Annotated in this window: 49 protein-coding genes and 1 riboswitch (2 of these 50 running past the window's edge); of the genes, 25 read left to right on the top strand and 24 right to left on the bottom strand. The window is 72.5% G+C overall.

What is annotated here, in order from left to right; translation table 11 throughout:
• The 3 genes in view from nagA to ACN27J_RS16330 are tightly spaced (each overlapping or abutting the next) and all read right to left on the bottom strand, a layout consistent with a single transcriptional unit that may run on beyond the window.
• Window positions 1-558, bottom strand: partial view of an N-acetylglucosamine-6-phosphate deacetylase gene (nagA, locus tag ACN27J_RS16340; RefSeq protein WP_421367177.1) — the beginning only. The gene continues 591 nt to the left of window position 1, outside the view; 558 of the gene's 1149 nt are visible here — the first part of the coding sequence; the start codon lies at window positions 556-558; its stop codon lies off the left edge, out of view.
• Window positions 555-1577, bottom strand: a complete 1023-nt coding sequence (locus ACN27J_RS16335) for an ROK family protein (RefSeq protein WP_421367176.1) — start codon at window positions 1575-1577, stop codon at window positions 555-557. The genes nagA and ACN27J_RS16335 overlap by 4 nt, the downstream gene beginning before the upstream one ends.
• Entirely contained in the window at window positions 1574-2506 is a 933-nt protein-coding gene (locus tag ACN27J_RS16330; protein WP_421367175.1) for an SIS domain-containing protein, read from the bottom strand. The genes ACN27J_RS16335 and ACN27J_RS16330 overlap by 4 nt, the downstream gene beginning before the upstream one ends.
• A gap of 235 nt (window positions 2507-2741) precedes the next feature.
• On the opposite strand from ACN27J_RS16330, the gene ACN27J_RS16325 reads away from it, so the two are divergent.
• From ACN27J_RS16325 to ACN27J_RS16310, 4 genes are read left to right on the top strand one after another with little or no spacing between them, the layout of a single operon-like run.
• The gene (locus tag ACN27J_RS16325) at window positions 2742-3527 is read left to right on the top strand and encodes a DeoR/GlpR family DNA-binding transcription regulator (RefSeq protein ID WP_278171804.1); all 786 of its coding nucleotides are present in this window, start codon (window positions 2742-2744) and stop codon (window positions 3525-3527) included.
• Between the two features lie 60 nt (window positions 3528-3587).
• The gene (locus tag ACN27J_RS16320; RefSeq protein ID WP_421367173.1) at window positions 3588-4574 is read left to right on the top strand and encodes an ABC transporter ATP-binding protein; all 987 of its coding nucleotides are present in this window, start codon (window positions 3588-3590) and stop codon (window positions 4572-4574) included.
• The gene (locus tag ACN27J_RS16315; protein WP_421367172.1) at window positions 4571-5581 is read left to right on the top strand and encodes an ABC transporter permease; all 1011 of its coding nucleotides are present in this window, start codon (window positions 4571-4573) and stop codon (window positions 5579-5581) included. The genes ACN27J_RS16320 and ACN27J_RS16315 overlap by 4 nt, the downstream gene beginning before the upstream one ends.
• Before the next feature lie 53 nt (window positions 5582-5634).
• Window positions 5635-6078: a DUF3263 domain-containing protein gene (locus ACN27J_RS16310; protein ID WP_421367171.1), complete on the top strand. Its 444-nt coding sequence runs from the start codon at window positions 5635-5637 to the stop codon at window positions 6076-6078.
• A gap of 85 nt (window positions 6079-6163) precedes the next feature.
• Here ACN27J_RS16310 and ACN27J_RS16305 read toward each other — a convergent pair whose 3' ends face one another.
• Entirely contained in the window at window positions 6164-6376 is a 213-nt protein-coding gene (locus tag ACN27J_RS16305; protein ID WP_278171798.1) for a hypothetical protein, read from the bottom strand.
• 160 nt (window positions 6377-6536) lie between these two features.
• On the opposite strand from ACN27J_RS16305, the gene ACN27J_RS16300 reads away from it, so the two are divergent.
• Complete coding sequence (locus ACN27J_RS16300; protein ID WP_421367170.1) at window positions 6537-7403, top strand: hypothetical protein; 867 nt, start codon at window positions 6537-6539, stop codon at window positions 7401-7403.
• 204 nt (window positions 7404-7607) lie between these two features.
• On the top strand, window positions 7608-8129 hold the full coding sequence (locus ACN27J_RS16295; protein ID WP_278174654.1) for a GNAT family N-acetyltransferase: 522 nt from the start codon (window positions 7608-7610) through the stop codon (window positions 8127-8129).
• Window positions 8130-8145: 16 nt separating this feature from the next.
• Here ACN27J_RS16295 and ACN27J_RS16290 read toward each other — a convergent pair whose 3' ends face one another.
• Window positions 8146-10386, bottom strand: coding sequence for an AAA family ATPase (locus ACN27J_RS16290; RefSeq protein WP_421367169.1), 2241 nt, complete (start codon window positions 10384-10386; stop codon window positions 8146-8148).
• A gap of 75 nt (window positions 10387-10461) precedes the next feature.
• On the opposite strand from ACN27J_RS16290, the gene ACN27J_RS16285 reads away from it, so the two are divergent.
• The 3 genes from ACN27J_RS16285 to ACN27J_RS16275 all read left to right on the top strand — a co-directional run bounded on the left by ACN27J_RS16285 (window position 10462) and on the right by ACN27J_RS16275 (window position 14995).
• Complete coding sequence (locus tag ACN27J_RS16285) at window positions 10462-13290, top strand: alpha/beta fold hydrolase (protein ID WP_421367168.1); 2829 nt, start codon at window positions 10462-10464, stop codon at window positions 13288-13290.
• Window positions 13290-14192, top strand: a complete 903-nt coding sequence (locus ACN27J_RS16280) for an ABC transporter permease subunit (protein ID WP_421367167.1) — start codon at window positions 13290-13292, stop codon at window positions 14190-14192. Before ACN27J_RS16285 ends, ACN27J_RS16280 begins: the two co-directional genes overlap by 1 nt.
• Before the next feature lie 74 nt (window positions 14193-14266).
• A complete protein-coding gene (locus ACN27J_RS16275) occupies window positions 14267-14995 on the top strand; it encodes a hypothetical protein (protein ID WP_421367166.1) in 729 nt (242 codons plus the stop codon).
• Between the two features lie 4 nt (window positions 14996-14999).
• Here ACN27J_RS16275 and ACN27J_RS16270 read toward each other — a convergent pair whose 3' ends face one another.
• From ACN27J_RS16270 to ACN27J_RS16260, 3 genes are all read right to left on the bottom strand, one after another.
• Window positions 15000-16820, bottom strand: coding sequence for a dynamin family protein (locus ACN27J_RS16270; protein WP_421367165.1), 1821 nt, complete (start codon window positions 16818-16820; stop codon window positions 15000-15002).
• Window positions 16821-16996: 176 nt separating this feature from the next.
• Complete coding sequence (locus tag ACN27J_RS16265; RefSeq protein WP_421367164.1) at window positions 16997-18661, bottom strand: hypothetical protein; 1665 nt, start codon at window positions 18659-18661, stop codon at window positions 16997-16999.
• Window positions 18662-18825: 164 nt separating this feature from the next.
• Window positions 18826-21171 (bottom strand): LuxR C-terminal-related transcriptional regulator, encoded by a 2346-nt coding sequence (locus ACN27J_RS16260; protein ID WP_421367162.1) that lies wholly within the window; start codon window positions 21169-21171, stop codon window positions 18826-18828.
• A 396-nt stretch (window positions 21172-21567) separates the two neighbouring features.
• Between ACN27J_RS16260 and ACN27J_RS16255 the strand changes: the two genes are divergently transcribed.
• A complete protein-coding gene (locus ACN27J_RS16255) occupies window positions 21568-23037 on the top strand; it encodes a dynamin family protein (RefSeq protein ID WP_421367161.1) in 1470 nt (489 codons plus the stop codon).
• Window positions 23038-23203: 166 nt separating this feature from the next.
• A complete protein-coding gene (locus ACN27J_RS16250; RefSeq protein ID WP_421367160.1) occupies window positions 23204-25210 on the top strand; it encodes an Hsp70 family protein in 2007 nt (668 codons plus the stop codon).
• A gap of 122 nt (window positions 25211-25332) precedes the next feature.
• On the opposite strand, the gene ACN27J_RS16245 is transcribed toward ACN27J_RS16250, so the two are convergent.
• Both ACN27J_RS16245 and ACN27J_RS16240 read right to left on the bottom strand, forming a co-directional pair.
• Window positions 25333-26163 (bottom strand): DUF817 domain-containing protein, encoded by an 831-nt coding sequence (locus tag ACN27J_RS16245; RefSeq protein ID WP_421367159.1) that lies wholly within the window; start codon window positions 26161-26163, stop codon window positions 25333-25335.
• Between the two features lie 46 nt (window positions 26164-26209).
• Window positions 26210-26431, bottom strand: a complete 222-nt coding sequence (locus tag ACN27J_RS16240; RefSeq protein ID WP_421367158.1) for a hypothetical protein — start codon at window positions 26429-26431, stop codon at window positions 26210-26212.
• Window positions 26432-26714: 283 nt separating this feature from the next.
• Here ACN27J_RS16240 and ACN27J_RS16235 point away from each other — a divergent pair, with 283 nt between their 5' ends.
• The 6 genes from ACN27J_RS16235 to paaN all read left to right on the top strand — a co-directional run bounded on the left by ACN27J_RS16235 (window position 26715) and on the right by paaN (window position 33033).
• On the top strand, window positions 26715-26975 hold the full coding sequence (locus ACN27J_RS16235) for a hypothetical protein (RefSeq protein WP_278171781.1): 261 nt from the start codon (window positions 26715-26717) through the stop codon (window positions 26973-26975).
• A gap of 93 nt (window positions 26976-27068) precedes the next feature.
• Window positions 27069-27887 (top strand): inositol monophosphatase family protein, encoded by an 819-nt coding sequence (locus ACN27J_RS16230; RefSeq protein WP_421367157.1) that lies wholly within the window; start codon window positions 27069-27071, stop codon window positions 27885-27887.
• A 170-nt stretch (window positions 27888-28057) separates the two neighbouring features.
• Window positions 28058-28429 (top strand): STAS/SEC14 domain-containing protein, encoded by a 372-nt coding sequence (locus tag ACN27J_RS16225; RefSeq protein ID WP_421367156.1) that lies wholly within the window; start codon window positions 28058-28060, stop codon window positions 28427-28429.
• Window positions 28430-28547: 118 nt separating this feature from the next.
• Window positions 28548-28688: riboswitch (SAM riboswitch) on the top strand.
• 10 nt (window positions 28689-28698) lie between these two features.
• The gene (gene thrC / locus ACN27J_RS16220; RefSeq protein WP_421367155.1) at window positions 28699-30003 is read left to right on the top strand and encodes a threonine synthase; all 1305 of its coding nucleotides are present in this window, start codon (window positions 28699-28701) and stop codon (window positions 30001-30003) included.
• A 325-nt stretch (window positions 30004-30328) separates the two neighbouring features.
• Window positions 30329-31342 (top strand): GNAT family N-acetyltransferase, encoded by a 1014-nt coding sequence (locus ACN27J_RS16215; protein ID WP_421367153.1) that lies wholly within the window; start codon window positions 30329-30331, stop codon window positions 31340-31342.
• Window positions 31343-31356: 14 nt separating this feature from the next.
• Entirely contained in the window at window positions 31357-33033 is a 1677-nt protein-coding gene (gene paaN, locus ACN27J_RS16210; RefSeq protein ID WP_421367152.1) for a phenylacetic acid degradation protein PaaN, read from the top strand.
• Between the two features lie 85 nt (window positions 33034-33118).
• Here the strand turns inward: paaN and ACN27J_RS16205 are convergent, their stop codons facing one another.
• On the bottom strand, window positions 33119-33703 hold the full coding sequence (locus tag ACN27J_RS16205) for a GNAT family N-acetyltransferase (protein WP_421367151.1): 585 nt from the start codon (window positions 33701-33703) through the stop codon (window positions 33119-33121).
• Window positions 33704-33771: 68 nt separating this feature from the next.
• A complete protein-coding gene (locus tag ACN27J_RS16200) occupies window positions 33772-34698 on the bottom strand; it encodes a serine hydrolase (protein ID WP_421367149.1) in 927 nt (308 codons plus the stop codon).
• Window positions 34699-34934: 236 nt separating this feature from the next.
• On the opposite strand from ACN27J_RS16200, the gene ACN27J_RS16195 reads away from it, so the two are divergent.
• Both ACN27J_RS16195 and groL read left to right on the top strand, forming a co-directional pair.
• Entirely contained in the window at window positions 34935-35138 is a 204-nt protein-coding gene (locus ACN27J_RS16195; protein WP_067305333.1) for a cold-shock protein, read from the top strand.
• Between the two features lie 509 nt (window positions 35139-35647).
• The gene (gene groL / locus ACN27J_RS16190; RefSeq protein WP_278171770.1) at window positions 35648-37270 is read left to right on the top strand and encodes a chaperonin GroEL; all 1623 of its coding nucleotides are present in this window, start codon (window positions 35648-35650) and stop codon (window positions 37268-37270) included.
• 92 nt (window positions 37271-37362) lie between these two features.
• Here groL and ACN27J_RS16185 read toward each other — a convergent pair whose 3' ends face one another.
• Window positions 37363-39825 carry a S8 family serine peptidase gene (locus ACN27J_RS16185; RefSeq protein ID WP_421372286.1) on the bottom strand — a complete coding sequence of 821 codons (2463 nt, stop codon included), beginning with the start codon at window positions 39823-39825 and terminating at the stop codon, window positions 37363-37365.
• 107 nt (window positions 39826-39932) lie between these two features.
• On the opposite strand from ACN27J_RS16185, the gene ACN27J_RS16180 reads away from it, so the two are divergent.
• Window positions 39933-41768 carry a glycerol-3-phosphate dehydrogenase/oxidase gene (locus ACN27J_RS16180; RefSeq protein WP_421367147.1) on the top strand — a complete coding sequence of 612 codons (1836 nt, stop codon included), beginning with the start codon at window positions 39933-39935 and terminating at the stop codon, window positions 41766-41768.
• A gap of 40 nt (window positions 41769-41808) precedes the next feature.
• On the opposite strand, the gene ACN27J_RS16175 is transcribed toward ACN27J_RS16180, so the two are convergent.
• Window positions 41809-43203, bottom strand: coding sequence for an FAD-binding oxidoreductase (locus ACN27J_RS16175; protein WP_421367146.1), 1395 nt, complete (start codon window positions 43201-43203; stop codon window positions 41809-41811).
• A gap of 99 nt (window positions 43204-43302) precedes the next feature.
• On the opposite strand from ACN27J_RS16175, the gene ACN27J_RS16170 reads away from it, so the two are divergent.
• Both ACN27J_RS16170 and ACN27J_RS16165 read left to right on the top strand, forming a co-directional pair.
• Entirely contained in the window at window positions 43303-44469 is a 1167-nt protein-coding gene (locus ACN27J_RS16170) for an FUSC family protein (protein WP_421367145.1), read from the top strand.
• Window positions 44470-44559: 90 nt separating this feature from the next.
• Window positions 44560-46395 carry a PrsW family intramembrane metalloprotease gene (locus tag ACN27J_RS16165; protein ID WP_421367144.1) on the top strand — a complete coding sequence of 612 codons (1836 nt, stop codon included), beginning with the start codon at window positions 44560-44562 and terminating at the stop codon, window positions 46393-46395.
• Between the two features lie 47 nt (window positions 46396-46442).
• On the opposite strand, the gene ACN27J_RS16160 is transcribed toward ACN27J_RS16165, so the two are convergent.
• From ACN27J_RS16160 to ACN27J_RS16120, 9 genes are all read right to left on the bottom strand, one after another.
• A complete protein-coding gene (locus ACN27J_RS16160) occupies window positions 46443-47669 on the bottom strand; it encodes a helix-turn-helix domain-containing protein (protein WP_421367143.1) in 1227 nt (408 codons plus the stop codon).
• Complete coding sequence (locus tag ACN27J_RS16155; RefSeq protein WP_421367142.1) at window positions 47666-47938, bottom strand: flavin reductase; 273 nt, start codon at window positions 47936-47938, stop codon at window positions 47666-47668. Before ACN27J_RS16155 ends, ACN27J_RS16160 begins: the two co-directional genes overlap by 4 nt.
• Window positions 47935-48108, bottom strand: a complete 174-nt coding sequence (locus tag ACN27J_RS16150) for a hypothetical protein (RefSeq protein WP_278171760.1) — start codon at window positions 48106-48108, stop codon at window positions 47935-47937. Before ACN27J_RS16150 ends, ACN27J_RS16155 begins: the two co-directional genes overlap by 4 nt.
• Before the next feature lie 235 nt (window positions 48109-48343).
• Window positions 48344-49498 carry a helix-turn-helix domain-containing protein gene (locus ACN27J_RS16145; protein WP_421367140.1) on the bottom strand — a complete coding sequence of 385 codons (1155 nt, stop codon included), beginning with the start codon at window positions 49496-49498 and terminating at the stop codon, window positions 48344-48346.
• Between the two features lie 338 nt (window positions 49499-49836).
• Complete coding sequence (locus ACN27J_RS16140) at window positions 49837-50952, bottom strand: helix-turn-helix domain-containing protein (RefSeq protein ID WP_421367139.1); 1116 nt, start codon at window positions 50950-50952, stop codon at window positions 49837-49839.
• 238 nt (window positions 50953-51190) lie between these two features.
• On the bottom strand, window positions 51191-51343 hold the full coding sequence (locus ACN27J_RS16135; RefSeq protein WP_421367138.1) for a hypothetical protein: 153 nt from the start codon (window positions 51341-51343) through the stop codon (window positions 51191-51193).
• A 325-nt stretch (window positions 51344-51668) separates the two neighbouring features.
• Window positions 51669-51851: a hypothetical protein gene (locus ACN27J_RS16130; protein WP_421367137.1), complete on the bottom strand. Its 183-nt coding sequence runs from the start codon at window positions 51849-51851 to the stop codon at window positions 51669-51671.
• Window positions 51852-51873: 22 nt separating this feature from the next.
• Entirely contained in the window at window positions 51874-52074 is a 201-nt protein-coding gene (locus ACN27J_RS16125; protein WP_421367136.1) for a hypothetical protein, read from the bottom strand.
• 180 nt (window positions 52075-52254) lie between these two features.
• The gene (locus tag ACN27J_RS16120) at window positions 52255-52593 is read right to left on the bottom strand and encodes a GroES family chaperonin (RefSeq protein WP_123605868.1); all 339 of its coding nucleotides are present in this window, start codon (window positions 52591-52593) and stop codon (window positions 52255-52257) included.
• 121 nt (window positions 52594-52714) lie between these two features.
• Between ACN27J_RS16120 and ACN27J_RS16115 the strand changes: the two genes are divergently transcribed.
• Complete coding sequence (locus ACN27J_RS16115) at window positions 52715-54058, top strand: AI-2E family transporter (RefSeq protein ID WP_421367134.1); 1344 nt, start codon at window positions 52715-52717, stop codon at window positions 54056-54058.
• A gap of 61 nt (window positions 54059-54119) precedes the next feature.
• Here the strand turns inward: ACN27J_RS16115 and ACN27J_RS16110 are convergent, their stop codons facing one another.
• Window positions 54120-56225 carry an ATP-dependent DNA helicase gene (locus ACN27J_RS16110; protein ID WP_421367133.1) on the bottom strand — a complete coding sequence of 702 codons (2106 nt, stop codon included), beginning with the start codon at window positions 56223-56225 and terminating at the stop codon, window positions 54120-54122.
• Between the two features lie 142 nt (window positions 56226-56367).
• Between ACN27J_RS16110 and ACN27J_RS16105 the strand changes: the two genes are divergently transcribed.
• Both ACN27J_RS16105 and ACN27J_RS16100 read left to right on the top strand, forming a co-directional pair.
• Window positions 56368-56874 (top strand): DUF402 domain-containing protein, encoded by a 507-nt coding sequence (locus ACN27J_RS16105; RefSeq protein WP_281552984.1) that lies wholly within the window; start codon window positions 56368-56370, stop codon window positions 56872-56874.
• An 89-nt stretch (window positions 56875-56963) separates the two neighbouring features.
• Window positions 56964-57671 carry the 5' portion of a PPK2 family polyphosphate kinase gene (locus ACN27J_RS16100; protein WP_421367132.1) on the top strand. 201 nt of this gene lie beyond the right edge of the window, so 708 of the gene's 909 nt are visible here — the first part of the coding sequence; its start codon is at window positions 56964-56966; the stop codon falls past the right edge of the window.

Below are 57671 nucleotides of genomic sequence, written 5' to 3'. Positions count from 1 at the left end.
CAGGCGGGCGATCGCGGCCAGCGCGCCGGCCCGCTCCGGGGCCACGGTGACCATCCGGATCACGCCGCCGCCGAGGTCAAGCAGCCCGGCCAGTTCGTCCGGCTCCGGGTCGCGCAGGTACGCCGGGTTCTGCGCGCCGCACCGCACGACCGACAGGTAGGGGCCTTCGAAGTGCAGTCCGGCGAGGGTGCCGTCGGCGACCAGCGGGGCGTACCGGGTGACGGCGTCGCGCATCAGCTCGACCGGCGAGCTGACCAGGCTGGCCAGCAGGGTGGTGGTGCCGTGGGCCAGGTGGAAGGCGGCGGCCTGCCGGGCCGAGTCGGGGTCGCCGGTGGTGAAGGTGTGTCCGCCGCCGCCGTGGTTGTGGATGTCGACGAAGCCCGGCACGATCCAGCCCGACGCCGACGCCGACGCCGACGCCGACGCCGACGCCGACGCGTGCACCCCGGCCGGGCCGCCGCCGGTCGTCGCCACCTCGGTGATCGTGTCGCCGTCGATGGTCAGGCGGCCGTGCTCGCGTACCCCGTCGGGGGTGACCAGCCGGCCGTCGACCATCATCGGGCGGCCCGCTCGACCGGCTCGGCGGCCCGCTCGACCAGGTCCGACGCGAGCAGGTCCGCCGCGAGCAGGTCCGACGCGAGCAGCGCGGCACCGAGGCAGCCGGCCTCGTCGCCGAGCGCGGCCCGGACCAGCCGGGGCAGCCGGTGGAAGGTGGCCCGGCGGCGGACGGCGGCGTCCAGCGGGGCGAGCAGTTGGTCGCCGGCCTCGGCGAGCCCGCCGCCCAGCACCACCAGCTCGGGATCGAACATCGCCTGCCCGATCAGCAGGCCGTCGGCGAGCGCGTCGACCGCGTCGCTCCAGATCCGGCCGGCGGTCGGGTCGCCGCCGGCGGCCAACCGGGCCACCTCGGCGGCGCCGCCGGGCCGGTGGCCAGTCTGGTCGGCGTACCGGCGGGTGATCGCCGACGCCGACGCGACCGCCTCCAGGCAGCCGGTCTGCCGGCAGCCGCAGGCCGGCCCGTCGGGACGGACCACCACGTGGCCGAGTTCGCCGGCGGCGCCGTGCGCGCCGGGGTAGCCGGCCCCGTCGACGACGGCGGCGGCCGCGATGCCGGTGCCGATCGCCACGAACAGCACGTGCCGGCTGCCCTGGCCGGCACCGATCCGGGCCTCGGCGACCCCGCCGGCCCGTACGTCGTGGCCGAGCGCCGTCGGCAGCCCGACCCGGGCGGCCACCAGGTCACGCAGCGGTACGTCGCGGAAGCCGACGTTGGCCGACCAGACCGCGACGCCAGCCGACTCGTCGACGACCCCGGGTACGGCGACGCCGACCGCGACCGGGGTGAGCCCGTCGGCGCGGGCGGTGTCGGCGAGCTGCCCGGCGAGGTCGCAGATGGTGTCGACGACGGCGGCCGGCCCCCGGGCCGCTGCGGTCGGTCGCCGTTCGGTGTGCCGCACCGCTTGGTCGGTCAGCCCGACCAGTGCGCTCTTGATGCCGGTGCCGCCGACGTCCAACGCGATGACGACCTCGTCGGACGGTCCGGGCGGTGTCGGGTCGACTCCGCCGGGCGGCGTCACGTCAGCACGACCGACCGGGTCAGATGGCGCGGGTTGTCCGGGTCGAGCCCTCGGCTGGCGGCGAGGGCCACCGCGAACCGCTGGGCGAGGATCAGGTCGGCCATCGGGTCGAGCGGCCGGCGTCCGGCGGCCCACCGGTCGAGGACGGCGTACACGCCGTTGGTCCGGCTGTGCACGAACGCCGCGCCGGTGGCGGCCACGTCGTCGGCCAGGTGGTCGGGGATCTCGCCGAACGCCCACACCATCCGGCCCGGCCCGGCGATCGCGATCGGCCCGTGCCGGTAGTCCATCGCCGGGTACGCCTCGGACCAGAAGACGGCGGCCTCGCGGCACTTCAGCGCCGCCTCGTGGGCCAGGCCGACGGTCCAGCCCCGGCCGAGGAAGGTGGCCTGGTCGATCAGTGCCGGGTCGATCGGCAGCCGGGCCCGGACGGCGACTTCGGCGTCGGCGGCGATCGCCGCGACGTCCGCGCCGAGGTGGGCCCGCAGCAGCGCCAGCACGCTGGTGGCGAAGCGGGTCTGCACCACGGACCGTTCGTCGGCGTACGGCAGGGCGACGACGTGGCCGGCGAGCTGGGCGGCGGGGGAGCCGGGGTCGCCGACGAGGACCGTGGTGCGCTGCGGGTCGTCGATGGCGGCGAGCAGGTCGGTGATCTCGGTGGTGGTGCCGGAGCGACTGATCGCGATGATCCGGTCGTAGTGCCGGCCGGCGGGGAACTCGGAGGCCTGGAAGGCGTCGGTCTCACCGTGGCCGGCGCGTTCCCGCAGCCCGGCGTACGCCATCGCCATGAACCAGGAGGTGCCGCAGCCGACCACGGCGACCCGCTCGCCGGGGCGGGGCAGCGCCGGTGCGGGGGTGTCGGCGGCCTGTGCGGCCGCCCGGCGCCAGCACTCCGGCTGGCTGGCGATCTCGGCGTCGACGTAGCTCATCGCGACACTCCTCGCTGACCACAAGCAGCGGTGCTCGTTCGGGCTCGAACTGGCACCTTTTCGCGCGTCATTGTGCGCGTTCTGGTGACCGGGTGGCAACAACCGGGGTGAGACTGCACCGGATCGCGCAGCCGGAGGTTTTGCCTACCGGGCGTTTCGCGCATTAGTGTGCAGCAAACTGGTCACCATCCGCGCAGCTGGGCGTGGTAGGCGGCGAGGCGTGGGAAGGGGCGGTATGGATCGGTACGCACGCTGGAACGCGCTGCTGGAACTGCTCACCGACAGCGGCCGGATCACCGTCGAGGACGCCGCCACCCGCCTCGACGTCTCCCAGGCCACCATTCGCCGCGACTTCGACCAGCTCGCCCAGCAGCAGATGATCACCCGCACCCGGGGCGGCGCGGTCGCCAACGGCGTCTCCTACGACCTGCCGCTGCGCTACAAGACCGCCAAGCATTCGGCGGAGAAGCAGCGCATCGGCACGGCCGCCGCCGCACTCGTCGAACCCGGCATGGTCGTCGGACTCAACGGCGGCACCACCACCACCGAGGTGGCCCGCGCGCTCGCCGTACGCCCGGATCTGAACACCAGCGCGGACGGCGCCCAGCTGACCGTGGTCACCAACGCGCTGAACATCGCCAACGAGCTGCTGGTCCGCTCCCGGATGAAGATCGTCGTCGCCGGCGGGGTGGTCCGACCGCAGTCGTTCGAACTGGTCGGGCCGCTCGGCGGCGCACTGCTGCGGGAGGTCACCCTGGACGTCGCGCTGCTCGGCGTCGACGCGATCGACCCGCAGCTCGGCGCCGCCGCCCACCACGAAGGCGAAGCGTCGATGAACGCGCTGATGGTGGCCCGCGCCAAGCGGGTGGTGATCATCGCCGACGGGTCGAAGCTGGGCGGACACGCCTTCGCCCGGATCTGCCCGATCGACCGGGTGGAGACCCTGATCACCGACTCCGGTGCCGAGCCCGGCACGGTCGCCGCCTTCCGTGAACTCGGCGTGACGGTGGTCACCGCCTGAGCCGTCGGTCCCGTATGGTGTGCCCTTGTCCTGACGGCGGGCACGCGGAGAGGGCGGCGGATGACGGCCGTACTGGAGATATCCGGGCTGCGCAAGACGTACCGCAGCCGTCGGCGTGGGGTCCGACACGCGGTCGACGGCTTCGACATGCGGGTCGAGGCCGGCCAGGTGCACGGCTTCCTCGGCCCGAACGGATCCGGCAAGACCACCACGCTGCGTACCCTGCTCGGCCTGGTCGCGCCGAACGGCGGCCGGATGGCGATCCTCGGCCAGCCGGTCCCGCAGCAGTTGCCGGCGGTGATCGGCCGGGTCGGTGCCATCGTGGAGAGTCCACAGTTCTTCCCGCACTTCACCGCCCGGGACACCCTGTCGCTGCTCGCCCAAGCGGGCGGCCTGGCTCCGCAGCGGGTGCCGGCGGTGCTGGACCTCGTCGGCCTCGGCGAGCGGGCCGGCGAGCGGGTCCGCACCTACTCGCTCGGCATGCGTCAACGGCTGGCCGTCGCGTCGGCGCTGCTCAAGGAACCGGCACTGCTGATCCTCGACGAGCCGGCCAATGGCCTCGACCCGGCCGGCATCCGGGAGATGCGCACCCTGATGCGTGACCTGGTCGCCGCCGGCACCACCGTGGTGCTGTCCAGCCACATCCTCGGCGAGATCCAGGTGATCTGCGACTCGGTGACGATCATCTCGCGGGGCCGCCGGGTCACCGCCGGTCCGGTCGCCGAGGTGCTGGCCGCGCACTCCGGCGGCGGTCTGCGGGTACGCCTGGAAGCCGCCGCCGACCTGCCGGCCGCCGAGTCGGCCCTCACCACCGCCGACGGCCCACCGGTCACCGTCACCCGGCACGCCGACCATCTGCTGGTGCACGGGGTCGACCAGCCGGCCCGGGTGACCCGTACGCTCGCCGCCGCCGGCCTGTACGTCAGCGAACTGACCCCGGTCACCGCTGACCTGGAAAGTGTCTTCCTTCAGCTGACGGCCGACGCCGACGCCGACGCCGACGCCGACCAGACGGTTGCCGCCGACCAGACGGGAGCCGGGCGATGAACCTGTACCGGGCCGAGCTGCGCCGCCTCGGCAAACGGCGTTTCGTGCGCTACCTGGTGGCCGCCGCGCTGCTGGTGCTGGTCGCGATCGCCGTCGGGACGTTCCTCGGCAACCAGAAGATCGGCCCGGCGGCGTTCGCCGAAGCCGAGCGCACCGCCGAGGCCGAGTACCGGGCCGGAGTCGAATGGGCCGAGCAGTGGCGGGCCGAGTGTGAGCGCAGCCAGACCGGTGGCGCCGCCGATACGAACCGGTTCCCACCGAACTGCGCCGACATCGTGGCACCGACCCGGGACATGTACCCGGCCGAGCCGTACCTGCCGGCGACGTTCACCTTCCACCGTGAGTTCCCGACCACCCTGTACATCTTCGCCACCCTGACGACCCTGGTCTTCTTCGCGGCCGGGGCGTCGTTCATCGGCGCCGAGTGGACCTCCGGCGGGATGATGAACCTGCTGCTGTGGCGGCCCCGGCGGCTGCGCGTCCTGTTCACCAAGTTGGCCGCGCTGCTGACCGGCGCACTGGCGGTCACGGCGCCCGCCGTGCTGCTGTGGACGGCGGCGCACTGGGCCACCGCCGTGTGGCGCGGCTCGACCGCCGAGATGACCGCCGGCGCCTGGCGGTCCGTCGCGTTGACCGAGCTGCGGGTGGTGGTGTTGGTCGTCGCGGCCGCTGCGGTCGGCTTCGGACTGGCCGCGATCGGCCGGCACACCGCGTTGGCGCTCGGCGGTGTCCTCGCCGTACTGGTGCTGGGCCAGTCCGGGTTGAGTTTCCTCGCCGACGTGACCGACGCGACCTACCCGGAGGCGTGGCTGCTGCCGATGTACTGGATCGCCTGGATGGACTCGTCGGTCGAGCTGACCGACTGGCAAACCTGTGCCGGGCAGCCTGGCTGCGTACCGCCGACCATCGAACTGACCTGGCTGCACACCGGCGTGCTGATGGTGGCGGTGGTGCTGCTGGTGTCGGGCGTCGCGGCGTGGACGGTGCGGCGGCGCGACGTCAGCTGAGTCGGGGTGCCGGCGTCCGCCGGCCGACACGCCGGATCCGCGCAAACCGGCGGATGCGTACCCGCCGGGTGGGCGATTACCCTGGTGAGGTGCCGGCTGCTGACGAACCCCGGACCGGACCGGGCGCCGGGTCGGTCCCCCGGACGACGGCCGGCGTCCCCCGGCAACGCACCGAGCCAGCCGACGCCGACGGGTACGACGACGCCGGCACCGAGCCGGTGGCCGCCGACACTGTCAGCGGTACAGCTGCCGCCGGTCCGGCCACGACCGGGCTGACCGAGCGTGAGCAGCGGATCCTCGACTTCGAACGGCAGTGGTGGAAACACGCCGGCGCCAAGGAACAGTCGATCCGGGACACCTTCGGTCTCTCCGCCACCCGCTACTACCAGCTGCTCAACCAGTTGCTGGACAACCCGGCCGCGCTGGCCGTCGAACCGGTGCTGGTGGCCCGGCTCCGCCGGTTGCGGGCCGCCAGGTCGCGGGCCCGGCGCGGCTGAGCCGCCCGACTCGGCGGCACCAGCGGCACGGCGGCACCAGCGGCACTGCGGCACCAGCGCCAGCGTGCGCCCCCGGCGGGTCGGTCTACTTCTCGTACATTTTGAGCCCGTTGCCGAGCGCGATGAACGTCGGCGCCCACTCGCCGATGAAGATGCCCCACCGGTCGGCCCGGTCGACGCCCGCCGCCTCGAACCGCTTGGACAGCACCCAGCTGGTGAACGAGATCCCGATGCTGGCGATGCCGGCGGCGTACATGTGTTCGGCCCGCAGGCCCTTCTCGTGCAGTTGACGCAACATCTGTGGTCCCCCTGTGTCCCGGGCGCCGGTGTCACGTGCGCCGCGCGGCCCGCGATCCTCGACACCCACCTACCGGTCAAGCTACCTTCGGTGACGGACTGGATTCCGAGAGTTGGTGAGAGATGCTCAGGGTGATTCCCGACCGACTCCGGTGCCGGCGGTGACGAGCCGGGCGTCGGCCCTGCCGGCCGGCCTGCCGACGATGCGGGTCGACGCCTGCTCGGTCGCCGCGCCCGGACAATCGGACAACGAGGACCAGATCCTGCAGTACGGAGACCTGGTCGGCGTGCTGGACGGTGCCACCGCGCCCGCCGGCTTCGACACCGGCTGCAGCCATGGGCCGGCCTGGTACGTACGCCGGCTCGCCGCCCGGCTCGGGTTGGCCAGCGCCGCTACGCCGGCCGCGCCGCTGGCCGGGTTGCTCGCCGAGGCGATCCGGGTGGTCCGCGACGACCACGCGGCCACCTGCGACGTGGACCACCCGGGCACCCCGTCGGCCACGGTGTGCCTGCTGCGCCGGTCCGGTGGACACCTGGACTATCTGGTGCTGTGCGACAGTCCACTGGTTTTCGAAGCGGCCGGGCAGGTCGGTGTGGTGGCCGACAACCGGTTGGCCGACACCATGGCCAGGCTGCGCGGTCAGCACGATCCGCCGGCCACCGACGACCCACAGCACAGATACCGCCGGGCCGTACGGTGGCAGCGGCAGTGGATGAACCAGCCGGACGGCTACTGGGTGGCCGCCGCTGACCCGGCCGCGGCCGACCGGGCGCTCTGCGGCACCCTGCCGCTGACCGGACCGGGTCGGATCACCCGGGCGGCGTTGCTCAGCGACGGGGCGTCGCGGGCCGTCGAACGGTTCGGGCTGTACGGCTGGCCGCAGCTGATGGAGCTGCTCGCCGAGGCAGGGTCGGCCGAGTTGATCCGCCAGGTACGGGCCGCCGAGAACGCCGAGCCGGATCGGTCGACCGGTCACAAGCGGCACGACGACGCCACGGCGATATTTTGCCTGTTCGATACCGGCTGATCCGGTCCGGTCGATGCGTACTGAGCTGGGACAACAGCTGGCGGGCTGGATCGGGGCCGCCGGCCGACGGGTGACCGGTGTCCCGAAGGCCGTTTCGGCAGCGCCGGAACTGAGCAAATATCCGTCCCAGGGGCCGGTAGCTGGGTAGACGGGAGGTGCGGAATGAGTAAGGCGGAGTCGGCACCGGCCTGGGAGACTACCGCCGTGCGGCACGACGTGCGGTTGACCCCGATGAGCGACGACCTGTTGGAGCCGTTGCTCTCCGCCGCCGTGGCCGAAGCCGAGCCGGGTGAGGTGATGCCGCCGGTGCCCGGCCCGGCCGGTTGGACCGCCGCCCGCCGGGACGCCTTTCGCACGTTCTACCGGTCCCACTTCGGCGGCGGGCAGTTCGGGCCCGCCGGCACCATCGTCTACGCGATCACCATCGGCGGGGACGTGGTCGGCGGCATCCGGCTCAGCCGGCTCGACACCCCTTCCGTCGTGGAGACCGGCATCTGGCTCGGCCGGTCCGCCCGCGGGCGGGGGGTCGGCTCCGCCGCACTGCGCGCGGTGCTGGACGAAGCGGTCCGGCTCGGCGCCCACCTGGTCATCGCCCGGACCACACCGGCCAACCGGTCGGCGATCAACCTGCTGCGCCGGTGCGGCGCGATCATCGGGGTCGAGCAGGGCCAGGTGCACGCCCGGTTCTGGCTGGACGAGGCGTTCACCACCGACCTGGCGGGCTGAGTGGAGGTCTGCCGCCCTACCGGGCGGACTGCTGCTCGGCGTACGCGGCCAGCCAAGCCACCTGTGCCGGGTCCAGCGACGGCCGGATCCGGTCCCGGGCCGCCGCGACGTGCGCGGCGGTCACCGATGATGCCTCCAACGACTCCCGCATCGCGGCCAGTGCCGACTCACGGACCAGCGCGGCGCAGTCCGCCGCTGAGAAGCCGTCCAACGACCCGGCGAGCTCGGTCAGGTCCACGTCGTCGGCGAGCGGCACCGACTTCGCCGCCGCCTTGAGGATCTCGGTGCGCGCGGCACCGTCCGGCGGCGGTACGTACACCAGTCGCTCCAGCCGGCCCGGCCGCAGCAGCGCCGGGTCGACCAGGTCCGGCCGGTTCGTCGCACCGATCACCACGACGTTGCGCAGCGCCTCGACGCCGTCCAGTTCGGTGAGCAGCGCGGCCACCACCCGGTCGGTGGTGCCGCCGTCGGACGCCTGCCCACGCACCGGGGCCAGGGCGTCCACTTCGTCCAGGAACACCAGGGTCGGTGCCGCCTCGCGGGCCCGGCGGAACAGTTCGCGGACCGCCCGTTCGCTTTCCCCGACCCACTTCGACAGCAGCTCGGCGCCCTTGACCGACAGCACGTTCGCCTTGCCGGTGCCGGCCAGCGCGGTCACCAGGAACGTCTTGCCGCAGCCCGGCGGGCCGTAGAGCAGCACCCCGCGCGGCGGCTGCACACCCAACCGGGCGAAGGTGTCCGGGTAGGTCAACGGCCAGAGCACCGATTCGGTCAGCATCTGCTTGACCTCGGCCATGTCGCCGACGTCGTCCAGCGTCACTCGCGCCAGCTCCAGCGTGGACGTCGCCATCGAGGTGGGCCGGACCACCTCCAGCGCGGCTTCGAAGTCGGCGGCGGCCACCATCGGCGCCTCCGCCGACTTCTGCCGCAGCGCCGCCCGTACCCCGGCTTCGCGGGCCAGCGCGGCCAGATCGGCGGCGACGAACCCGGGGGTACGCCCGGCGACGTCGTCGAGCCGGACGTCGTCCTCCAACGGCATGCCCCGGGTCAGCACGGCCAACTGCTCCCGCCGCATCGCGGCGTCCGGCAGCGGCACCGCGACCTGCACGGCGAGCAGGTCCGGGCCGCGCAGCCCGGGGTCCAGCGCCTCCGGGTGGCTGGTGGTGCAGACCACCGCCGCGCCGGCGGCCACCGTCTCGGCCAGCAGCTGCCGGAACACGGTCGACAACGGACCCGGCTCGTCGCGGGGCGCGATCGCGTCGACGTCGGCGATCAGCAGCACCGCGGCGTCGCCACGGCGTACCGACTCGGCGGCCCGCCGCAGCCGCTGCGCCGCCGCGTCGTTGGTGAGCGCGGCGAGCTCCGGTGCCCAGATCGTCTCCACCCGGGCGTCCAGGTTGGCGGCGACCGCACGGACCAGCGCCGACTTGCCCGACCCGGCCGGCCCGCTGAGCAGTACCCCGAGCGAGACGGTGGTGCCCAGCCGGTCCAGCACCTCCCGGTGGTGGAAGCCGAGGTCGAGCAGCTCGGTCAGCTCGTGCGCCTGGGCCCGTAGGCCGGGCAGGTCGTCCAGGTTGGGCGCCGGCTCGTCGACGAAGTCGGGTGCCGGTGCCGGCGACACCGGCCCGGCCGGGCGGACCTCCTCCCCGGACGACCCGTGGGTGGCCGGCCCGTGCCGCCAGGCCACCACGGTGTCCATCGTGACCAGCACCGGGTCCCCGGTCCCGGCCGCGCCGGCCGGCTCGGCGTCGGTGACCGTCAGCAGGGTGCTGGTCCAGGCGTACCCGACGACGTTGGCCAGACTGCGCCGGGCCGCCTCCATCAGGCCACGGTGCGCCGAGTCGGAGAAGACGTCCTGCGGCAGCAGCGACACGTTGTCACCGGCGGTGACCACCTTGCCGAGCAGGGCCAGCCGCAGCATCTCCGGGCTGACCACCGCGACGATCTCCACCGGCCCGTCCAGGGTCACCCGGCGGGCGGCGACCTCCGGCGCCGGGGCCACGGTCACCTGGCCGCCGTCGCGGACACCGAGGTTGCCCAGGGTCAGGTCGTCGGCGTACAGCAGGGCGCGGCTGGCGCCGGCCTCGGCGCGGGCCGCGACCCCGGCGGTGCCGCGCCGCCCGGTCAGCCGCACCGGCGTGCCGGCGGTGACGCCGAGCGCGGCCAGCACCTCCGGGTGCAGCCGGACGATGCCCCGGCGGGCGTCCAACGCGGCGGGCCGCAGGCTCGCGGTCAAGGTCAGTTCGGGGTCGGCCACCCGCCGAGCCTATCCACCGCCGCGGCTGAGAGGGTTCACAGCCGGCCGGCGGGCGGTGGCCGTACCGTGTGGCGCATGCCGACTCCCTTGTCCACGCGGCTGCGCCGGGTCCTGCCCGGGTCGAACCAGCGGCGGCTGGCCGGCGGGCTGCTCACGCTTGCCCTGGTCGCCGGCGTGGTCACCTGGGCGGTCTGGCCCGAGTCGGTGCCGTACGCGGTGACCGAGCAGCGGCTCACGGTCCGCTCCGGTCCGGACGGTGCCCAGCCGGTCGACCTGGACACCACGTTCTACCTGCCGGAGACGGCCTCGGCGGCCGATCCGGTGCCGGCGGTGCTGCTCGCCCACGGTTTCGGCGGCTCGAAGCAGTCGGTTGCCGGCGACGCCGAGGAGTTGGCCACTCTCGGGTACGCGGTGCTGGCGTACTCGGCGCGCGGGTTCGGGGCCAGCGGCGGGCAGATCCACCTGAACAGCCCCGACCACGAGGTGCGCGACGCCGCCCGGCTGCTCGACTGGCTGGCGCAGCGCCCGGAGGTGCGTACCGACGCTGCCGGGGACCCGCAGGTCGGGGTGGTGGGTGGCTCGTACGGCGGCGCGTTGGCGCTGCTGCTGGCGGCCGCCGACGACCGGGTCGACGCGATCGTGCCGATGATCACCTGGAACGACCTGGCCGGTGCGTTCCTGCCGGAGTCGACCGGCGGCGACCCGGTCGACGGGGTGTTCAAGAAGGGCTGGGCAGGGCTGTTCTTCGGCAGCGCCGGGGCACCCGCCGGCGGGCCGGGAATGCCGGCCGGTCCGGGTGGGCTCGACCCGCAGTGCGGGCGGTTCGCCGCCGACGTGTGCGCCGCGTACCTGCGGATCGCCACCACCGGCCGGGGGGACCCGGCGGCGGTGGCACTGCTGCAGCGGTCCAGCCCGGCCCGGGTACTGGACCGGATCACCGCGCCGACGCTGCTGATCCAGGGCACGTCGGACACGCTGTTTCCGCTCGCCCAGGCCGACGCCAACGCCCGGGGCATCGCCGCGAACGGCACCCCGGTGCGGGTCGCCTGGTACACCGGCGGTCACGACGGCGGCAGCGGTCCGCAGACCGACCAGGACCGGGTCAAGTTCCTCACCGCGCAGTGGCTGGACCACTACGTCGCCGGGGACGGCGACGCCCCGGGCGGCAGCTTCACCTGGTCGCGGATCGCCGGCTTCGACGCGATGGACCGGGGACTGGTCGCCACCGGTTACCGGATCGCCGACTACCCCGGCACCGCCGGCACGGCAACGACGACGGTGACCGTCGACGGTCCGCCGCAGCCGATCGTGAACCCGCCGGCCGGCAACCCGGCGGCGCTCTCCTCGCTGCCGATGGCCGGCGGGCTGGCCGGCGCGCTCGGTGGCGTGGCCGGTGGTCTGGTCAGCGAACTGCCCGGACAGCACAGCCACTTCGACTCGGCGCCGCTGGCCGACCCGGTCGACGTGGTCGGCGCGCCGACGGTGACCGTCCGGGCCGCGTCGGCGACCGGCGAGGCGGTGCTGTTCGTCAAGCTGTACGACGTCGACCCGGACGGTGCGATGAGCCTGCCCGGTGGGCTGGTCGCGCCGGTACGGCTGACCGGCCTGCCGGCGGACATCGCGCAGGCGCAACCGGTTGAGGTGACCCTGCCGGCGATCGTGCACCGGTTCGAGGCGGGCAACCGGCTGCGGATCGTGGTCGCCACCTCGGACCAGGCGTACGCCACCCCGGTCGAGCCGACGGTCTACACGGTGGCGGTCGGCGACAGCACCGGCGGGGCGGGCACCGACGCCGCCGACGCCGACGGCGCGCCGGTCGCCCTGCCGCAGGTGGCCGGTGAACCGATCGCCACCTCGGCGGCGCTGTGGCGCTGGGTGCTCGCCGGGCTGGTCGCCGCGATCGTCGTCGGACTGGTCGTGGTCCTCGCCGTGGTGCGGCTGCGGCAGCGGCGCACCGACCACACCGTCGACGCCGCGCACGCGCAGACCCCGCTGGTCGTGCGGGACCTGCGCAAGGAGTACGCGGACGGGTTCGTCGCGGTCGAGCGGGTCGACTTCACCGTGGAACGCGGCCAGGTCGTCGGCCTGCTCGGGCCGAACGGGGCCGGCAAGACCACCACCCTGCGGGTGCTGATGGGGCTGACCCAGCCGACCCGTGGCGAGATCCTGGTCTTCGGCCACCGGCTGGTGCCCGGCGCGCCGGTGCTGTCCCGGATCGGGTCGCTCGTCGAAGGTCCCGGGTTCCTGCCGCACCTGTCCGGCATCGACAACCTGCGGGCGTACTGGCGGGCCACCGGACGGCCGGCGGCCGACGCGCACTTCGACGAGGCCCTGGCGATCGCCGGGCTGGGGGATTCGGTCCACCGCAGGATCCGCAACTACAGCCACGGGATGCGCCAACGGCTGGCCATCGCCCAGGCCATGCTCGGGCTGCCGGAGCTGCTGGTGCTCGACGAACCGACCGACGGGCTGGACCCGCCGCAGATTGCCGAGATGCGTCGGGTGCTCAAGCGGTACGCCACCGGCGGGCGGGCGGTGCTGGTCTCCAGCCATCTGCTCGCCGAGGTCGAGCAGACCTGCACCCACGCGGTGGTGGTCAACAAGGGCCGGATCGTGGCCGCCGGGCCGGTCGACGACATCGTCGGGGACTCGCCCAGCGTGCAGTTCGACGTCTCCGACGTGGCCGCCGCCGAAGCGGTGCTGAACCGGCTGTCCGGGGTGCGTACCGTCGCCGCCGACAACGGCGGGCTGATCGTCGACGTCGACGGTACGCCGCGCAGCGAGGTGGTCGCGGAGCTGGTCCGGGCCGGCGTGGGGGTGGACCGGGTGGTGCCCCGCCGTCGGCTGGAGGACGCCTTCCTCGCCCTGGTCGGCGAGAACTCACGGGGAAGCGGGGACCGCTGATGGCTACCGTCGAATCACCGGACGTGCGACAGCCGGACCGGCCGGTCGACCAGTCCGGCGCCGCCGCCGGCTACCGGGCCCGCGCCACCTTGCCGTTCTGGGCCGAGGTACGCCGCCAGGCGGCCCGCCGCCGCACCCAGCTGACCCTGGGCTTCATGGTGCTGCTGCCGTTGATCGTGCTGGTCGCCTTCGAGTTCGACGACGGTGACGACGACAACGGCGGTGGCGAGTTCGCCAGCCTGGTCGAGCTGGCCACCACCGGCGGGTTGAACTTCGCCCTGTTCACCATCTTTGTGTCGTCGACATTTCTGCTGGTGGTGGCGGTGGCGTTGTTCTGTGGCGACACGGTGGCCAGCGAGGCGAGCTGGGGGAGCCTGCGCTATCTGCTGGCCGTGCCGGTGCCCCGGGCCCGGCTGCTGGCGGTAAAGCTGGCCGCCGCGCTGGCGTACTCCGGGTTGTCGATCCTGGTCCTCGCCGCGACCGCGCTGCTGGTCGGCACCCTGCGGTACGGCTGGTCGCCGCTGCGTTCGACGGTGGCCGCCGAAATCCCGGCCGGGGAGGGCACGCTGCGGCTGCTCGGCATCCTCGGCTACCTGGCGGTGGTGCTGCTGATCGTGGCGTCGCTGGCGTTCCTGCTGTCGGTGTCGACCGACGCGGCGCTCGGCGCGGTCGGCGGCGCGGTGCTGCTGTGGATCCTGTCCAGCATCCTGGACCAGATCACCGCGCTGGGCGTGCTGCGCGACTTCCTGCCGACCCATTTCAGCACCGCCTGGCTGGGGCTGCTGTCGACCCCGATGCAGACCGACGACGTGGTACGCGGCTGCGTGTCGGCGCTGGCGTACGCCACGGTCTTCCTGTCGTTGACGTTCTGGCGGTTCACCCGCAAGGACGTGACGTCCTGACCGTCTCAGGTTAGGGGGCGGTGCGGGGATGTCCCCCTTGCCGGTCCGGGTGGTGCTCTTCTTACAGTGGTCACATGGCACCGGCGCGATCCCTGCACGAGATCTTCGCTGGGCTGCCCGGCGACGCCGCAGCCCACAGCGACGTCGCTGCCGTGCTCGATGCCAACGGCTACGCGGACCTTCCCCCGGAGTTGCTTGCGCAGGCCGTGGTCAGCTACGCGGACACCGCCCCGGCTGAGGTGGCCGAGCATCTGGCCCCGTTCGTCACGGCGCACAGCCAGGTCGGCGGCGACGGCACCGTACCGGATGATCTGGCCTCGCCGCTCGACCTGCTCGCCACGGCTCCGGCCCCGGCGTTCGACGCTGCGATGCCGGATGATCCGGCGTTCGACGGCCCGGACCTGGACGGCCCGGGGCTCGACGCGGCGCCGCCGGATGATCCGGTGTTCGACGGCCCGGAGCTTGACGATCCCGGGCTCGACGCCGCGCCGCCGGACGGTCCGGGGTTCGACACCCCCGGGTTCGACGACCCGGGTTTCGCGGCCGGCCCGAAGATCGACGCGGCGTTCGGCCGCGGCGACGGCCCGTCCGTCGACGATCATGCGCCGGCAACGGTCGAGCCGTCCCCGGCCGGCCCGACCGGGGATGACGCCGAACCGGCCAGCCACGACGGCCAACCGGACGCGGCGGATCTCCTGGACGGTCCGCTACCGTCCGGTGACCCGTGGGCGATGCCGCCGATCTCCGAGGGCACCGCCGGGGTGGACGGTGCCGCGGAGATCGACGACCTCGGGGCCGGCTGACCGGTCAGGCGCCGACGATCGCGGTGGCGTGCTCGCGCAGCTGGCGCAGCCGGTCCAGCTCAGCGGTCAGATCGCGGAGCCGGCTCTCCCGCTCGGCCTTGGTCCGCTGGGCCGCTTCCGACGCGGCGGACAGCGCCTTGGCGTTCGACCGGGACAACTCCTCGGCCAGCGCGCTGTAGTGGTCGCGGAGCTGGCGCTGAATCCGGCGCAGCGTGTCCCGGGAGTCCTTGGTCATCACGAAGCTGACCTCGTCGCAGTACCGCCGGACGGCGTTCTTCGCCTGGTTCTGCCGGTTGACGCGTTGCCGCTTCTTCTCCTCGCGCAGGCCCTTGCGGCCCATCACCAGCCCGATTCCGATACCGATCGGGCCGAGCGCGATCCCGGTCAACGAACCGAGCATGACGAACATGAGCGCGCCGCCGTAGGCGCTCTTGAGTGCCACCATCGCCTGCTTGCCGAGCTTCATCTTGGCCAGCTCGATCTTGTGGTCCACCTGTGCGGTGCCGACCAACGGAACCGGGTCGGGGATCGCGACGTGGCGTAGCACCTCGCCGGCGGCCTCCTGGAAGTGCAGGGCCACGTCGTCGCTCAGGCTCATCGCCCGGTCACGCAGCATCATGTAGTTGGCCAGCAGTTCGTTGGACACCCTGGCCTGCAGCCAGCGTTCGGTCTCGTCCCAGGCGTCAGCGGGGTCGATCTCCTCGATCGCGGCGTCGGCCTCCTCGAGGATGCGCCGGAGCCGGCCGCGCAGGTCGTAGTCGACGTCGGCGTTGAGGTCGGAGATCCCGTCGCTCAGCGTCTGCTGCCACTTCGCCGCGGCCGCCTTGAGCGACTCGACCCGCTGCTTCACCGCGTTGAGCTCGGCCACCACCGTGGCGGCGGCCTCCGGGTCGGCGAGCGCGGCGTGCTCGGCCTTGAACTGGTTCTCCATCTGCTCACAGATGCCGACGACCGACGCGGCGGCCTGTGTGGCGACCCGGGTCGCCGCGCCACCGGCCACCCGCTGCGTCACGAACTTGACCAGATCCGGGAACCCGGACTCGGCGTTGAGTTCCTTGTCGTTGCCGGCGACGGCCCGCAGCCGCAGCGCGGACGACACCGGGATGATCGGCATTTCGACCTCGCGACGCAGGTGGCCCTCGTCCAGGTCGCGGATCTTCCGCCAGTGGGGGTAGAAGTCCGTCTTGGTGATCACGCACACCACCGTCGGGCACACCTCGTGGGCCTGCCGCAGGAAGTCCAGCTCGCTGCGGGTCAACTCCTGGGCGGCGTCGGTGACGAACAGCAGCGCGTCGGCCATCGACGCGGCGGCCAGGCTGGCCGCCGCGTGGACCGAGCCCAGACCGCCGACCCCCGGGGTGTCGACCATGACGAGGCCGTTCGACAGGATGTTGCGCGGCAGCCGGACCTCCACCCCGGCGATCCCCGGTGGGGTGGCGGGGTCGGTGGTCCGTTCCAGCACCACGTCCTGCACCTGGTCGATCGGCAGCGGCTCCCGCCGGGCGGGGTCGTCGCTGAACAGCAGTTGCGCCGACGGCTGCGGTCCGTGCCGGATGTAGGTCGGCAGGACGGTGGCCACGTCGTCGTCGACCGGGCAGATCTTCGTCCCGACCAGCGCGTTGACCAGTGAGCTCTTGCCCTGTTTGAACTCGCCGACGACCACGACGTGCACCACCGGGTCGGACAGGGTGTGCCGGATGGTGACCAGCCGACCACCGAGGTCGGGGCGGTCGTACGCCTCGCAGGCGCGTGCCGCGAGATCGACGATCTGTGTCGCCCGTTGCAGCGTGCCGTCAGCGTCAGGGGGTGTCGTTTTCGCGGTCAACGTCGCTCCTCGATCGAGGTTGGTGTCGGCGGGCGGTGATCAGCAGGCGGTGGTCAGCGGGGAAACGGTGCGAGCGCCAACATGGCGTGGCAGGCCCCGGCCGGACCTGCCACGCCATGTTGGCGCTCACCGGGCCGGACGCCGTGCGACGTCCGGTCCGCTCTGTGGTTGTCCGGTCACGCCCCGAGGGCCGGGTCCGGAGTGGTGTCCGCCTCAGCGGTGTTGTTGTTGTTGAACGAGTCGTCGGTGTTGAACGAGTCCTCGGTGTTGAAGGAGTCCTCGGTGTTGAACGAGTCCTCCTGGTTGAACGAGTCGTCGGTGTTCACCGAGTTGTCGGTCGACTGGTCGTTGAACGAGTCGTTGGTGGACTGGTCGTTGAACGAGTCCTGGGTGCTGGCCGAGTTGCCCCCGGAGGCCAGCGACGAGTCCTCGATCTTCGAGTCGGTGGTGTTCTGCTGGCTGCCGCCCCCGAAGTTGATGTTGATCGGCCCGACCTCGCCGCCGGCACCGCCGCTGGCGTCGCCGCCGTTGCCGCTGCCGCCGGCGCCGCTGCCGCCGGTGGCGTTGCCACCCCGGCCGCCGTCGCCACCGTCGCCGCCCTCGCCCTCGCCCTCGCCCTTGCCCTCGCCCTTGCCGCGCAGCCCGACGCCGACCCCGGCCCCGACGCCGGCCCCGGTCCCGCCGTCGCCGGCGTTGCCGCCGTCGGCGCTGGCGGCACCGCCCCGACCGCCGTCACCGCCGGTGCCGCTGGCGTCGCCGCCGGCCGCCCCGCTGGCGTCGATGTCGAACTGGGCGGCCTGGTTGTTGTCGCCGACCACGGCCTTGTCCACGTCGTCGGCGACGATGCCGGTGTTGTCGCCCAGCACCGTCCGGTCGACGTCACCGTCGGCGATCACGCCGGAGTTGGTGCCGGTGTTGACCACACCGTCGATGTCGTCGCCCGCGGTGACGGCGTTGTCGCCGGTGTTGCCGACCACGTCGCCGGACTCCGAGTTGCCGAGGAACGCGCCGTCGCCGGTCGCGCCGAGCACGTCGCCGTCGCCGGTGCCGACCACCGCGCCGTCGTCGGCGGTCACCTTGTCTCCGTCGACGAACTCCAGCGACGAGTTGTCGCCGGTGACGCCGAACGCGTCGCCGCCGGCCGCCACCGACCCGCCGGTCGCGGCGACCTGGTCGCCGTCGCCCTGCTGCGCCACGGCTCCGTCGCCGGTGGCCGCGTTGACGTCCCCGTCACCGGTGTTGGCGACGTTGCCGTCCCCGGTCTGGTTGAGGTTCTCGGAGTCGACGTCGATGTCGCCGAACACCGGACCGTCCACATCCAGGTCGACCGAGTTGTCGATCTCCGTGGAGTTGTCGGTGAACGTCTGCGAGTTGTCGATGAAGTTCTGGTTGGTGAAGTTCTGCGTCACCTCGGTCACCTGCTGCACCACCTGCGGCGGCGGCACGTTGGCGGCGGCGCCGGCACCGAAGCCCCCACCGGCGCCGCCGCCCCCTCCGGCGAAGCCGCCGCCCCCTCCGGCACCTCCACCGGCCCCCCCGCCAGCGAAGCCCCCGCCGCTGCCGCCTCCACCGGGCCCCCCGCCAGCGAAGCCGCCCCCACCGGGCCCCCCGCCGGCGAAGCCGCCCCCACCGGACGGGCCCTCGCTGCTGCCGAACGCCGCCTCGTTGACGATCTGGTCGACGTCGAGCTCGTTGAGCGTCTCCGCCTCGATCCCGTTGGCGGCGAACGCGCCCTCCGGGTCGGCCAGGAACTTGGCGGTCTCCTCTTCGCTGCTGAAGACCTTCTCGAACAGCGCCTTGACCTTCTCGACGATCAACGGGGTGACTTCTACCGCGGCCATGATGTCTCCTGAATTCGTGGTTCGTAGGGGTTCTGGTCCGTCCCGATCGGCCGGACAGCTACAAGACTGCGGGTCGACGCCCGCCCCTCGCATCGGGGCTTCCCCCCTGCCAGGTTCGGGGGTCTAGGGGGGTGCCACCAAGCTCAGGTCAGCTAACCGACAAGTCAGGACTCCTCGGGGAGCAGACCTCGCAGCGTAGCGACCATCTCGGCCCGGGTGGTAACCCCCAACTTGCCGCGGATCCGGGCCACATGGTGCTCGACCGTCTTGGGGGACAGGAAGAGTTGCGTCCCGATCTCCCGGTGGGTCCGGCCGGCCAGCACCAGCCGGGCCACCTCGACCTCCCGGTCCGACAGACCACCGTGCGAGGTCCCCGGCTGCGACTCGGCCGGCACCGGGTCCATCCGGGACAGTTCCCGGGCCCGTTCCAGCAGCCGGCGGGCGGCCGACGCGTCGGTGGTACGGACCGCTGCCTGACCGATCAGTCTGGATGACTCCCAGGGCAGCTCGGCGGCGGCCAGTTCGGCGGCGTCCGCCAACACCGCGTCCGGGTCGACCTCGCCGGCGAGTACGGCGGCCCACCGGCCGGCGGCCTGGCACTGCGCCTGTTGCCGGAATCCGTTCGGGTCGAGCGAACCCAGCTCGTCGGCCGCTGCCGCAGCCGCCGCCGGATCCTCACCCACGACCGCGATCTGCAACCGGATCCAGCTCAGCGACACCGTCCACGCTGTCGGTCGACCCAGCTGGTCGATGATGCCGGCCAGGTCGGCCAGGACCGGTGCGATCCGCTGGTGGTGGCGCAGCCGGGCGGCGGCGACCAGCAGCTCCTCGACCACTTCCAGCTGGGACAGGTCCACGGCCCGCCGGGCCAGCACCGGCTCGGCGACGGACCAGGCCGCCCGCAGCTGGGCGATGTCCCCGCTGCGGCGGGCGATCCCGGCGGTGAGGCCGGCGTAGGTCAGCCGTTCCCGGCCGGGCAGCATGGCGCCGGACAGTCGGTGCAGTTCGGCGACGGCCGAGTCGTACCGGCCGGTGCGCATCCGGACCCAGGCCAGCAACGTCCGGTGCCGGTCCAGCGCGACGGGACCGCCGGCCCCGCTGGTCGCCGCCCGCTCCAGCAGATGCTCGGCGGTCGCGGAGTCACCGGCGGCCACCGCGACCAGCGCTCCGACCGCGTGCGGCAGATCCGGTACGGCGACCGGGGGCGGTGCCTTTTCGAAACTCTCGGCGGCCTCGATCAGCAACGGCAGCGCCGCCGCCGGATCCGTCATCGCCAGCGCGGCGTCGGCCAGCCGCCGCACCGGCAGCGGAGCCGATCCGGTCGCCGCCGTCCGCGCGGCGGCCAGCTGACCGGTGACCACCAGGGCCGGTACCGCGAGGACCGGGCCGGGAGCGTCGGCGCCCAGCAACGCCTCCGCCGCTCGGCCGGCTCGGCCGTCGTACGCCGCCGCCGCCCCGGCGACCAGCGCGATCCGGCCGGTGTCGGCCGCTGCCGCCGCCGGGCCGTCCAGGTCGACCGGCACCCCCAGCAGGGTGGCCGCCTCGGCCCGCCCGGCGGTCACCGTGGACGGATCGGCGCCGGCGTCCAGCGCGTCGTCGTACCAGGTCAGCGCGCTGCCCGGGTCGGTGAACCGCAACCGGTCGCCGGCCTGCCGGTAGACGTCGGCGGCGGTCGGGGTCCGGGCCCGCGCGGCGCGTAGCTGTCCGGCCGCGCGGACCGGGTCGGCACCGGTGGCCAGCAGCGCCGTGGCCACGGTCTCGTGCAGCCGACGGCGCTCCGACGGAGGCAGGTCGAACAGCACGGCCCGGGCGACCGCCGGGATCAACCGCTCTCCGTCGGGGGTGAGCAACCCCTCGTCGCGCAGCGACCGCATCGTGGCGGCCGCCTCGGCCGGGTCCAGGCCGGTCGCGGCGCAGACCACGTCGTCGGCCAGATCCAGGCCGAGAGCCAGGACCGCGGCCAGCCCGGCGATGGCACGTCCGGCTGCGTCACGTCCGGCGGCGGCGAATCGACGCTGTAGCCGGGCGACCAGCGCCGGCGGCGTACCGGACGGATCGGCGGCGACCGCGACGGCGACGGCGGCGAGCCCGGCGGAGGCGACCTGGAGCGCCGCCAACTGCTCCGATGTGGCCGGTCGGCCGAGGACCGCCTTGGCCAGTTCGGCCAGGGCGGCTGGTGCGAGCGGGCCGAGCTGCTCGACCGGGCCCTGCCCGGAGACCGCCTCGTCCAGATCGGCGAGTTCCGGACCGGTGATCGTGGGACGTCGGGCGATCGCCATCGACACCCCGCCGCGAGCGGCCACGGTCAGTGACCGTAAGGTTGCCGGTTCCAGGTGGTGTGCGTCGTCGACCAGGACCAGGGCGTCGTCAGCTCGGGCCTGATCGAGAAGAACCTGCAGGTCGTCGGTTGTCGCGGGCGACACGCGTACGGCCGGTCGGCCGGCGGCCGTGGCGATCTCGCCCAGCCGCCGCGTTCGCCCGGAACCGTCCACACCTACCACGACAGTCACCGGTGCAGCTCCTCCTTGCCCGCGTCAGTGAGGCAGTGTACGGACGGCTCCGCAGGCCGACGCATGGCCTGACCCCGTACGCGTGTACCGTGTACTCTCGGCCCGACCTGGGCGCTGAGTGTGCCGTATCCCGTACGTGCGTTCCGCCGGCCGCCGAACGTGCGCTTGGTCAGCTGTGCTGTGCCTCCCGGCTGGGCTGTTCAGCCGGTCAGCAACTCGTTGATCGACAGGGTCGCCCGGGTGGATCCGTGGGTCGGTCCGGTACCGATGGCCGACTCCGACGAGCGAGACAACACGACACATCCCCGGCGGACTAGAAAGTAGCGGTGTGACAAATGTGGAGTCCGAGTTGTTCTGTATCCGTTTGCCCGGACGACGGTCACCGGCGGTGACCGGATGAGTCTGATCGACCGGACCCGCAGCGTGCTCGGCCACGCCGTCGAGGTCTACCGGGGCACCGCGTACGAGCGGCGGCTCAGCGCCGTCCGCGACCGGCTCGACGAGCCGCTGCGGGTGGCGATCGCCGGTCGGGTCAAAGCGGGCAAGTCCACCTTGCTCAACGCGCTGGTCGGTGACCGGCTGGCCCCGACCGACGCCGGGGAGTGCACCCGGATCGTCACCTGGTACCAGGACGGACATACCTACCGGGTGCTGGCGACGCCCACCGAGGGCGAGCCACGCCAGCTCCGGTTCACCCGCGAGGACGGCGCCATCGAGGTCGACCTGGGCGATCTGTCCGTCGACGACGTCGCGCAACTGGACATCACCTGGCCGTCGCAGGCACTGCGCAACGTGACGCTCATCGACACCCCCGGCATCGGTTCGCTCTCCGAGCAGACTTCCCGGCGCGCCTGGGACCTGCTCGTCCCGGACGAGGAGGAGACCCCGGCCGACGCCGTCGTCTACCTGATGCGTCACCTGCACTCCAACGACGTCGACTTCCTGCGGGCCTTCCACGACGTGGAGGTGTCCCGGCCCAACCCGGTCAACGCCATCGGCATCCTCTCCCGGGCCGACGAGATCGGCGTCGGCCGGCTCGACGCGATGGCGTCCGCCCGGCGGATCGCCGAACGACTGAGCACCGACGCCAACGTGCGCCGGCTGGTGCAGTCGGTCGTCCCGGTCGCCGGCCTGCTCGCCGAGACCGCCGCCACGTTGACCGAAGTGGAGGTCGCCCAGCTGCGCCGGGTCGCCGAACTGCCGGTGGCCCAGGCCGAGCAGCTGCTGCTCTCCGCCGACCGGTTCGTGCAGAACATGCCCGAACTCGGGCTGACCACGATCGAGCGGGAAGCGCTGCTGGCCCGGCTCGGCATGTTCGGCCTGCGACTGTCCGCCGCGATGCTGCGCCACAACGGCGCGGCCACCGCCACCGAACTCTCCCAGGAGTTGACCGAGCGCAGCGGGCTCACCCAGTTGCGCGAGGTCCTCGGCTCACTGTTCTTCGAGCGCCGCGACGTGCTCAAGTCCCGGTCGGCACTGCTGGCGCTCTCCGACGTCACCCGGGTCTGTGTCCGACCCGGCAGTGAGCAGGTGGCCGGCGCGGTCGAGGAGATCATCGCCTCGGCGCACCCGTTCAACGAGTTGCGCGTACTGTCCAGCCTGCGCGCCGGCTGGATCACCGGCAAGGCCCCGGTCGTCGCCGAGCTCGAGCAGGTGATCGGCGGTTCCGGCGCGGCGGCGCACCAGCGGCTGCGGCTGCCGGCCGACGCGACCACCGCCGAGGTGACCGAGAGCGCGGTCGAGGCGTTGGGCCGCTGGCAGCGGCGCGCCGAAAGCCCGATGACCCCGTACGAGCTGGCGGTGGCCGCCCGGGTGGCGGTCCGGTCCTGCGAGGGCATCATCGCCGACCAGCGGCGGCCCCGGTGACCGCGTACCCGGCCGGAGCCACCCGGCCCAGCGGTGCCACCGGACGCTCGCCTCGTACCACTACCGTTTTCAGCAGTGATCCGACCCTGTGGTGTGCGGCACACCGCCGGTCGGCCACCCAGACCCGGCCATACCTGTCTCCACAAACTTCATCGGAGCAACCCTGATGTACGCACTTGGCATCGACCTCGGCACAACGTTCACGGCGGCAGCGATCTGGCGGGAAGGCCGGGTGGAGACCGTCTCACTCGGCGGCCGGAGCGCCGCGATCCCATCCGTGGTGCTGCTACGGCAGGACGAGACGTTCCTCACCGGTGAGGCGGCGCACCGCCGTGGGCTCTCCGAGCCGCACCGGGTGGCCCGCGAGTTCAAGCGGCGGCTCGGCGACACCACCCCGATCCTGCTCGGCGGCGTACCCCAGTCGGCCGAGGCCCTGATGTCCCGGCTGCTCTGGTCGGTGGTGGAAGAGGTGGCCCGCCGGGAAGGCAGCTTCCCGGCGGCGATCTGCATCTCGCACCCGGCCAACTGGGGGCCGTACAAGCTGGACCTGCTCCGCCAGGCGGTGCGGATGGCCAACCTCGAGGTGCCGGTGACCTACACCACCGAGCCCGCCGCCGCAGCGATCAACTACGCCGAGCAGCAGCGGATCGAGCCGGGCTCCATCGTCGCCGTCTACGACCTGGGTGGCGGCACGTTCGACGCGGCGATGCTGCGCAAGACCCCCACCGGCTTCGAGATCATGGGCCAGCCGGAGGGTATCGAGCGACTCGGCGGCATCGACTTCGACGCCGCGGTGTTCAACCACGTCCGGGCGGCGCTCGGCGGCAAACTCGAAGAGCTCGACGAGGAGGACCCGGCGGCGATCGCCGCCGTCGCCCGGCTGCGCGACGAGTGCATCCAGGCCAAGGAGGCGCTGTCGTCGGACACCGACACCTCGATTCCGGTGCTGCTGCCCAACATCTCCACCGAGATCCGGCTCACCCGCTCCGAGCTCGAGGCGATGGTCCGCCCGGTGCTGCACGGCTCGATCGAGGCGCTGCACCGGGCCGTACGGTCCGCCGGCTGCTCGCCGGAGCAGGTGCACTCGGTGCTGCTGGTCGGTGGCTCGTCGCGGATGCCGATCGTTTCCCAGCTGGTCGGCTCGGAGCTGGGCCGCCCGGTGGCGGTCGACGCACACCCCAAGTACTCGGTCTCGCTCGGCGCCGCCTGGCTGGCCGCCGCCGAGCTGACCGGGCAGACGATGCCGGCCGGCCCGACCCCGATGCCGACCCCGGCTCCGCCGGCTGCGGCATCGGCGACCGGTACCTACCGGGTGCCGCCGACCGCACCGGTCCCGCCGACCGCACCGGTCCCGCCGACCGCGCCCGTCTCCCCGGCGGGTTACCGCACGTCTTCGCCGCCGGCCGGCGTCACCGGTGTCGCTTCCGTCGGGCGCGGCGGCGGCGCGGACGCCGGCGGCGGCTACCCGTCCCGTACCGAGACGTTCGCCTCGGCGGGTTCCGTCGGCACCGACGACCCGAAGGCGCGCCGCGGTGGGGAGAAATCGTCGGCGAAGCGTGGTCGTGGGCCGCTGATCGTGGCCGCCGCCGTGCTGGTGGTGCTGCTCACCGGCGGCGGGGTCACCTGGGCACTGACCAGCGGGCAGGGTGACGAGGGCCAGCCGGTGGCCAACGGGGTGGACGATCCTGGTCAGGACACCGGAGCGGAACAGCCGCAGGACCAGCAGCCGGAGCAGACCGGCGAGCCGGAGCCGGAGACTCCGCAGATCCCGGCCGACGAGCAGTGCACCGATGAGATCAAGAGCAACTGGACCTGGGTCTGTCTCACCTCGGCGCGGGTCGCCGGCGGCAAGTTGACCGTCGAGTACGAGGCGGAGTTCGGTGGGAACCAGCCGTCCACCAACGGTGGATGGCACCTGCACATCTACGGCAGCGACGGCACCAACCCGCCGGACAGCATCATGGGCAGCCACGTCCCCGAGAACCAGCAGGGATTCTGGTACGTCGAGGCCAAGCAGCCGTCGGTGGTCTGGACCGACGACCCGGCGTTCATCAACGCGGTCGGCGACCAGCCGAAGGTGTGTGCCCGGATCGCGAACTCCGCCCACGAACTGGCGCAGCACGACAACGGCAGCTACACCACCGGCAACTGCGTCAAGATCCGCTGGGAGTGACACGGTAGCCGATCCGGACCGCGCGAGTGTTCCTGTGTGGAGATGCTGTTCCGCACGGGAACACTCGCCGGGTGGCAGTTGGATGCCGGCGGGTCTGCCGGTGACCTGGGACCGGGTGCCGGTCAGTCCGACCGGGTCGTGACGCTGGGCCGGGGGCGGTCGCCGTACAGCCGTCCCTCGGTCGCCTTCACCGACGCGACCAGGACGAACGACAGCGTCACCAGCAGCGACCAGGAGCCGAACTTGCCGGCGTGCACGAACGTCCAGACGTGCTGCTGGTCCGGGTAGGTCCAGGCGCCGAGGAACGTGGCGATGTTCTCGGCGACCCACAGGAAGAAGCCGATCAGCACGAACGCCAGAGCCAGCGGCATCCGCAGCCGGGCGTCGCCGACGGTGTAGTGCACCCAGGTCCGGCGGAGCGCGATCAGCAGCAGCACCGCGATCACCCAGCGGGCGTCGGGCAGGACATGGTGGGTGAAGAAGTTGACGTAGACGGCGACCGCGAGCCCGGTCACCGCCACCGCCGGGTAGCGGGTCACCCGCAGGTCGAAACGGCGCCACGCCTGACAGATGTAGGAGCCGACCGCCGCATACATGAAACCGGAGTAGAGCGGCACGCCGGCGACCTTGGTCAGCGCATCCTCTGGGTACGACCAGGAGCCGACCTGCACCTTGAACAGCTCCAGGGCCAGCCCGATCAGGTGGAAGCCGGCGATGACGGCGACCTCACGGCCGGTTTCCCAGCCGATGCGCCACAACCCGATCGTCAGCGCGACCATGCAGATCAGCAGCGCGTCGTAGCGGGGGACCGGCAGCGGAACCACCGACGTCAGCGCCAGACAGGTGAAGACCGCGACCGCGAAGCCGCACGACTTCGCCTCGGTCCAGCCGAACCGCAGCAACAGGACGGCGCGTCGGCGCAGGTCCGCGCGGGCCCAGACGGCCGCCGTCAAGCCGGTCGCCCCGGAGCCGGGCCGTCTGGGCCGGCTCCGGCGCTCGTCAGCGGCGGCCGACCCGGGACTGTCCCGGGTCGGTGTCGTGGTCGTCGACTTCGACCGAACCCAGCTGCATGAACCGCCGCAGCGCGTGTTCGACAGTCGCCCCGGTGTACGCGGCGACGTCGCGCCTGCGCAGCACCGGCCCGACCGGACGGACCGGCCCGACCGGGCGTCGGTGATCCGACTCGATCAGCGCGGATACCTGACTGTGACCCTGTCCCACAGCGACTCCATACCTTCGAGTGTGACCTTTGAGCGTGGTCTGCCCCACACGGCCGGGCCTACCCTACCGTTGCCGTCGGTGATCATCGAATGGTGCACCGGCGGGCCGATGGGTGGCCGGGACCAGCGCCCACCGGCTGTTACTGCGGGTCCGCTGCTGCTACATCTTGACTTGCTGTAACCACTCTCCGTGATTGCTTTGTTGGGTCGGTGGACTTTGACAGTGGTTCACATCCGGTAGCGTCGTACCGGTCCGGCGGTCGTCCGATGGGGAGGGTTCAGGCGTGAGCTCGGTCGAAGAAGTCAAGGCGGGGGTCGCCCGGTTCGGTGACGAGCTCGGCCAGCAGGTGGGGGCGATCCGGGCGAGTGCGGAGGCGCTGAGCACCAGCGGGGCCGCGCTGCGGGCGATCACCAGCGGGTCCAGCCATTCGCAGGTGGCCGAGACGATCGCCAAGGTCGAGCAGGCCAAGCAGAAGCTGGCCGAAGCGGCCGCCCTCGCGCAGAGCGCGATCGAGTCGAGCCGCGGGTACGCGTCGAGCTTCTGACCAGCGGTCGACCGGCTGTCCCGGTTGGTGGTGTGTCCCGGCTGGCGGCCTGTCCAGGGTTGCCGGGCTGGTGGCCTGTCTAGGGTTGGCGGCATGGCTGACGATCCGCTTGCCCTGGACGACCTTCTCACGATCGCGACACAGGCCACCGCTCGCGGTGCCGAGCTGATCCGTACCCGTGAGCCCGGACACCTGGCCGGCAAGGGCGACCGGGACTACGCGTCCGAGGTGGATCTCGCTGTCGAACGGGAGCTGCGCGCCTTCCTGGCCGACGCCACCCCGCACGTCGGGTTCCTCGGCGAGGAGGAAGGCGTTTCCGGGGTCGGCGACGGGCTCCAGTGGGTGCTGGATCCGGTCGACGGCACGGTCAACTTCGCGCACGGCGTACCGCTGTGCGGGGTGTCGTTGGCCCTGGTCCGGGACCGGCGTCCGGTGGTCGGGGTGATCGAGTTGCCGCTACTGGGCAGCCGGTACACCGCGACCCTCGGCGGCGGCGCGCGGCGCGACGGCCGGCCGATCCGGGTGCGGGGCACGACGCGGCTGCCCGACGCGTTGGTCAACCTCGGCGACTTCGCGGTCGGCGACGAAGCCGCGGAGCGTAACGCCGCCCGGCTCGCGCTCACCCAGCGGATGGCCCGGGGCGCGCTGCGGGTGCGGATGCTCGGCTCCGCCGCGATCGACCTGGTCTGGGTGGCCGACGGCCGTACCGATGTGTCGATCGCCCTGTCGAACAAGCCGTGGGACATGGCCGCCGGCACGTTGATCGCCCGCGAGGCGGGCGCCGCCGTCGTCGACATCGACGGTACGCCGCACAGCCTCGACTCGTTCGCGACGATCGCCGCGGCTCCGCAGTTGCTCGACGAGGTGCTCGCGCAGGTGCGGGCGGCGGCTGACGACGGCGGGCTCACCTGACGACGGCGGGCTCACCTGACGACGGCGGGCTCACCTGACGACGGCGGGCTCACCTGACGACGGCGACTCGCAGGTGTGCGGGGTCGCCATCCGGGAACGGCAGTGGACGGCCGCGCCGGTCGACGACCGGGCGGCATCCGGGATCCGGACGGCGGCAGGGAAGGAACGGGATGATCACCAAGATCGGGCAGGAAGGGAACGTGCTCGGCTACGAGGTGGCCGGGAAGCTGACCGAGCAGGAGTACCACGACCTGTACCGGGAGCTGCGGGCGGCGATCGCCGAGTACGGCTCGGTCTCGGTCCTCGGCCGGCTACCGGACGACGGACTGCCGGGTATGGAGCTTTCAGCGATCGACGACCGGTTGCGGTTCGCCCGGGAGCATCTGACCGACATCGACCGGGCCGCGGTGGTCGGCGGCAACCGGGTGGCCGAGTGGGTGACCCGGGCCTCGGACGCGATGACGCCGATCGAGCTGCGGCACTTCGACGCCGGTGCGGAGCAGCATGCCTGGGACTGGCTGCGCCGAGCCCGCCCGGTGTGACGGCCGGTCGCACCCGGTCGACGTTCGGTGGCGGCCGGTGCGGGCTTGCTCACACCCTGGGATCGCCGGGTGCCCGGTCCGACCAGCGCCCGTACACTCGCTGGAAACACAACTTCATACCTCATCCAGAGGGGCAGAGGGACACGGCCCGATGAAGCCCCGGCAACCACCCCACCCGTCGCGCCGGTCGCAATCGGCCAGCCGGGGCAGGTGCCAATTCCGTCCCCGTCGCACCGCGCGGCGCAGGGAAAGATGAGAGGACAGCCGCCATGACGTCGCTGATCGACGCGAGCACCACCAGCCCTGACTCCGCCCCGGTGAACACCACCAGCCCGGCCCGTGGCCTGGTCTGTCGCGGCTGCGGTGCCGAATACCCGCTCGCCGCGCAGCACGCCTGTTACGAGTGTTTCGGGCCGCTGGAGGTCGGCTACGACCCGGCGGCTCTCGCGCGCGTCACCCGGGCCGACATCGAGGCGGGCCCGGCCAACATCTGGCGGTACGCCCCGCTGCTGCCCGCCGGTCAGGACCCGGCCACCCGGGTCAGCCTGGATCCCGGATTCACCCCGCTCGTCCCGGCCGCCGCGCTCGCCGCTGAGCTGGGCATCCGGGCGCCGCTGTGGGTCAAGGACGACAGCGCCAACCCGACCCACTCGTTCAAGGACCGGGTCGTTTCGGTCGCTCTCACCGCCGCCCGTACGCTTGGTTTCTCCCGGTTTGCCTGCGCCTCCACCGGTAACCTGGCCAACTCGGTCGCCGCGCACGCCGCGCGGGCCGGCGTACCGTCGATCGTCTTCATCCCCGGCGACCTGGAGCCCGGCAAGATCGTCACGACCGCGGTGTACGGCGGTGAGCTGGTCGCGATCGAGGGCTCCTACGACGACGTGAACCGGCTCTGCAGCGAGCTGGTGGAGACCGACGAGTTCGAGGACACCGCGTTCGTCAACGTCAACGTGCGGCCGTACTACGCGGAGGGGTCCAAGACGCTCGGCTACGAGGTGGCCGAGCAGCTCGGCTGGCGGATCCCCGAGCAGGTGGTGATCCCGATGGCCAGCGGGGAACTGCTCACCAAGGTGGACAAGGCGTTCACCGAGCTGGTCGAGATCGGTCTGGTCGACGCGCCGGCGAACGGCTGGCGGGTGTTCGGCGCTCAGTCCGCCGGCTGCAACCCGATCGCGACCGCGCTGCACCGCGACACCGATCAGATCGTGCCGGTGAAGCCGACCGGGATCGCCAAGTCGCTCAACATCGGTGACCCGGCCGCCGGCCTGTACGCGTTGGAGGCGGTGCGGCGCACCGGTGGCTGGATGGACTACGCCGACGACGACGAGATCCGGGCGGGGATCCGGTTGCTGGCCCGGACCACCGGGGTGTTCGCCGAGACGGCCGGCGGGGTGACCACGGCGGTGCTGAAGAAGCTGGTCGACAGCGGACGGCTGGACCCGGCCGCCGAGACGGTCGTCTACAACACCGGCGAAGGTCTGAAGACCATCGACGCGGTCGCCGGGCAGGTCGGCCCGACTCATCGGGTGAAGCCGTCGTTGCGTTCGGTTCGTGACGCCGGACTGCTCGGATGACCTTCTGACCAGCACACCCTCCACTGAATCGGCTGATCGGCGTACGCCGATCAGCCGATGTTCATGTGCGGTCCGTAGTCAGTGTTTTGCCATAAGTCGAGAAAACTCGCCGGTGGGGTCTTGACGACTGCACTTGCACGGCGCAGGATGCTCCGTGCGGGAGGACGACTCGCCGTAAGGGCCCCGACAGAGCTTGGCAACAATCTCAACCCCGGGTCCCAACGACCAACAGCGCCGGAGGCGCTGTGCGAGCGTCCTCCCGACCAACGTCCCCCGACCGGTAATTAGGTCGCGCGGCTGGCCCGGCCCCGTCAGGCTCGACGGCATGGACATCACCATCACCCCGCTGGATCCGGCCGACGAGGCCGCCTTCGAGCAGGCGTACCAGATCAGGCGGTCGGCCCCCTTCGTCCCGGACATGCCGCCGACACCCCGGCAGTGGTTCGAGGCCCTGCTGCGGCATCAGCGGCACAGCGTACGGTTCGAGGCCGCGCTGGCCAGTGTGGACGGCATACCGGTCGGGTTGACCGCCATGGAGTTCCCGCTGCTCGACAACCTCGACAACGTCGGTGTGGACATCCAGGTGCCTCCCGGGCACCGGCGGCGCGGCATCGGTCGAGCGCTGTACGCGTACGCCGTGCGGCGGGCCCGGGAGACCGGCCGGACCCGGATCATGGGGCACTCGGCGGACACCATGCCCGGCGGCGTCGCCCGCGACCCGGCCTCGACGGCCTTCGCCCACGCCGTGGGGGTCAAATCGGCCCTGGTCGAGGTGCGCCGTCGGCTCGACATCGACACCGTCGACCAGCCGGCGCTCGACGCGATGCTCGCCGAGAACTGGCGCCGCGCCCCCGGCTACGAGCTGCTGACCTGGGTCGGACCCTGCCCGGAGGAGTACCGCGCCGATCTCGCCTACCTGGACGGGCGGATGGTGACCGACTCGCCAATGGGTGACCTGGAGTGGGAGCCGGAAAAGGTGGACGCCGACCGGATCCACGAAGTGGATCTGGCCCGGAAGGCGGCCGGTACCCGCAGCTACCACACGGTGACCCGGCATCTGGACAGCGGCCGGATCGTCGCCTGGAGCAACATCACCCGCCAGGCCGAACCGGACTGGCACGCCTACCAACAGATCACCATCGTCGACCCGGATCATCGCGGACACCGGCTGGGCACCATCGTCAAGATTGAGAACCTGCGGTTCACGTTGCGCCACGAACCGGCGCTGCGGGTGATCGACACCTGGAACGCCGACAGCAACCAGCACATGATCGCGATCAACGAGGCGCTCGGCTTCCGGGCGGTCGACATCTGGCAGAACTGGCAGCAGACCATCTGAGGCATGATGACGGCATGACGGAGACCCCGCACCCGCTGTACGTCACGCACGCCGACACCCTGGCCCGCGCGCTGACCGCGATCGCCGAACGCGACTACTGGTCGGCCTACCCCGAGTCGCCGAGCCCTCGGATCTACGGCGAACACGCCGCCGCCGAGGGCACGGCGGCTTTCCGCGCCTACCTGGGCAAGGACTTCCCCCTCGACCAGCCCACCGCCACCGGCGAACCGGTCGCCACCGACGACAGCCCGTTCGGCATCGAACTCGGCGTCCGGTACCCCCGCGCCGACGCCGACCAGCTGATCACCGCCGCCCGGGCCGCGCTGCCCGCCTGGCGTGACGCCGGCCCGCGCAGCCGGGCCGGCGTCTGCCTGGAGATCCTCGCCCGGCTGCACGAGCACAGCTTCGAGCTGGCCAACGCGGTGCAGTTCACCACCGGTCAGGCGTTCGTGATGGCGTTTCAGGCCGGCGGGGCGCACGCGCTGGACCGCGCGTTGGAAGCCGTCGCCTACGCGTACGCCGAGATGACCCGCCACCCGCGGACCGCCGGCTGGGAGAAGCCAACCGGCCGCGGCGAGCCGCTGCGGATGACGAAAACGTTCCATGTGGTGCCGCGTGGCGTCGCCCTGGTGATCGGCTGCCACACCTTCCCGACCTGGAACTCCTACCCGGGGCTGTTCGCCTCCCTGGTCACCGGGAATCCGGTACTGGTCAAGCCGCACCCGGGCGCGGTGCTACCGCTGGCGATCACCGTCCGCTACGCCCGCGAGGTGCTCAGCGAGGCCGGCTTCGACCCGAACCTGGTGCAGCTCGCCGCCGAGGCGCCGGGCGAGCGGCTGGCGACCGTCCTCGCCGGCCGCCCCGAGGTGCGGATCATCGACTTCACCGGCTCCACCGAGTACGGCGACTGGCTGGAGGCGAACGCCCGGCACGCCTCCGTCTACACCGAGAAGGCCGGCGTCAACACGATCATCGTCGACTCCACGGCGGACTTCGCCGGCATGTGCCGCAACATCGCCTTTTCCTTGTCGCTCTACAGCGGCCAGATGTGCACCACGCCGCAGAACATCCTGGTGCCGGCCGGCGGCATCGAAACCGATCAGGGGCGCAAGAGCCCGGACGAGGTGGCCGCTGGCATCGCCGCCGCGATCGGCAAACTGACCGGCGACCCGGCGCGGGCGGTCGAGCTCATCGGCGCGATCGTCGACGACGCCGTCCTCGACCGGCTCGCCGCAGCGGCCAAGCTCGGCGAGCCGGTACTGGAGTCGCGGGAGATCAGCCACCCGGCGTACCCGGACGCGGTGGTGCGAACCCCACTGGTCGTCAAGCTCGGCGCGGACGCCGACGACGTCTACGGCCGGGAGTGGTTCGGGCCGGTCACCTTCGTGGTCGCCACCGGGTCCACCGCGCGCAGCGTCGAGATCTTCCGGCGTACGGTCGCAGCCCGTGGCGCGCTCACCGCCGGCGTCTACTCGACCGACCAGCGGGTGCTCGCCGACGTGGAGGCCGCCGCGCTGGACGTCGGGGTGCACCTGTCGGCGAATCTCACCGGCGGCGTGTTCGTCAACCAGTCGGCGGCCTTCTCCGACTTCCACGCCAGTGGTGCCAACGCCGCGGCGAACTCGGCGTTGACCGACGGCGCGTACGTCGCCGGCCGGTTCCGGATCGTCCAGTCCCGTCGGCACGTCTGACCCGGCCCGGCACGGGAGCCGGGTCGGCTCCCGTGCCGGCCCGGTGTCGGGTCGGCTCCCGCGCCGGCCTCTGCCGGCCCGCCGGTCACGCCGGCCGGCGCATCTGCAACTCGGTCAGGTCCGACCGGGTCGGGTGCGGCAGGCGTACGCCGGTGTCGGCGAAGCCGAGCCGCTGGTACGCCCGTACCGCCCGGTCGTTGCCGACCACCACCTCCAGCAGCAGCTCCGGGCGTCCAGCCGCACGTGACCAGGCGGCGACCGCGTCGACCAGTTCGGCGAGCAGGTTCCGGCCGCGCCAGGCCGGGCTGATGTAGACGGCGAACAGGACGGACACCGACGGGTCGTCCCGCCAGACGTGTGCTCCCGCGTGCGCCACGAACCGCCGGTCCGCCGTCGGTCCGGTCGCCGTCCGCCCGGCTTGCGGGGTCGCCGGCCCAGTCTCGGCCACGAACTGGGCGATCAGGTCACCGACTGCGGACCGGGCCGCCCGCTCGGCGTACTCGTGCAGCGGCCGGGCCGCCGCGTCGGCGAGCCGTTCGATGAACGCCAGCGGCGAATCGGCGAGCATCTCCAGCCGCAGCGCGCGCATCCGGGCGGCGTCGTCGGCCCGGATCCGCCGGACCGCGGCTACCGGCGGTACGACGTGGTCGGTGTCGGTCCCAGTTCCCATGCCGGCATGCTCGCCCGGCGCGGCTTGGCCGACAACCGGAATCCCGCCTTCTGCCCGGCCCGCACCGGTCACGCCACCAGCAGCAGGGCGGTGCCGAGTTGCCGGCAGTAGTCGACGCCGTGGTCGAGCCCGTGCCGCCCCGGGTAGCGGGCCAGCGCGCCGATCACCCAGGTCTCCCCGATCGCGAGGCAGCTGACGTGCCAGAGCCCGTCCTCGTCGCGCAGCAGCCAGCCGTTCTTGATGGCGATGGTGGCCGCGTACTCGGGGGTGAGCGCGTCCCGTGGGCCGAAGTCGCCCTCACCGCGGACGGCGCGCATCTCGGACAGCAGCCACGGCGTCCACTGCGGCCCGGCCGCCCGCCCGTCGGCGAGGCAGCGCCCCAGCCTGGTCAGATCACGGGCGGAGACGATCGTGTTGCTCCACAGATCGCGCTCCGGGGCCGAGTCGGTCAGCCCGCAGAGCCGTACCATCCGCTCGATGGACTCTCGGCCACCGACCCGATCGTAGGTGGCGTCCGCGCCGGGATTGTCGCTGTCCCGGATGATCGACGACAGCTGGGCCAGCTGGGGTGTGCGGAGCATGTGGCCCTGCTCGTCGGCGCGGCGCAGGTCGTCGGCGGCCAGCCACACCTTGATCAACGACATGGTGTCGCTCTGCGCGGTGAAGTTCGGTGACCCGGTGATCAGCCCGGTACGCCGGTTCAGCGCCGCCCAGGAGAAGAACCCGTCGGTCGGCGTCGGTACCGGGCCGGCGCGCAGCAGCACGCTGCGCTGCTGGTGGTCGTGGTCCTGGTCGGCGACGGTCCAGCCCGGCTCGCGCGGCGGTGGTTTGCCGGCGTCCCCGGGCAGGCCGCCGGTGAACGCCGACAGCACGATGAGCAGCCCGGCGGCGGCGGCCGCCGGGTGGCGTTGGCGGACGCGGTCGGGCCGGGGCGCGGTGCGGTCCGACCGTCGGACGGCCCGGCTGCCAGGTGCGCGATGCCGTCCGGGCTTCACGTTCTGCGGTGTACGGGACACACGTGGTCAACGAAATGCGGTGCCAGAGAGACTTGACTGGGGGTTAATGTCCCCTTTTGGGGTAGTGCGGTGCCGTCAGACCTCGTGTAGCGTGCGATTCCGGCTGCTGTACTCGGGCAACCCGCACGGGAGTCCCGATCGGTGGCTCCGGCCGGCGAACACGCCGGTCAGAGGGCCGGCAGAGGCCCGGCACGACAGAAGTGAGGAAGTGCACCGTGGCGCAGGGCACCGTGAAGTGGTTCAACAGCGAGAAGGGCTACGGTTTCATCGCGGTCGACGGGGGTCAGGACGTCTTCGTCCACTTCTCCGCCATCGAGATGGACGGCTACAAGGCGCTCGACGACGGGCAGCGCGTCGAGTTCGAGATCGCTCAGGGGCAGAAGGGTCCTCAGGCGGAGAGGGTCCGGGTCATCGCCTAGTCACCCTGCTGGCCGGCACGGTCACCCTGCTGGCCAACTGCGCGTCCGGTGGCCGGCGCGGCCGCCCGACCGGACGGCGACGTATCTGATAGCTCGACACAGGTCTGCGTACCCGCAAGGCGTCGGTTCTCCTCGTGGAGCCGGCGCCTTTCATCGTCTCGCCATCCGGCGATCCTGCCCACCCGATCTTGACCGTGACCGCCGTCTGCGGCCGTACGGCCCGAAGGGGTACGTCGGGCGGCAAGTTGCTGTTCGCTTGCACTCGACAGGGGAGAGTGCTAAACAAGGATTGGCACTCGCCAACCGGGAGTGCCAAAGGTCGGGGCGGTGGGGCCACCGCCGTCGTCCCGCTTCGCGGGGTGACGGAGATGGCCGGTCGTCGCGGGCTATCCGGCCCGGCCGGCGGACGTCACTGTCGCCAGGTAGTGACGTCCGAAGGTGCGTAGAGCAGGCGGCATGGCGGAGCTGACCGGCTCCGGTGCTGCGAGCGTCCAGGAGGACAACGCCGTATGGCCAAGATGATCGCGTTCGACGAAGAGGCGCGCCGCGGTCTCGAGCGGGGCATGAACACCCTCGCCGACGCCGTCAAGGTGACGCTGGGCCCGAAGGGCCGCAACGTCGTGCTCGAAAAGAAGTGGGGCGCTCCCACCATCACCAACGATGGTGTGAGCATCGCCAAGGAGATCGAGCTCGAGGACCCGTACGAGAAGATCGGCGCCGAGCTGGTCAAGGAGGTCGCCAAGAAGACCGACGACGTGGCCGGTGACGGCACGACGACGGCGACCGTCCTGGCCCAGGCCCTGGTCCGCGAGGGCCTGCGCAACGTCGCGGCCGGCGCGAACCCGATGGCCCTGAAGCGGGGCATCGAGGCCGCCGTCGCCAACGTCGCGGAGGAGCTGAGCAAGCTCGCCAAGGACGTGGAGACCAAGGAGCAGATCGCGTCCACCGCGTCGATCTCCGCCGGTGACTCCAGCGTCGGCGAGATCATCGCCGAGGCGATGGACAAGGTCGGCAAGGAAGGCGTCATCACCGTCGAGGAGAGCAACACCTTCGGCCTGGAGCTGGAGCTCACCGAGGGTATGCGCTTCGACAAGGGCTACATCTCGCCCTACTTCTGGACCGACCCGGAGCGGATGGAGGCCGTCCTCGACGACCCCTACATCCTGATCGTCAACAGCAAGATCTCCTCGGTCAAGGACCTGCTCCCGATCCTGGAGAAGATCATGCAGTCGGGCAAGCCGCTGCTGATCATCGCCGAGGACGTCGAGGGCGAGGCGCTGGCCACCCTGATCGTCAACAAGGTGCGCGGCACCTTCAAGTCGGTTGCCGTCAAGGCCCCCGGCTTCGGTGACCGCCGCAAGGCGATGCTGACCGACATCTCGATCCTCACCGGCGGCCAGGTCGTCAGCGAGGAGCTCGGCCTGAAGCTCGACGCGGTGACCATCGACATGCTGGGCCGGGCCCGCAAGGTCCAGGTGACCAAGGACGAGACCACGGTCGTCGACGGTGCCGGCGACGCCGAGCAGATCCAGGGCCGGGTCAACCAGATCCGGGCCGAGATCGAGAAGAGCGACTCCGACTACGACCGCGAGAAGCTGCAGGAGCGGCTGGCCAAGCTGGCCGGCGGCGTCGCGGTGATCAAGGTCGGTGCGGCCACCGAGGTGGAGCTCAAGGAGCGCAAGCACCGCATCGAGGACGCGGTGCGCAACGCCAAGGCGGCCGTCGAGGAGGGCATCGTCCCCGGTGGTGGCGTCGCCCTGGTGCAGGCCGGCAAGACCGCCTTCGACAAGCTCGACCTGGTCGGCGACGAGGCGACCGGCGCGCAGATCGTGAAGATCGCGCTGGACGCCCCGCTGCGGCAGATCGCCGTCAACGCCGGCCTCGAAGGCGGCGTCGTGGTGGAGAAGGTCCGCAACCTGGAGGCCGGCCACGGCCTCAACGCCGCCAACGGCGACTACGTGGACCTGCTGCAGGCGGGCATCATCGACCCGGCCAAGGTGACCCGGTCGGCGCTGCAGAACGCCTCGTCGATCGCGGCCCTGTTCCTGACCACCGAGGCCGTGGTGGCGGACAAGCCGGAGAAGACCCCGGCCCCGGCCGGCGCGCCCGGCGGCGGCGAGATGGACTTCTGAGTCCAGCCACGCCGCAGTAGCGACAAGACCGCAGGGCGGTTACCGGGCAGCTTCCCGGTAACCGCCCTGCGGCGTCTCCGGCCCCGCGCCGATCAGCCGCCGGACCGGGCGGCCTGCACCGCCGCGTACGCGTCGACCAGGCCGGCGCCGGTGAGGTTCGCCGGATCACCGCAGGTGTCACCGCCCCCGGTGCCGGCCTCGGCGGCGGTCTGCCGCAGGATCCGCGCCGTGCCGTCCAGATCACCGATCAGCTCCGGTTGCGCCGACCACAGCAGCGCCACCACCCCGGCCACCTGCGGGGTCGCCATCGACGTACCGTCCAGCGCCGCGTACCCGCCGCCGGGCATCGCCGACAGCACGTCGGCGCCCGGTGCCACCAGGTCCGGTTTGACGGTGCCGTCCGGCGCCGGGCCCCGGCTGGAGAAGTCGGTGACCTCCCGGTCGGCGTCCACCGCGCCGACGGTCAGCACGTCCGCGTACGGGGCCGGCGGGTCGTCGACCGAGCTGCAGAACGGGCCGGTGTTGCCGGCGGCGGCGACCATCATCAGCCCAGCGGCGGCCAGCGCCTCGGTGGCCGGTCGCAGCGAACTCAGGTCGCAGCCTTCCAGCTCGGGGCAGCCCCACGAGTTGGTCAGCACGTGCGGGGCGCGCTCCGGTCGCCCGTCGGCGAACGGGTCGCCCCCGGTCGGGAACGGGGCCAGCATGAACTGCAGGCAGTCCAGGTAGCGGGCCGGGTTGCCGAGGTTGCGGTCCAGGTTGACACAGCCCACCCAGGAGGCGCCGGGGGCGACCCCGACGTCGGTGTCGCCGACCGCCGAGCCGAGCGTGTGGGTGCCGTGCCCGTTGTTGTCGGTCGGCGTACGGGTGTCGTTCCACGGGTCGAACCAGGAGTCGTCGCCGCCCCGGAACCCGTCGGACAGGGCCGGATGGTCGCCGTCCACGCCGGAGTCCGAGGAGCCGACCACGATGCCGGCGCCGTCGACGCCGAGCTCCGTCCAGACCCGTTCGGCACCGAGCATGGTGATGTTCCACGGCGGGGTACGCGGAGCGGGCTGCTCGCCCCGTTCGGGCTCGACCGTGGCCGGCAGCGGCCGTAGTTGCTGACTGATCAGCACCCGATCGACGTCGTCCCGCCGGGTCAGCCAGGGCCGCAGCGCCGGCCCGGCGTCCACCTCGATTGCGTTGACCAGGTAGTACGGCGTGTAGGACAGCCCCCACCGGTCCAGATCGTCGCGCAGGTCGGCCTGGCTGGCCTCGGCGGTGTCGACCAGCGCTTGGAAGACCGTGCGGACCCGTTCGTCGCGGGCCTGCGGTCCGGTGCCGCGCGGCACGTCGGACAGATCGGCCTGTTCCCGCAGCATCACGAACAGCCGTTCGCCGTGCAGCCCCGGCTGCCCGACGGCGAGGTGCACGGCGCCCCCGACCACCGCCAGCGCCGCGACGGTGGCCGCCGCCACCCACCGCAATGGTCGACCTGCCAGCCGTGGCGGTCGACCCGCCCGCCGCCAACCGAGACCGAAGCCGAGTCCGAGGCCCAACACGAGCGCCAGCGCCAGCCCGACGCCGGCACCGACCGCCGCCCAGAACGGGAGGTCACGGCCGATGGCCAGGAGCAGCGAGACCTCTTCCGGGTCGAGCAGGGCCAGCGGTCCGGCGACGGACAGCCCGGCCAGTACGCCGACCGGCGCGCTGGACCGGTCGGCGGCCCAGCCGATCGCCGCGGCCGCGTACCCGATCGGCGGCAGTACCAGGATCGCGGCCAGCTGCCCGCCGGGTTGGCCGACGCCGGCGGCGAGCAGCAGCAGCCCGACTCCGGCCACCGTCCCGCCGAGCAGGATGGTGCGCACCGCTGAGCGCCCCTGCGGGCCGGCGCCGATCGCCGTCCAGAACCGGCGGGGCAGCAGTTCGGCGGCGTACCAGCCGATCGCGGCCGCCGCGGCGACGGCGAGTGCCGTCTCCACCGCGCCGCCCAGCGCACCGACCCACAACCAGGGCAGCAGCATGACCAGCCCGGCCGCGACGGCGATCAGGACGGCGGCCATCCGGTCTGCCTTGCCCGGCTGAACCTGAGCTGGCTCGGCCTGAGCTGACTGAACCTGACCTGGCTCGGCCTGGCCGGGCTGAGCTGGCTCGACCCCGCTCGGCTCGGACCGGCGCCGTAGCGCCCGCAGCCCGGCGGCGCCGCCGGCGGCGAGCGCGGTGAGCGCGGCCAGGTACAGCTCGTGGTGGACGTTCGGTACGGCCCGCAGTAGCCCGAAACCGCCGAGGGCGAACGCGGCGACCAGCCACGCCCGGCCGGTCGCCCGTACCGCCGGTGACCGGGGCACCAGCGCCAGCAGCATGGTGGGCACGCCGACCAGCAGTGCGTTGCCGAACGCGATCAGCGGCCAGACCACCGCCGGGGTGGGCAGCCCGCTGGCCAGCAGGACCTGGTCGGTCAGCCAGCCGCCGGTCTGCGCGAACACCGTCACACCGACCGACCAGATCGCGATCGTCACGGCGGCGACCGTCGGCCACACGCTGGCCGGCGGCGGCCCGGCAGCGGGCGGCTGCATCGGGTACGGCGGCGGCATCGGGTAGGGCTGACCGGGATACGGATAGCCGGGATGACCGGGCGGCTGCGTCATGTCCGCCACCCTAGGCGGCCGGATACGGTGGAGAGGTGCGTGACCCTGCCGTCTCCCGGTACGCCGCCGGCCAGCTGTCCGTGACCCGCCGCGCCGCCGATCTGCGCCGCCTCCGAGGCGAGCGGTTCGACGTACTGGTGATCGGGGGTGGGGTGACCGGCGTCGGCGCCGCCCTCGACGCCGCGTCCCGTGGTCTCAAGGTGGCGCTGGTCGAGGCCCGCGACTACGCCGCCGGCACGTCCAGCCGGTCCAGCAAACTGATCCACGGCGGGCTGCGCTATCTGGAGCAGCTCGAGTTCGGGCTGGTGCACGAGGCGTTGACCGAGCGTGGCCTGCTGGCCACCCGGATCGCCCCGCACCTGGTCCGGCCGGTCCCGATCCTGGTTCCGCTGCCGCAGGGTGGCGCCAGCGGGCCACGGGCGCTGCCCGGCCGGGTCTGGCGGCGGGCCTACTACGGCACCGGGGTCGCCGCGTACGACGCGTTCGCCGGGGTGTTCGGCGGCGGTCGGGGGATGCCGCTGCACCGGCACCTGTCCCGCGAAGGCGCCCGGCGGGTCTTTCCCAGCCTGCGGTCGGACGTCGTCGCCGGCGCCGTGCGCTACTACGACGGTCAGGTCGACGACGCCCGGCTGGTGGTCACCCTGGCGCGGACCGCGGCCAGCCTCGGCGCGGCCGTGGTGACCAGCGCCCGCGCCGTCGGCCTGCTGCGCCAGGCCCGCGAGGTGACCGGGGTGCGGGTCCGGGACATGGAGGCCCGGCCCGGTGACCCGGATGCCGAGTTCGAGGTACGCGCCCGTACCGTCATCGCGGCCACCGGGGTGTGGAGCGACGACGTGTCGCGGATGCTCGGCGACGTCGGGGTCCGGCCCGGTCTGCGGGTACGCGCGTCGAAGGGCGTGCATCTGGTGGTGCCCCGGTCGGCGATCACCGGCGAGGCCGGGCTGATCCTGCGTACCGCCACCTCGGTGCTGTTCGTGCTGCCCTGGGGTGGGCACTGGATCATCGGCACCACGGACACCGACTGGCGGCTCGACCGCGCCCACCCGGCCGCCTCCGAGCGCGACATCGGCTACCTGCTCGACCAGGTGAACACGGTGCTGGACCGGCCGTTGACGCCGCGCGACATCGAAGGGGTGTACGCCGGGCTGCGGCCGCTGCTGTCCGGTGAGGCGGACTCGACGTCGCGGCTGTCCCGCGAGCACGCCGTGGTGGAGCCGATGCTGGGTCTGCTGTTGGTGGCCGGCGGCAAGTACACGACGTACCGGGTGATGGCCGCGGACGTGGTGGACCGGGCGGCGGCCCGGCTCGGGGTGACCCGGCCGTCGCGGACCGCCGACCTGCCGCTGCTCGGTGCCGACGGGTTCGCCGCGATGTGGCGGGACCGGGCCGACGTGGCCCGCCGGCACGGCGTACCCGGTGGAGTGCTGGAGCATCTGCTGGAGCGGTACGGCACCCTCGCGGTGGAGCTGCTGGCGATGATCGACGACGATCCGCTGCTGGCCAGTCCGGTGCCCGGCGCACCCGAGTACCTGGCCGTCGAGATCGCGTACGCGGCCCGCGCCGAGGGCGCGCTGCATCTGGACGACGTGCTGACCCGGCGGACCCGGATCTCGATCGAGACGCCGCACCGGGGCAACGACTCGGCCGGGCACGCCGCCGAGGTGATGGGCCGGGTACTCGGCTGGGACGACGCGGTGCGGGGTCGCGAGGTGGAGCACTACCGGGCCCGGGTGGCGGCGGAGCTGCAGTCGCAGCGGATGCCGGACGACGCGACCGCCGACGCGGCGCGGCTCGGCGCGGCGGACGTCCGTGGCTTCGCCGCCGACCGGGGCGTGGACTGGCCGACCGACACCGGCCTGCCGACCGGCTGAACGTCCGGCTGGCTGGCCGAGTCCGCCGACCGGCTGAAGGTCAGAGCAGTTTGCCGGGGTTCAGCAGATTCGTCGGGTCCAGCGCCTGCTTGATGGCGCGGTGCACCCGCATGCCGACCGGGCCGATCTCCTCGGCCAGCCAGTCGCGTTTGAGCAGGCCGACCCCGTGCTCGCCGGTGCAGGTGCCGCCCAGGTCCAGCCCGAGTCGCATGATCGCGTCGAAGGCGGCCCGGCCGCGCGTCAGGCTGTCCGGGTCGGCCCGGTCGACCACGATGTTCGGGTGCAGGTTGCCGTCGCCGGCATGCCCGACGACGCCGATCGGTACGGCGTGTTCGGCGGCGATCGCCTCGACGCCGTCGAGCATCCGGGCCAGCGTCGAGCGGGGCACCGCCACGTCGTCGATGATCAGCCCGCCGTTGCCGGCGGGGAAGGTCCGCGCGGCGAGGCGTTCCATCGCCGGGTGGGCCAGCCGGCGGGCCTGCAGCAGGGCGGCGGCCTCGACCGCGTCGCTGGCGGCGTACACCTCGGCGGCGCCGGCGGCGGTGCACACCTGCGCGATCCGGTCCAGGTCGGTGCCGGCGGCGGCGCCGGTGTCGACCGAGGCGAGCAGCAGCGCGGCGGCGTCGGTGCGCAACCCCATCGGCCGGTACGCCTCGATCGCCTGCAGGTGGGTGCGGTCCAGCAGCTCCAGCAGGCTGGGGCTGAGCCCGCCGGAGGCGATGCCGGCGACGGCGGTGCCGGCCGCGGCGGTGGAGTCGAAGACCGCGACCAGGGTGAGCGAGGCGTCGGCGGCCGGCCGCAACGCGACGGTCACCTCGGTGATCACCCCGAGGGTGCCTTCGGAGCCGACGAAGAGTCGGGTCAGGTCGTAGCCGGCGACCCCCTTGGCGGTGCGTCGGCCGGTGCGCAGCACCTCGCCGCTGGCCAGCACCACTTCGAGTCCGATGACGTACTCGCCGGTCACGCCGTACTTGACGCAGCACATGCCGCCGGCGTTGGTGGCCACGTTGCCGCCGATGGTGGACGACTCCCACGAGCCGGGGTCCGGTGGGTAGCGCAGCCCGTGCCGGGCCACCTCGGCGGCCAGGGTGGCGTTGACCACGCCGGGCTGGACGACGGCGGTGCGGTTGACCGGGTCGACGTCGACGATCCGGTCCATCGCGGCGGTGGAGAGCACCACCGCGCCGTCGACCGCGTTCGCTGCGCCGGCCAGCCCGGTCCGCGCCCCCTGCGGCACCACCGGTACGCCGTACCGCGCGGCGACCTTGACGGTGGCGACCACCTCGGCGGTCGTCCGGGGCCGGACCACGACGGCCGGGGTGCCGGCGGCGCACAGGTCGGCCTCGTCGCGCTGGTGGCCGCGCAGCAGGTCGGGGTCGGTGAGCACCGCGCCGTCGGGCAGCGCCGCGCGGAGGGCCTCGATGAGATCGGACATCTTCGCAGGCTAGCCAGCGCGGCACCAGACCGGCCACCTCGGGCGTGACCGGATGGGCAATAACGCCATAAGCCGCAAATTGCTCGGTACGCTGCCCGCATGGCCGACGCCGGGAAGCCACCACGCGCGGCGGCGGCACCCCGCCTCACCGGGCTGCTCACCCTGACCCGTAGCCGGGTCTCCATCGAGGTCCGGGAGCGGTCGGAACGGGTCCGCGCCAACCTCGTACTCGCCCTGCAGGCCGGCCTGGCGGCGGCGCTGGCCTGGTTCATCGCCCGTCGGGTGATCGGCCACCCGCTGCCCTTCTTCGCCCCGATCTCAGCGGTGATCATCCTCAGCGCCTCGATCGGGCAGCGGCTCAAACGCGCCGCCGAACTGGTGGTCGGCGTCGCGGTCGGGATCGCCATCGGCGATCTGATCATCATCACCATCGGCACCGGCACCTGGCAGCTGCTGCTGATCGTGCCGCTCGCGGTGGTGACCGCCGTCTTCCTGGGCAGCGGCGCCGCGCTGGTCACCCAGGCCGCGTCGTCCGGGGTGCTGGTCGCCACCCTCACCCCGCAGACGGAGAGCCTCTACCCGGACCGGTTCATCGACGCCCTGGTCGGCGGGCTGATCGGGCTGGTGGTGCTGATCCTGCTGCTGCCGCTCAACCCGCTGGTCATCGTGCGCCGCGCCGCCGACCCGGCATTGGACCTGCTGTCCGACATGCTGATCCTCAGCGGCAAGGCGCTGGCCGGGCGGGACCGCCGCCGGGCCGAGGCCGCCTCGAAGCGGCTGCACGAAGCGGAGAAGGAACTGTCCGAATTCCGTGACGCGGTCGAGGCGGGACGCGAGACGGCGGTCCTGGCCCCGGCGCGCTGGCGAGCCCGCGGCCCACTGGCCCAGTACGCGGAGAGCGCCGAGTACGTCACCCGAGGGCTGCGCAACTCCCGGGTGCTGACCCGTCGGGTGGTCTCCCTCCTGACTGAGGACGAGCCGGTGCCGCGCGCCCTGCCGGAGGCGGTCTGCCACCTCGGCGACGCGGTGCGCATCCTGCGCCACGAGCTCGACGCCGGCACCGACCCGGTGCGCACCCGGCGTCGGGCGTTGGACGCCGCCAGGTGCGCCGGTGCGGCGTACGACGCAGGTGTGGGGTTCAACGGCAGCGTGGTGGTCGCCCAGGTCAGGGCTACCGCGAGCGACCTGGTCCGGGCCAGCGGCACCGAGGCCGGCGCGGTCGAACGAATGGTCAGCGAGGCGTTCGGGCGCGACGCCCCGGAGTAGCCGGTCGGGACGGCGGCGTACCCCCCGCCGGTCGGGCCCGGCCGGGCGACACGCTGCCCGCCGTTGGTCGGCGCTGGCTACGCTAGCCCAATGTCCGACACTGTCCCCGGTGGTCCATCCGGCTCCCGCCCTGCGGCGGATTCGACCGATCCGACCGAACCGGTGGACGCGGTGTCCCCGCCCGAGCAGCCAGCTCCGCAGACGCCGGCCGACCCGGTGTCTCCGGCCACCCCACCAACCGCAGCAGACGCAGCGGCTTCAACGGCTGAGCCGGTGGCACCGGCGGCCGCTCCGGCGGAGCCGGCGGACGGGGTCGTGCCGGCCGGTCGGCTGCGGCGCAGCGTCTGGCTGCGCTGGCTGACCCTGGTCGGCATCGTGGTCTTCATCGCCGGCTGCGGAGTGGCGATCCTGAGTTACCTCGGGATGGCGATCGGCCCGGTCGCGCTGACCGTCGGCGTGATCGCCGCCGTGCTGCCGGTGCCGGTGCTGGTCGCCTGCTTCCTGTGGCTGGACCGCTACGAGCCGGAGCCGGTGCACTATCTCGCCTTCTGCTTCGCCTGGGGTGCCTTCGTGTCGACCTCGGCCTCGTTGGTGGTGAACAACTTCTCCGCCGACCTGCTGGACAGCTGGGGCTACTCGGAGGGGCTGGTGGCGGTGCTGGTGGCGCCGTTCATCGAGGAGCTGACCAAGACCCTCGGCCCGATCCTGCTGCTGCTGACCCGCCGCCGCGAATGGTCCGGCATCACCGACGGGATCGTCTACTGCGGCATGTCCGCGATCGGCTTCGCGATGGTGGAGAACATCCTCTACCTCGGCGGATACGGCTACGCCGCCGGCGCCGAACAGTACGGCCCGGCGACCGGCGCGCAGAACGTCTTCGCCATCTTCATCGTCCGGATTCTGTTCACCGGTTTCGCCCACCCCCTGTTCACCTCGATGGCCGGTGTGGGGCTGGGCATCGCCGCCCGTACCGCCGACCGGCGGATCCGGGTGCTCGCGCCGACCGCCGGGCTGCTGCTGGCGATGATGCTGCACGGGGCCTGGAACCTGATCCCGACGCTGGTCGAGGCGACCGGCCAGACCCTGATCCTGCTGTACGGCTACATCGGCCTGATGGTGCCGATCTTCTTCGGCATGGTGGGCCTGGCGGTGTGGCTGCGCAGCTGGGAAGGGCGGCTGACCGAGCGGGTGCTGCCCGACTACGTCCGGGCCGGCTGGTTCACCCCGCCGGAGGTAGCGGCGTTGGGCAGCCTGGGCCGGCGGCACTCGGCGCGCCGCTGGGCCAGCCGGGTGGCCGGCGAGCCGGGCGTACGGGCGATGCGCGACTTCCAGGCCGCCGCCACCAAGCTGGCGCTGCTGCGCGACGGCCTGCTGCGCGGCCTGGAGAGCAAACCAAAGGAGCTGGCCCGGCACGCCAAGGAGGAGCAGCGGCTGCTGACCGCGCTGGCCGGCTACCGGCAGGCGTTCGTCGGCCGGGACCCGCAGGCGCCGCACGCGCTGTGGAACGGGGCGGACTACCAGATCACCTTCCCGGACGGCAGCCAGCGGCAGGTGCCCGCGCCGGATGAGCCGGTGGTGCCGATCCCGGTGGTGCTCACCGCGCCCCCGCCACCTCCGCCGCCGATGTTCGCCGGCTACCCGGGCTGGCCCGGTGCCGGTCCGGGCACCCCGCCCGGTTACGGCCCACCCCCGTTCTCCGGCTACGGCGCTCCGCCACCCGGTTACGGCCCGCCCCCTGGCTACGGTCCGCCCCCTGGTTACGGCGTGCTGCCGCCCGGCTACGGTCAACCGCCACCGCCACCGCCACCGCCACCGCCCGGCTATGGCGCGCCGCCCCCGCCTGGGTACGGTCCGCCGTCCGGATATCAGGTCCGGCCCGGCCACTACAACCCACCGCCGCCCGGCTACGGCCCGCCCCCGGGTTAGCCAGCGGGTGGCAGCGGCTGCATCTGCCGAGGGAACCTCCATGACCCTCAAACCGGCCGGATGAGGGTCATAGCGGTTCCCTCGTTTCCGGATCTCGTCAGCCCGAGCGCCGTCGCCAGCCGGCCGACGCCGGCAACCTGCGGTCCGTGGCGGGAAATCTCAGCCACGACGGTACGGGCGGAAGGCCGGGAGCGGATTTCAGCCGGTGCGACGCGGTCCGCCTCGACGAGCCAGCGTCCTGCCGCGGTGAAGTCAGCGACGTCGAGGTACGCCCGTGCGGCGTCCACCAGGTACGCCGCCCGGTGCTCGGCGGGCAGCCCGCGCCATGTCTGCTGCCTGCTGGCTGCCTCGTGTCGGCGTACCGCCTGCTGGGCATCGCCCGACTCCACCGCCGCCACCACGTGCGCCAGCTCGACGGCCGCCGGGCCGAAGTCCGCCGTACGGTAGTCCAGCCCGTCGCCAACTTGCCCGGCGACATGGGTAGCCCGACCGAGCAGCTCACTGGCGTTGGCGGTGTCGCCGCAGCCGGCGGCGGCCAACCCGGCCTGCAGCAGCAACGTCCCGTACACCGCCCGGGAACCCGGTCTCGCCTCCCCATCGGTGGATGTGGCGACCCGGTCGGCGGCGGCGACCGCTGTGGTCGTCGCCAGCCGGCCCTGGCCCAGCCCGCGCAGCGCCTGCGCGAGCGGCACCGCCGCCGACCCGGCCAGTAGCGGATCGCTGCCCGCTGTGGCGAGTGCCCGGTCGGCCGCCAGCCAGGCCAGGTCCGCCTCGCCGACTTTGACGAGCACGAGCGCGGTGACCCGGTACGCCCGCACCAGCGGCTCCGTCCCATGTTCTGGTCGCGCTGCGTGTAGCCGGCGTGCGGCGTCCAGCAGCTCCGGCACCGTCCGCAGCAGCCGGGGATGGTCCCCGTGCCGGTACGTCGACCAGGCGTGCTCCACCCGCTGCGACACCTCCCCGGCATCGGCTGCCGGCCCGGCCGGGCCGGCGGCGAACACCTCGTAACGCGCGAGTGCCGCCCGGACCGCGTCGACGCCGGCCGACGTGCCGCCGATCTGCGGCTGGCCGGTGTCGCCCAGCAGCTCCGTCGGGTCGACCCGCAGCACGTCGGCGACCTGCTGGATCAGCGAGAACCGGTCCAGCGTCCGGACACCGCGCTCCACCTTCTCCACCCAGCTCTTCGACCGGCCGATCCGGTCGGCGAGCACCTGCTGGGTCATCTGCCGCCGCACCCGCCACAGGGCCACCCGCCGCCCGACCGCCACACTCACCGCCGGCCACCCGCGTCGATCCACGTCCACGACACGAACCGTTCGTAGAGTTCGGCCGGGTCGGTGATGCCGGCCTCCTCGGCGGCGACGGTCAGCAGCTCACCGACGTCGACCGCAAGCGCCAGCGGCTCACCGACGTATGCCTCGGCCAACTGCGTCCGGCCCGGCGGACACGGCCACGACGTCCCCTCCGGGCACACCGCACAGCACCACGACGGACGCACCGGCTCGTGCACCGGCCCACCGCCACCGGCCTGGGGCTTTCTCACCGCAGGTAGTGCCGGCCGGCGTTACCGCCCCGCCGCTCCGCTCGATCGGTCCGCGTCGCCGGCCGCCGGTCCGGCGGCGGCACCGTACGGTCGGCGTACCGCCGCCGGCCCGGCACCGGGTAGACCACATCGACCGGTATGTCCGCACGCTGAAACCACTTCCCGAACACAGACGTCCCCCTCGACGAGTGTGGAGGGCGGCGACCCGAGGTGGCTCTCCGTGTCGACCCCGGGCCGCCGCCCAGCGGGCGGGCCCGACGCGCGAAAAGGGCGATCGCGGGTACGGCGTCGGGCCTTGCTGGCAGGTCGCTGATCCACAGGTGGTGCGACCTGGTTGTAGCCTGCCCGGCGCTCGTACGACGGTCTACAGTGTCGCCGTCCGCCAGCGCTGGCTACTGTCCGCCGTCACATTGACGGCTGATGTGTCGCGCACAGCTCATCCAACTCGGCGGCCGGCACCCCTACCTCGGCCAGACCTCGGCGTACCCGGTCGACCCGCCACCAGTTCGACGCCGCGACCCGGCCCGAGGCGACCGCCGCCGTGACCTGCGCTATCGACTCGTGCGGGTCCATCGACAGTACGGCCTGGCCGAGGTCCAACCGGGCCGACGCGATGCGCCGGGGGCGGCTGCCCTCGGCGAGCAGCCGGGCCAGGACATCGCCGGCCTCGGTGGCGGCGGCCGGATCACCGACCCACGCCAAGGTGGTCGCCACGTACGCTCGGGCTTTGCCCGGGTCGTAGCGGTAGTGGTGCTCAGGCCGGTCCGGCTGGCTCAGCGGCGACACCATCCGCTCCAGCTGGGCCAGTCGTCGCCCGGTGGCCGGTCGGTCGCCGAGCAGCGCCAGCGCCCGCCCGGTCTGGGCGGTCGCCTGCAGTTTGGCGCTGCTGCCGGTCGGAGCGACGGTCTGCGCCCCTTCGGCCAGGGCAAGCGCTGTCGCGGGCTCGCCGGCGGTGAGCGCCTCCCAAGCGCGGGTTTCCAGGCACCACGCACGGATCTCGGCGTGTTCGGTGTGGGCGGACATCTCGTTGGCGGTGTGCAGGTGCCCGGCAGCGGCACCGGTCCGCCGTAGGTCGATCAGCACGGTAGCGGTGAGCAGCGACAGCCATCCGCCGGCGACGAGAATCCGTCGGTGCTGGTCCAGCGTCATCCGGCGGCCGGAGCTGATCAGGGTGGTGACGTAGGTCAGGTGTTGGCGGATGCGTGGAAGGAGGACGTGCGACGCGGTGACTGGGTAGGCGACGGCAAGTTCGTCGACGGCCGCTTCCAGACCAGCGAGGGTGCTGCTGCTGATGTCGGTGGCCGCGACCCGGCGGGCCAGCTCGGTGGAATCGTGTGCGCCGTCGTCGGTGAGCATCGTGGAGAGCACTCCACCGGTGTCGAGCACGTCGTCGAGCCGACCGGCGACCTCGGGCGTCGGTGTCTTGCGACCGGTCTCCAGATCATGCAGGTACGACTTGGCGTAGTGCGCCTTCGCGGCGAGATCACGCAGCGAGAGCCCGGCCTGCTGACGCAACCGGCGCAAGGTCGACGGCCATCGCGGGTCGCTGATGCGGGTCATGCGCGTCACCACCTTGGTAGCTGCCGGGTGGCACCGACCAACAACCTTCCGGCTCTTGCCGCCACACCAGACGTTACTCCGCGTATCCATCACCACACAGGCCCCCTCTCGGCATAGGGCGTGGAGGGCGGCGACCCGAGGTGGCTCTCCGTGTCGACCCCGGGCCACCGCCCAGCGGGCGGGCCCGACGCGCGAAAAAGGGCGATCGCGGGTACGGCGTCGGGCCCAGCTAACGCGAGGTCTCGCAGCCCTGCCCATGCCGTTACGAACCTGGCGGACAAGGCAGCTGTTCAACCTCTACGAGTAGCCTGACGGCAACTTGCAGTGACGTCTACTGCTCAATCGTTCGCCGGCCGCTTGCGAACAGCTCGCCGCAGCCGGGCCGACCCGGTGGCATCGGCAACCGTCTGGACCTCTTCGAGCGTGTGAGTGCTCGCGTTCTGATCCCCGACCGCCGCATGCACGTCGGCAAGCGCGAGAAGGTAGTCGCCAGCCCATTCGGCGTGCCGCTGCACATCGGGAAGGGCGGCAAGGCCAGCGGTCAGATCACTGATCGCGGCATCGGCTGCCCGGCTATCGGTGCTGGCGTGGATGGCGTGTACGAGGCCACGCTCCATCGTCAGGAAGGCGGCGGACCGGTAGTAGTGCCAGGGTGGAGGATCGCTGCCGATGACGTCGAACTCTGCGGCCAGCTGGTCAGCCTCGCGAATCGTTTCGGTCGCCGCCCGGCGATCATTCACATGGGCCACCGCGCGCGCCAACTGCAACGTGTCGTACACCCGCTCGCCGATGTAGACCTTGGAACCGCCAGCGAGTGCCGCTCGGGACAACTCCGCGGCCTCCGTCGGTCGGCCGCACAGCTCTGCAAGGTGCCCTCGGAAGCTGACTACGAGAGCGATCAGGTCCACATCGCCGGCCGCTCTAGCAGCCGTCTCAGCTTGGGCGAGGGTACGGCGAGCGGCCCCATACTGGCCGAGGGTCATCTGCAGCCACCCCACGAGCTGCGCCGACTGCCCGTAGATGTGCTGCAACTGAGCTTGCCCGGCCCCTGCGGCGGTAGCCGCCAACCGCTCCACGGCGGCCAACTGCGCGGCAGCCGCATCGACGACCGCAGCTGATCCCACTGTGTCCTCGAGCCGGCGGTGCTGAGCCAGGATCACCGCGAGTGCGTCGACGGCAGCGCTGCTCGTGTCGCCGATAGCGAGGCGAGAACGCTGATCACCATCAAGGCCGGCGGCGTCATCGACGACGAGACCAGCGAGTCTGCCACCCGCCCCCAACGCCGCGTCCAGATGCTCGGCTACCGAGACGGTCGGCGTCTTGCGACCCGCCTCGAGCTCACACAGATAGCTCGCCGAGTACGCGACCTGGCGGCCCAGCCCTCGGTAGGACAGCCCAGCGGCTTGCCGCAACGACCGCAGAGCGGTTGGCCAACGAGGATCGACGATGATCATGATCACGGCTCCCGGCATTGGATTTGCATGCGGTCGCACGCTCGCGGTGCTATCCGTAACCGCACAACGGACGATACCCGTTCAGCCGTGACACCATCGGGCGTCGACAGCCGTCACCTTGCCAATGCCAGGGGACAGTGGACCCATTGATGCGTGATCGGATGCGGGTGATCTGAGGTGGCGTCGGCGTGTCGAGTTGATGGGGCGTAGCGGATCAACGCAGAGCGGCGGTGTCAGGTCAGGCGGGATGGCCTTCCATCAACGCGGCTAGCTCCGCCAACTCCTGGTCCATGGCCCGACGTCGACTGGTGGTGATCATGCGTACGGTGTCGCGGGCGTACCGCTGGTGCCGCAGCCACACTGGAGCGTCGGCGGCCAGTTCGCCGATCATCGGCCGTGACGATCGCGAGGGTGGTTGCCCGCGACCTGGTCAGCGATGCGTGAGCGGAGAAGGCAGCGCCTGCGCTCACACCACCAGCAACGGAACGCGTAGACCGCGGTAGGTTCCCGGCGAGCGGGTCACCACGACACCGCGTACCGCCGCAGCCTCGTGCACGACGTGCCGAGCGGGCAGACTTCCTGGCCAGCCACCGATCTCGATCGCGGTGTGCTCGGTCAGCCGGACTCGGCCTGGTCGAGCAGCTCGCCAAGCTCCCGGTAGCCGTGAAAGAGATCAATCAGCGCCGAGCCGTCGAAGACCCGTGGCGGGCGTAGCCTCACGCCGCTGCCTGCCCCCGTACACCCCAGATCCGCTCAGCGTCGGCGTCCGCGCGGTCCTGCGCCGCTTCCAGCTCCGCAAGCTCATCCGTGCTCAGCGGCAAGGGTGCCGCCTGACCCAGGGCCGCCGCCAAGCGCTGCGCCGCCGTCAGCGGCCCAGGTGTGATCTCGTCTGGCGTCACACGCCGATCCTACTATCGGATGTCACCGCACGGGCCCCGCCGCTGGCAACGTCGGCACCTCGTCGGCGATGTACCCGGCCGGGCCACGGGCAGAGATCAGCACCCTGCGCAGGTCGAGCAACGCCAACGGGCGATGACCGGGCTCCCGGCGGGCCGCTCCGGTGCTCGCATTCCCGAGCAGAGTCGTCGTCGGTACGCTCAGTGCCCGCGCGATCGCATGCAATGTCGCGATCCGAGGCGTCGTACGCTGATCCGTCTCCAGCTTGCGGATCGTTTCCGTGCTCAGTCGACCCGTGATCGGATACGGGTGATCTGACGGGGCGTCGGCGTGTCGAGTTGATGGGGCGTATTGGATCAACACCAGCGCCAGCGCCAACGGCCGGAGACGGCGTGGGCTATTGAGCTACAGGTACAGACCGGTGGAGTCTTCTTCGACCCGTTGGGCGGCCACCGCGTGCACGTCGCGTTCGCGGAGCAGGACGTAGCCGCGACCGTGCAGCTCGACCTCGGAGCGGTCCTCCGGGTCGAACAGCACCCGGTCGCCGGTGACGATCGAGCGTACGTTGGGTCCGACCCCGACCGTGGTCGCCCAGGACAGTCGCCGGCCCACCGACGCGGTGGCCGGGATCACGATGCCGGCGGTGGAGCGGCGCTCGCCCTCGCCGCCTTCGAGTTTGACCAGCACCCGGTCGTGCAGCAGGCGGATCGGCAAACCGTTGTCGTGTGGTGGGTCGGCGGTCACGACCGAACCGTACCGCGTGGGTGTGCCGGCCGGTCGCGGGTGGGTCGGCCGGATGGTTGCCTGCCGCCCGTACGGGGCACATCGGGGAGAGTTCAGGGAGGTAGCGGCAGCAACGACGCACATGTGCCCGTTACCGTGTACGCACCGATACTCGACTCCGGGGGTTCGCTTGAGCCGGCTGCAACAGATGAGAGGGCGGCTACGCCAGGCGTACGAGGCCGGGCGGGAGTCGGTGCGGGCCGCCCGGGAGCGGGAACGGTCCCGCCGTGCCGCTGCGGCCGGCGCCGCCGAGGAGCTGGCCGGCGCGGGTGCCGACCCGGGCGCGGAGACCCCGCCGCCGGGCGACGGACACCTGTCGACCACGAGCCGCGACGACGCGGACGTGCCGCACGCGCTACGGATCGCCGCCGCCTGGTCGTGGCGGCTGATCGTGATCGGCATCGTCGGATGGGCGCTGCTGCGGGTCATCGGCAACGTCCGGATCGTCATCATCCCGGTGCTGGTGGCGTTGCTGCTGGCCGCGTTGCTCGCCCCGGCGGTCGGCTGGCTGCTGCGGGCCCACGTGCCGCGCACCCTGGCCACGGCGGTAGTGCTCATCACCGGGCTGGCCGGGGTGGTCGGCACGCTGACCCTGGTGGTCAACGAGTTCATCACCGGCCTGCCCGACCTGAGCGAGAAGGCGTCCAGCGGCATCGGGGAGATTCAGAAGTGGCTGCGCACCGGTCCGCTGAAGCTCGACGACGGACAGCTCGACCAGTACGTCGAGGCCGGGCAGAACTGGATCAACGAGAACACCCAGACGTTGACCAGCGGCGCGGTCTCCACCGCCGGGACGGTCGTGGAGCTGTTCACCGGTGCGCTGCTGGTGCTGTTCTCGACGTTCTTCTTCCTCCGGGACGGGCAGCGGATCTGGCGGTTCATCGTCGGCCTGTTCCCGCTTGCGGCGCGCTGGCGGATCGACGACGCCGGTAGCGCGGCCTGGATGACTCTGGTCGCCTATGTCCGGGCGACCGTGCTGGTGGCGTTCATCGACGCCGTCGGCATCGGGATCTTCCTGGTGCTGTTCGACATCCCATTCGCGTTCGCGCTGGCCGCGTTGGTGTTCCTGGGCGCGTTCATCCCGATCGTCGGCGCGACGCTGTCCGGCGCGGTGGCCATCCTGGTGGCCCTGGTGGACAGCGGCTGGGTCACCGCGTTGATCATCCTGGGTGCGGTGATCGCGGTGCAGCAGCTGGAAGGCAACGTCCTGCAACCGCTGATCATGGGGCGGGCGGTGGCGATCCACCCGCTGGCCGTGGTGCTGGCGGTCACCTCCGGCGTGGTGCTGGCCGGCATCGTCGGCGCGCTGGTCGCCGTACCGCTGATCGCGGTGCTGAACACGGCGGTACGCCGACTGGCCCGCCGCCGGCACGTCCCGCCGCCGCCACCGCCGGAGTCCGTGGTGATCGGCACCAGCCCACCGTGACCCGACCACAGCCGCCCGGCGGCTGACCCGCCCAACTGGTGGCAGGACAACCGGTGGCGGGTCAGCTGGCGGCCAGTCGGCGCAGCGCGCCCTGCACCACCTCCGGCCGGGTGGTGTACCAGAACGGCGGCAACGAACGGCGCAGGAACGCGCCGTAGCCACGGGCGGTCTCTAACCGGGAGTCCAGCACCGCCACGACACCCCGGTCACCGGTGGACCGGATCAGCCGGCCGGCGCCCTGCGCCAGGCGTACCGCCGCGATCGGCACGCTGACCGCAGAAAACCCGGAGCCGCCGGCGGCGTCCACGGCGGCGGCGCGGGCGGCGGCCAGCGGCTCGTCCGGCCGGGGGAACGGCAGCCGGTCGATCACCACCAGCTGGCAGGCGTCGCCGGGCACGTCCACCCCCTGCCACAGCGACATCACGCCGAACAGGCAGCTCGCCCGGTCCTCCCGGAACCGGCGGACCAGCAGCGGCAACGCCTGCTCGCCCTGCACGTGCACGGTCAGCCCGGTCCGGGCCCGGACCAGCTCCGCGGCCTGCTGCGCGGCCCGTCGGGACGAGAACAATCCGAGGGTACGGCCACCGAGCGTGCCGATCAGCGACAGCAGCTCCTCGCCGGCCTGGGCGGGCAGCCCGGAGACGGTCGGCCGGGGCAGGTGCGCGGCGACGTACAGGATGCCCTGCTTGGGGTAGTCGAACGGGGAACCGACGTCGAGTGACCGCCAGCTGAGATCGTCGGCCGTGACCGCCTCGGCCTGCTCGGTGGCCGGGGTAGCGGTCTCCAGACCCAGCGACCGGGCCACCGTGTCGAACCGGCCGCCCAGGGTCAGGGTGGCGGAGGTGGCCACCACGGTCCGCTCCTCGTAGAGGTGGCTGGACAGGGTGCCGGCCACCGACAGCGGTGCCACCACCAGCGCCCGGCGGTTGGCGGCCGGGCCGTCCGGCTTCTCCACCCAGGCGACGTCGTGCTCGGCCTCGTCGAGCAGCCGTTGGGCGGTCGTGGAGAGCTCGTCGAGCACCGACTTGGCCTGCTGTTTGCGGACCGGGTCCGGGTCGTCGGCCTTGATGTCGCCGATCTTGTCCAGCGCGGCCCGGGTGGCCGACTCCAGCAGGGTGCACGCCTCGTGCAGCGCCGGCGGCAGACCGCTGGTCAGCCGGCCGGCCGGCGACTCACCCAGCCCGACGGCGAGGGCGTCACCGGCCTCGGTGAGCTGCTCGGCGGTCTCCGGCGGCAGCAGCGGCCGGGCCCGGCGGGCGGCCCGGTCGATCACGTCCGGGGTGAGCTCGGCCTGGGCGGCCGACGAGACCCGGTCGGCCAGCTCGTGGGCCTCGTCGACGATCAGCAGTTTGTGCGGCGGCACGATGTGCCGGCCGGCGAGCATGTCGACGGCGAGCAGGCTGTGGTTGGTGACGACCACGTCGGCTTCGCGGGCCCGGAACCGGGACGCCTCGGCGAAGCATTCCTCGCCGTACGGGCAGCGGGCCGCCCCGACGCACTCGCGGGCCGGCATCGACACCTGCCGCCACACCTGGTCGTCGACGCCGGGGTCCAGCTCGTCGCGGTCGCCGGTGTCGGTCTCCATCGCCCAGTCACGCAGCCGTTGCACCTGCTTGCCGAGCCGGCCGGCGGCAGCCAACCAGCGGGTGCCGCCGCCGCTGCCACCGTTGCCACCGCCGTTGTCGCCGTTGTCGCCGGCGGCGTCGAACAGGTCCGTCGGCTCCTCCTCGGCCGAGTCCTCCAGCCGGGCCAGGCACAGGTAGTGGTGCCGGCCCTTGAGGACGGCGAAGGTGGGCCGGCGGCGCAGGATCGGCTCGACCGCGTCGGCGAGCCGGGGCAGGTCGTGCTCGACCAGCTGGGACTGCAGCGCCAGGGTGGCGGTGGAGACCACCACCGGGCCGTCGACGGTCAGCGCGGGCGCCAGGTAGGCCAGCGATTTACCGGTGCCGGTGCCGGCCTGCACGAGCAGGTGGTGCCGGGTACGGATGGCGTCGGCGATCGCCGCCGTCATCTCCTGCTGGCCGGGTCGGGCCGAGCCGCCGGGGACCGCGCCGACCGCGGCGGCGAGCAACTGGGCGGCGCTCGGCCGACCGGTGCCGGAGCGGCCGGCCGGGCGCGGCGGGGCCGCCGGAGCGGACGCGGTGCTGGTGGTCGTCGCAGGGGTCACCCGCTGACAGTACCGATCACCACCGTCGTCCCAGCGGTCATCCACAGCCCATCGGCCGGTGTCGCCCGGGTGCCGGCTCCGGCACTGGGGCGTCACCTGCACGTTGCCTTCCGGTGGGCGCCCATCGGTTAAGGTGCGACACATGTCGAGCGATGTCGTACGGGTGGTCTATCGCAAGTACGACGGTTCGGCCCACCGCGACTATCCGGCCCGCCGGTTGACTGAGGACGAGGTCGGCGTGTGGCTCGGCGTGCCCCGGGGCACCGAGTCGATCTACCACGGTCGCCCGTCGGTGGAGCAGATCCCGTTCGTCTTGCTGGTGCCGCGTGAGCAGTGGTGGACCTGCATGTTCAACCCGCCGCCGCGCACCAGTGAGGTCTACTGCGACATCGCCAGCCCGGCCCGTTGGGAGGACGAGTCCACCGTACACCTCATCGATCTTGATCTTGATGTGGTGAGGCGCAGGGCGACCGGTCTGGTGGAGCTGCGCGACGAGGACGAGTTCGCCGAGCACCGGGTGCGGTACGGCTACCCGGAGGACGTGGTGGAGTCGGCCTGGGCCGCCGCCCGCTGGCTACAGGACGCGCTCGGCGACGGCACCGAGCCGTTCGCCTCGGCCTACCGGAAGTGGCTGGCGCTGGTCTGCTGACCCGACCGGCTGGTCGGCCGGCCGATCCGGTGGTCGGCCGGGTAGCGGTCGGCTGGTCGGCCGAGGGCCGGCTGGGCGATGATCGGCTGATGACTGCTGACCTGTACGAGCCACCTGTCCGGGAACTGCTACGGGTCGGTGCCGGCCGGCCGCTCGACCTGTCCGCGATCGACCCGAGGTCGACGCCGGGGCTGCCGGCGCTGTCGGTGACCGGGCCGGACCGCAAGTCGTGGGCCCGCGCCGAGGTCCGCCGGATCGGCGACGAACTGGCCGAGCAGCAGGAGATGCTGCACGCCCAGGCGGTCGCCGGCGACGCGGCCGGTCGGCGGGTGCTGCTGGTGCTGCAGGCGATGGACTGCGGCGGCAAGGGCGGCGCGGTGAAGCGGGTGGCCGGCGCGATGAATCCGCTCGGCCTGCAGATCCGGGCCTTCGGGCCGCCTACCGAGGAGGAGTTGGGGCACCACTTCCTGTGGCGGATCCGCCGGGCGTTGCCGGACGCCGGCCAGGTCGGGGTGTTCGATCGGTCACACTACGAGGACGTCCTGGTGGTACGGGTCGAGTCGCTGGTGCCGGAGGAGACCTGGCGGGCCCGGTACGACGAGATCAACGAATTCGAGGCCGGGCTGGTCGACGAGGGTTTCGTGCTGATCAAGGTGTTCCTGCACATTTCCTACGGGGAGCAGCGGGAGCGGCTGCTGTCCCGGTTGACCGACCCGACCAAGCACTGGAAGTACCACCCGGGGGACGTGGACGCGCGTACCAAGTGGCCGGACTACCAGGCCGCGTACACGGAGGCG

It is taken from the genome of Solwaraspora sp. WMMB762, assembly GCF_049179115.1.
GTDB lineage: Bacteria > Actinomycetota > Actinomycetes > Mycobacteriales > Micromonosporaceae > Micromonospora_E.
The sequence above is the reverse complement of the archived record's forward strand: the minus strand, read 5'-3'. Positions and strand labels throughout refer to the sequence as shown.

Excerpts from the sequence above, each read along its gene's own strand:
- ACN27J_RS16205 (WP_421367151.1), bottom strand. The coding sequence starts at position 33,703 with ATGGGAACTGGGACCGACACCGACCACGTCGTACCGCCGGTAGCCGCG.
- ACN27J_RS16115 (WP_421367134.1), top strand. The coding sequence starts at position 52,715 with ATGTGCCCGTTACCGTGTACGCACCGATACTCGACTCCGGGGGTTCGC.
- ACN27J_RS16330 (WP_421367175.1), bottom strand. The coding sequence starts at position 2,506 with ATGAGCTACGTCGACGCCGAGATCGCCAGCCAGCCGGAGTGCTGGCGC.
- ACN27J_RS16280 (WP_421367167.1), top strand. The coding sequence starts at position 13,290 with ATGGCTACCGTCGAATCACCGGACGTGCGACAGCCGGACCGGCCGGTC.
- ACN27J_RS16265 (WP_421367164.1), bottom strand. The coding sequence starts at position 18,661 with ATGGCCGCGGTAGAAGTCACCCCGTTGATCGTCGAGAAGGTCAAGGCG.
- ACN27J_RS16145 (WP_421367140.1), bottom strand. The coding sequence starts at position 49,498 with ATGACCCGCATCAGCGACCCGCGATGGCCGTCGACCTTGCGCCGGTTG.
- ACN27J_RS16305 (WP_278171798.1), bottom strand. The coding sequence starts at position 6,376 with ATGTTGCGTCAACTGCACGAGAAGGGCCTGCGGGCCGAACACATGTAC.
- ACN27J_RS16255 (WP_421367161.1), top strand. The coding sequence starts at position 21,568 with ATGAGTCTGATCGACCGGACCCGCAGCGTGCTCGGCCACGCCGTCGAG.
- ACN27J_RS16215 (WP_421367153.1), top strand. The coding sequence starts at position 30,329 with ATGGACATCACCATCACCCCGCTGGATCCGGCCGACGAGGCCGCCTTC.
- groL (WP_278171770.1), top strand. The coding sequence starts at position 35,648 with ATGGCCAAGATGATCGCGTTCGACGAAGAGGCGCGCCGCGGTCTCGAG.
- ACN27J_RS16225 (WP_421367156.1), top strand. The coding sequence starts at position 28,058 with ATGATCACCAAGATCGGGCAGGAAGGGAACGTGCTCGGCTACGAGGTG.
- ACN27J_RS16250 (WP_421367160.1), top strand. The coding sequence starts at position 23,204 with ATGTACGCACTTGGCATCGACCTCGGCACAACGTTCACGGCGGCAGCG.
- ACN27J_RS16175 (WP_421367146.1), bottom strand. The coding sequence starts at position 43,203 with ATGTCCGATCTCATCGAGGCCCTCCGCGCGGCGCTGCCCGACGGCGCG.
- paaN (WP_421367152.1), top strand. The coding sequence starts at position 31,357 with ATGACGGAGACCCCGCACCCGCTGTACGTCACGCACGCCGACACCCTG.
- ACN27J_RS16315 (WP_421367172.1), top strand. The coding sequence starts at position 4,571 with ATGAACCTGTACCGGGCCGAGCTGCGCCGCCTCGGCAAACGGCGTTTC.
- thrC (WP_421367155.1), top strand. The coding sequence starts at position 28,699 with ATGACGTCGCTGATCGACGCGAGCACCACCAGCCCTGACTCCGCCCCG.
- ACN27J_RS16185 (WP_421372286.1), bottom strand. The coding sequence starts at position 39,825 with ATGCAGCCGCCCGCTGCCGGGCCGCCGCCGGCCAGCGTGTGGCCGACG.
- ACN27J_RS16230 (WP_421367157.1), top strand. The coding sequence starts at position 27,069 with ATGGCTGACGATCCGCTTGCCCTGGACGACCTTCTCACGATCGCGACA.
- ACN27J_RS16135 (WP_421367138.1), bottom strand. The coding sequence starts at position 51,343 with ATGATCGGCGAACTGGCCGCCGACGCTCCAGTGTGGCTGCGGCACCAG.
- ACN27J_RS16165 (WP_421367144.1), top strand. The coding sequence starts at position 44,560 with ATGTCCGACACTGTCCCCGGTGGTCCATCCGGCTCCCGCCCTGCGGCG.
- ACN27J_RS16310 (WP_421367171.1), top strand. The coding sequence starts at position 5,635 with ATGCGTACCCGCCGGGTGGGCGATTACCCTGGTGAGGTGCCGGCTGCT.
- ACN27J_RS16275 (WP_421367166.1), top strand. The coding sequence starts at position 14,267 with ATGGCACCGGCGCGATCCCTGCACGAGATCTTCGCTGGGCTGCCCGGC.
- ACN27J_RS16170 (WP_421367145.1), top strand. The coding sequence starts at position 43,303 with ATGGCCGACGCCGGGAAGCCACCACGCGCGGCGGCGGCACCCCGCCTC.
- ACN27J_RS16105 (WP_281552984.1), top strand. The coding sequence starts at position 56,368 with ATGTCGAGCGATGTCGTACGGGTGGTCTATCGCAAGTACGACGGTTCG.
- ACN27J_RS16320 (WP_421367173.1), top strand. The coding sequence starts at position 3,588 with ATGACGGCCGTACTGGAGATATCCGGGCTGCGCAAGACGTACCGCAGC.
- ACN27J_RS16325 (WP_278171804.1), top strand. The coding sequence starts at position 2,742 with ATGGATCGGTACGCACGCTGGAACGCGCTGCTGGAACTGCTCACCGAC.
- ACN27J_RS16140 (WP_421367139.1), bottom strand. The coding sequence starts at position 50,952 with ATGATCATCGTCGATCCTCGTTGGCCAACCGCTCTGCGGTCGTTGCGG.
- ACN27J_RS16285 (WP_421367168.1), top strand. The coding sequence starts at position 10,462 with ATGCCGACTCCCTTGTCCACGCGGCTGCGCCGGGTCCTGCCCGGGTCG.